General features: G+C 62.8%; 41 protein-coding genes and 2 pseudogenes. 13 read left to right on the top strand and 30 right to left on the bottom strand.

What is annotated here, in order from left to right; genetic code table 11:
- The first annotated feature begins 125 nt into the window (after window positions 1-125).
- Both E3T35_RS05285 and E3T35_RS05280 read left to right on the top strand, forming a co-directional pair.
- A pseudogene (locus E3T35_RS05285) lies at window positions 126-1,524 on the top strand (IS3 family transposase).
- A gap of 258 nt (window positions 1,525-1,782) precedes the next feature.
- The gene (locus tag E3T35_RS05280; RefSeq protein WP_134378057.1) at window positions 1,783-3,006 is read left to right on the top strand and encodes an IS110 family transposase; all 1,224 of its coding nucleotides are present in this window, start codon (window positions 1,783-1,785) and stop codon (window positions 3,004-3,006) included.
- An 84-nt stretch (window positions 3,007-3,090) separates the two neighbouring features.
- Here E3T35_RS05280 and E3T35_RS05275 read toward each other — a convergent pair whose 3' ends face one another.
- The 5 genes from E3T35_RS05275 to E3T35_RS05250 all read right to left on the bottom strand — a co-directional run bounded on the left by E3T35_RS05275 (window position 3,091) and on the right by E3T35_RS05250 (window position 11,711).
- Window positions 3,091-4,164, bottom strand: a complete 1,074-nt coding sequence (locus E3T35_RS05275) for a polysaccharide biosynthesis C-terminal domain-containing protein (protein ID WP_206750655.1) — start codon at window positions 4,162-4,164, stop codon at window positions 3,091-3,093.
- A 362-nt stretch (window positions 4,165-4,526) separates the two neighbouring features.
- Window positions 4,527-5,708 (bottom strand): UDP-galactopyranose mutase, encoded by a 1,182-nt coding sequence (gene glf / locus E3T35_RS05265; protein ID WP_134378055.1) that lies wholly within the window; start codon window positions 5,706-5,708, stop codon window positions 4,527-4,529.
- Window positions 5,709-6,139: 431 nt separating this feature from the next.
- The gene (locus E3T35_RS05260; protein ID WP_134378054.1) at window positions 6,140-7,489 is read right to left on the bottom strand and encodes a hypothetical protein; all 1,350 of its coding nucleotides are present in this window, start codon (window positions 7,487-7,489) and stop codon (window positions 6,140-6,142) included.
- Window positions 7,490-8,290: 801 nt separating this feature from the next.
- Window positions 8,291-9,584 (bottom strand): IS3 family transposase gene (locus E3T35_RS05255; protein WP_134378053.1). Its coding sequence is split into 2 segments (ribosomal slippage): window positions 8,291-9,289 and window positions 9,291-9,584, totalling 1,293 coding nucleotides; the frame shifts between segments, so codons are not numbered across the junction.
- A gap of 978 nt (window positions 9,585-10,562) precedes the next feature.
- Window positions 10,563-11,711 (bottom strand): acyltransferase, encoded by a 1,149-nt coding sequence (locus E3T35_RS05250; protein ID WP_134378052.1) that lies wholly within the window; start codon window positions 11,709-11,711, stop codon window positions 10,563-10,565.
- A gap of 221 nt (window positions 11,712-11,932) precedes the next feature.
- On the opposite strand from E3T35_RS05250, the pseudogene E3T35_RS05245 reads away from it, so the two are divergent.
- From E3T35_RS05245 to istB, 3 genes and pseudogenes are all read left to right on the top strand, one after another.
- Window positions 11,933-13,075, top strand: a pseudogene (locus E3T35_RS05245) (IS21 family transposase).
- Window positions 13,075-13,248, top strand: a complete 174-nt coding sequence (locus E3T35_RS20160) for a hypothetical protein (protein WP_370449119.1) — start codon at window positions 13,075-13,077, stop codon at window positions 13,246-13,248. Before E3T35_RS05245 ends, E3T35_RS20160 begins: the two are co-directional and overlap by 1 nt.
- Before the next feature lie 6 nt (window positions 13,249-13,254).
- Entirely contained in the window at window positions 13,255-13,857 is a 603-nt protein-coding gene (gene istB / locus E3T35_RS05240) for an IS21-like element helper ATPase IstB (protein WP_370449301.1), read from the top strand.
- Window positions 13,858-14,346: 489 nt separating this feature from the next.
- On the opposite strand, the gene E3T35_RS05235 is transcribed toward istB, so the two are convergent.
- The 7 genes from E3T35_RS05235 to E3T35_RS05205 all read right to left on the bottom strand — a co-directional run bounded on the left by E3T35_RS05235 (window position 14,347) and on the right by E3T35_RS05205 (window position 20,460).
- Entirely contained in the window at window positions 14,347-15,195 is an 849-nt protein-coding gene (locus tag E3T35_RS05235; RefSeq protein WP_134378051.1) for a DUF2971 domain-containing protein, read from the bottom strand.
- 49 nt (window positions 15,196-15,244) lie between these two features.
- A complete protein-coding gene (locus tag E3T35_RS05230) occupies window positions 15,245-15,529 on the bottom strand; it encodes a hypothetical protein (protein ID WP_134378050.1) in 285 nt (94 codons plus the stop codon).
- Between the two features lie 103 nt (window positions 15,530-15,632).
- Window positions 15,633-16,337 carry an SDR family NAD(P)-dependent oxidoreductase gene (locus E3T35_RS05225; protein ID WP_134378049.1) on the bottom strand — a complete coding sequence of 235 codons (705 nt, stop codon included), beginning with the start codon at window positions 16,335-16,337 and terminating at the stop codon, window positions 15,633-15,635.
- Between the two features lie 2 nt (window positions 16,338-16,339).
- Window positions 16,340-17,104, bottom strand: a complete 765-nt coding sequence (locus E3T35_RS05220) for an SDR family NAD(P)-dependent oxidoreductase (RefSeq protein ID WP_134378048.1) — start codon at window positions 17,102-17,104, stop codon at window positions 16,340-16,342.
- The gene (locus E3T35_RS05215) at window positions 17,097-18,503 is read right to left on the bottom strand and encodes an MFS transporter (RefSeq protein WP_134378047.1); all 1,407 of its coding nucleotides are present in this window, start codon (window positions 18,501-18,503) and stop codon (window positions 17,097-17,099) included. The genes E3T35_RS05220 and E3T35_RS05215 overlap by 8 nt, the downstream gene beginning before the upstream one ends.
- Complete coding sequence (locus E3T35_RS05210) at window positions 18,500-19,390, bottom strand: polysaccharide deacetylase (protein WP_134378046.1); 891 nt, start codon at window positions 19,388-19,390, stop codon at window positions 18,500-18,502. Before E3T35_RS05210 ends, E3T35_RS05215 begins: the two co-directional genes overlap by 4 nt.
- Entirely contained in the window at window positions 19,387-20,460 is a 1,074-nt protein-coding gene (locus tag E3T35_RS05205; protein ID WP_241988737.1) for an asparaginase, read from the bottom strand. The genes E3T35_RS05210 and E3T35_RS05205 overlap by 4 nt, the downstream gene beginning before the upstream one ends.
- Window positions 20,461-20,661: 201 nt before the next feature.
- On the opposite strand from E3T35_RS05205, the gene E3T35_RS05200 reads away from it, so the two are divergent.
- From E3T35_RS05200 to E3T35_RS05190, 3 genes are all read left to right on the top strand, one after another.
- Complete coding sequence (locus E3T35_RS05200; RefSeq protein ID WP_134378045.1) at window positions 20,662-21,699, top strand: LacI family DNA-binding transcriptional regulator; 1,038 nt, start codon at window positions 20,662-20,664, stop codon at window positions 21,697-21,699.
- A gap of 297 nt (window positions 21,700-21,996) precedes the next feature.
- Window positions 21,997-22,356 carry a YidH family protein gene (locus E3T35_RS05195; RefSeq protein ID WP_092340272.1) on the top strand — a complete coding sequence of 120 codons (360 nt, stop codon included), beginning with the start codon at window positions 21,997-21,999 and terminating at the stop codon, window positions 22,354-22,356.
- A 5-nt stretch (window positions 22,357-22,361) separates the two neighbouring features.
- Entirely contained in the window at window positions 22,362-22,709 is a 348-nt protein-coding gene (locus E3T35_RS05190; RefSeq protein WP_092340273.1) for a DUF202 domain-containing protein, read from the top strand.
- A 25-nt stretch (window positions 22,710-22,734) separates the two neighbouring features.
- Here E3T35_RS05190 and E3T35_RS05185 read toward each other — a convergent pair whose 3' ends face one another.
- The 8 genes from E3T35_RS05185 to E3T35_RS05150 all read right to left on the bottom strand — a co-directional run bounded on the left by E3T35_RS05185 (window position 22,735) and on the right by E3T35_RS05150 (window position 31,275).
- Window positions 22,735-23,121 (bottom strand): RidA family protein, encoded by a 387-nt coding sequence (locus E3T35_RS05185; RefSeq protein ID WP_104130454.1) that lies wholly within the window; start codon window positions 23,119-23,121, stop codon window positions 22,735-22,737.
- A gap of 52 nt (window positions 23,122-23,173) precedes the next feature.
- Window positions 23,174-23,905, bottom strand: coding sequence for an IclR family transcriptional regulator (locus E3T35_RS05180; RefSeq protein WP_134378043.1), 732 nt, complete (start codon window positions 23,903-23,905; stop codon window positions 23,174-23,176).
- A gap of 60 nt (window positions 23,906-23,965) precedes the next feature.
- A complete protein-coding gene (locus E3T35_RS05175; protein ID WP_134378042.1) occupies window positions 23,966-25,543 on the bottom strand; it encodes an amidohydrolase family protein in 1,578 nt (525 codons plus the stop codon).
- Between the two features lies 1 nt (window position 25,544).
- Window positions 25,545-26,720 carry an ABC transporter ATP-binding protein gene (locus tag E3T35_RS05170; RefSeq protein ID WP_134378041.1) on the bottom strand — a complete coding sequence of 392 codons (1,176 nt, stop codon included), beginning with the start codon at window positions 26,718-26,720 and terminating at the stop codon, window positions 25,545-25,547.
- A 5-nt stretch (window positions 26,721-26,725) separates the two neighbouring features.
- Window positions 26,726-27,562 carry a carbohydrate ABC transporter permease gene (locus E3T35_RS05165; RefSeq protein ID WP_134378040.1) on the bottom strand — a complete coding sequence of 279 codons (837 nt, stop codon included), beginning with the start codon at window positions 27,560-27,562 and terminating at the stop codon, window positions 26,726-26,728.
- Window positions 27,559-28,482, bottom strand: coding sequence for a carbohydrate ABC transporter permease (locus tag E3T35_RS05160; RefSeq protein ID WP_134378039.1), 924 nt, complete (start codon window positions 28,480-28,482; stop codon window positions 27,559-27,561). The genes E3T35_RS05165 and E3T35_RS05160 overlap by 4 nt, the downstream gene beginning before the upstream one ends.
- Window positions 28,483-28,562: 80 nt before the next feature.
- Window positions 28,563-29,819, bottom strand: coding sequence for a sugar ABC transporter substrate-binding protein (locus E3T35_RS05155; protein WP_166789836.1), 1,257 nt, complete (start codon window positions 29,817-29,819; stop codon window positions 28,563-28,565).
- Window positions 29,820-29,973: 154 nt separating this feature from the next.
- Entirely contained in the window at window positions 29,974-31,275 is a 1,302-nt protein-coding gene (locus E3T35_RS05150; protein ID WP_134378037.1) for an alanine racemase, read from the bottom strand.
- Between the two features lie 125 nt (window positions 31,276-31,400).
- Here E3T35_RS05150 and E3T35_RS05145 point away from each other — a divergent pair, with 125 nt between their 5' ends.
- Genes E3T35_RS05145 through E3T35_RS05135 form a run of 3 tightly spaced genes read left to right on the top strand, consistent with a single transcriptional unit; the run spans window position 31,401 to window position 33,280 of the window.
- Complete coding sequence (locus tag E3T35_RS05145) at window positions 31,401-32,282, top strand: sugar kinase (RefSeq protein WP_134378036.1); 882 nt, start codon at window positions 31,401-31,403, stop codon at window positions 32,280-32,282.
- A gap of 19 nt (window positions 32,283-32,301) precedes the next feature.
- Window positions 32,302-32,913, top strand: coding sequence for a bifunctional 4-hydroxy-2-oxoglutarate aldolase/2-dehydro-3-deoxy-phosphogluconate aldolase (locus tag E3T35_RS05140; RefSeq protein ID WP_134378035.1), 612 nt, complete (start codon window positions 32,302-32,304; stop codon window positions 32,911-32,913).
- A complete protein-coding gene (locus tag E3T35_RS05135) occupies window positions 32,906-33,280 on the top strand; it encodes a rhodanese-like domain-containing protein (RefSeq protein WP_134378034.1) in 375 nt (124 codons plus the stop codon). Before E3T35_RS05140 ends, E3T35_RS05135 begins: the two co-directional genes overlap by 8 nt.
- 247 nt (window positions 33,281-33,527) lie before the next feature.
- On the opposite strand, the gene E3T35_RS05125 is transcribed toward E3T35_RS05135, so the two are convergent.
- The 9 genes from E3T35_RS05125 to E3T35_RS05085 all read right to left on the bottom strand — a co-directional run bounded on the left by E3T35_RS05125 (window position 33,528) and on the right by E3T35_RS05085 (window position 42,991).
- Window positions 33,528-34,532, bottom strand: coding sequence for an adenosine deaminase (locus tag E3T35_RS05125; protein ID WP_134378033.1), 1,005 nt, complete (start codon window positions 34,530-34,532; stop codon window positions 33,528-33,530).
- Between the two features lie 172 nt (window positions 34,533-34,704).
- The gene (locus E3T35_RS05120) at window positions 34,705-35,370 is read right to left on the bottom strand and encodes a nucleoside/nucleotide kinase family protein (RefSeq protein ID WP_134378032.1); all 666 of its coding nucleotides are present in this window, start codon (window positions 35,368-35,370) and stop codon (window positions 34,705-34,707) included.
- Window positions 35,371-35,487: 117 nt separating this feature from the next.
- Window positions 35,488-35,808 carry a hypothetical protein gene (locus E3T35_RS05115; protein WP_134378031.1) on the bottom strand — a complete coding sequence of 107 codons (321 nt, stop codon included), beginning with the start codon at window positions 35,806-35,808 and terminating at the stop codon, window positions 35,488-35,490.
- Between the two features lie 218 nt (window positions 35,809-36,026).
- On the bottom strand, window positions 36,027-37,013 hold the full coding sequence (locus tag E3T35_RS05110; protein ID WP_134378030.1) for a hypothetical protein: 987 nt from the start codon (window positions 37,011-37,013) through the stop codon (window positions 36,027-36,029).
- A complete protein-coding gene (locus E3T35_RS05105) occupies window positions 37,013-37,600 on the bottom strand; it encodes a low molecular weight phosphatase family protein (RefSeq protein WP_134378029.1) in 588 nt (195 codons plus the stop codon). Before E3T35_RS05105 ends, E3T35_RS05110 begins: the two co-directional genes overlap by 1 nt.
- Window positions 37,597-39,033 (bottom strand): polysaccharide biosynthesis tyrosine autokinase, encoded by a 1,437-nt coding sequence (locus E3T35_RS05100; RefSeq protein WP_134378028.1) that lies wholly within the window; start codon window positions 39,031-39,033, stop codon window positions 37,597-37,599. Before E3T35_RS05100 ends, E3T35_RS05105 begins: the two co-directional genes overlap by 4 nt.
- 107 nt (window positions 39,034-39,140) lie before the next feature.
- Window positions 39,141-39,665, bottom strand: a complete 525-nt coding sequence (locus tag E3T35_RS05095) for a hypothetical protein (protein ID WP_134378027.1) — start codon at window positions 39,663-39,665, stop codon at window positions 39,141-39,143.
- A gap of 59 nt (window positions 39,666-39,724) precedes the next feature.
- Window positions 39,725-41,515 carry a DUF4012 domain-containing protein gene (locus tag E3T35_RS05090; protein WP_134378026.1) on the bottom strand — a complete coding sequence of 597 codons (1,791 nt, stop codon included), beginning with the start codon at window positions 41,513-41,515 and terminating at the stop codon, window positions 39,725-39,727.
- A gap of 30 nt (window positions 41,516-41,545) precedes the next feature.
- Window positions 41,546-42,991 (bottom strand): polysaccharide biosynthesis tyrosine autokinase, encoded by a 1,446-nt coding sequence (locus E3T35_RS05085; RefSeq protein WP_134345423.1) that lies wholly within the window; start codon window positions 42,989-42,991, stop codon window positions 41,546-41,548.
- Window positions 42,992-43,188: 197 nt separating this feature from the next.
- Between E3T35_RS05085 and E3T35_RS05080 the strand changes: the two genes are divergently transcribed.
- Window positions 43,189-43,896, top strand: a complete 708-nt coding sequence (locus E3T35_RS05080; RefSeq protein WP_166789835.1) for a type II CAAX prenyl endopeptidase Rce1 family protein — start codon at window positions 43,189-43,191, stop codon at window positions 43,894-43,896.
- A gap of 215 nt (window positions 43,897-44,111) precedes the next feature.
- Window positions 44,112-44,420 (top strand): ATP-dependent DNA ligase, encoded by a 309-nt coding sequence (locus E3T35_RS05075; protein ID WP_134345425.1) that lies wholly within the window; start codon window positions 44,112-44,114, stop codon window positions 44,418-44,420.
- A 192-nt stretch (window positions 44,421-44,612) separates the two neighbouring features.
- Here E3T35_RS05075 and E3T35_RS05070 read toward each other — a convergent pair whose 3' ends face one another.
- Window positions 44,613-45,143: a sortase gene (locus tag E3T35_RS05070; protein ID WP_134378024.1), complete on the bottom strand. Its 531-nt coding sequence runs from the start codon at window positions 45,141-45,143 to the stop codon at window positions 44,613-44,615.
- Window positions 45,144-45,281: the final 138 nt, after the last annotated feature.

Below are 45,281 nucleotides of genomic sequence, written 5' to 3'. Positions count from 1 at the left end.
CATTACCGTCAGGGTTGGGTGAGGCCAGTAGCTAACAGCAAGTCCGCCGCATGACGTAGGGCGAGAACTAGGAAACCACCACCATGTCCAGCCCGTCTTTGATCGCCGTGCGCGACGATAGTTATATGAGTAGTTCCGGACCGCGAGCTGGTGGTCCGACCTCGAGAAGGTCGTTCACCCCAGCGCACAAGCTTGACCATTTGGCTGCGTATGACGCGGCGATCAAGGACCATGAGGGTGGCGCGTATCTGCGCACTGAAGGGTTGTACTCCTCGCAGATCACGGAGTGGCGCAAGCTGCGTGACGCCGGTGTTCTCGCGGGGAAGAAACCTGGCGAGAAAATTGGCCGGTTAACGCCGGAGCAAGCGGAAATCGCCCGGTTGCGTCGCCAGCTGAGCAAGACCGAGCAGCGTCTGGAGACGACGGGGGTGGCGTTGGAGATCATGTCAAAAATGCACGAGCTACTCGAAAGTCTTTCGAAGAGCTCGCGGGACGAAACACCGCACACGAAGCCGTAATGACCGCCTACCGCGAACTGGCCAGCCGAGGAATCTCGACTCGCGTCGCGGCTGACCTGGTCGGGATCCCTCGGGCGACGCCACCAGGAAACCGCGCATCCCGGTGGCAGGGCCGGCGCCGATCCCGGCGAACAGGATCGATGATGCCGACCGCCGGCAGATTCTCGATGTCGTCAATTCGGACTCGTTCGTGGATCTGCCGCCGATTCAGATCTACGCGCAGCTGCTCGATGCGGGCACGTACTTGTGCTCCATTTCAACGATGTATCGGGTGTTGAACGAGAATCTGCAGGTCAAGGACCGTCGCCGCCTGGCACGCCATCTGGCACGGGCAATCCCCGAATTGATCGCCACGGCCCCAGGCCAGGTGCTCAGCTGGGATATTACGAAACTCGCTGGCCCGGTCAAGGGGAAGTACTTCGATGCCTACGTGATGATCGATATTTACTCCCGGTACATCGTCGGCGCGTATGTTCACGCGTCGGAATCGGGCGAGCTGGCGGTGGAGATGATGAAGGAAATCTTCGGCATTCACGGCGTCCCGCACGTCGTTCACGCCGACCGCGGCACGTCGATGACGTCAAAGACCGTCGCGGCGTTGCTGTCGGATCTGGAGGTCACCAAATCGCATTCGAGGCCGCGGGTGAGTAACGATAATCCCTACAGCGAGGCGTGGTTCAAGACCCTCAAATTCGCTCCGACGTTTCCCGAACGCTTCGGCTCCCTCGCCGACGCGAAGCTGTTCATGGCCTCGTTCGTCGATGGATACAACCACGAGCATCGCCATTCCGGGATCGGCCTCAATACGCGCGCCGACGTGCACTACGGCCTCGCCGAGGCGAAGGCCATCGAACGAGCAGCGACGCTGGACGCGGCCAGGGCACGCTTCCCCGAGCGATTCAGCACCAGCCAAGCACCAAAGATTCTGTCCATTCCCGCGACGGCATGGATCAACAAACCAGCCGACAAACCCACCGAAAAGGAACGCCTCGAACTAGCCGCCTAAACTCCCACTGGTCTCATCCGCCTTGACGGTGATGATGGAAGTAGGCCCTGGAATGCTGTGACTCCAACCTTGACTGACGCTTCTTGAAGCTGTCCTTAATTTGATCCGTCCACCGTTCCGTGGCTTGCATCAAACGCATTCGCCAGGCGGACATGACCTAATAGGAGCTTGACCAAGAAGTCCCATCACCGTCTTGTCTGCCCACCTGGCGAACGCGAGTCCACCTGTTACTCGAGCGTCAGAGGAGCTATTCCCATCATGACAACCGACGACATCAGCGTCATCGCCGGCATCGACACCCACGCCGACACCCATCACGTCGCCATCATCACCAATTACGGCAAACACCTTGCCGATAAGAATTTTCTGGCCGTGGGATCCGGCTACCGCGAAATCGCCGAATACATCACCCGGTATGGACCGGTGATCGCTGTCGGCGTCGAAGGAACAGGGTCCTACGGTGCTGAATTGACCCGGGTCCTGATCCACGAGGGCTTCGAGGTGAAAGAGGTCAACCGACCCAATCGCCAAGCCCGACGCATCCACGGCAAGTCCGATCCGCTAGACGCCTACGAGGCCGCCGAATCTGTCCTCGCCCAGCGCGGCACCTCCACACCAAAAGCCCGCGACGGTAACGTCGAAGCCCTCCGGGTGCTGCGCACCGCGCGCACCAGCGCGATGAAGGCACGCACCGCGGTACTAACGCAGATCAGCGCCATACTGACATCGGCCCCAGAGAGTATCCGGGCTAAATATCGGGGCAAGACCAGCGAATCCCGTGCCAAAAGCATGGCCACCTCGCGCCCGACCGGAGACATCACAGACCCCCTCGTCGCGACCGCCGTCACGCTCAAACGCATGGCCGCCCGCCATGCCTACCTCACCACCGAGATCGATGACTGCGACGCCGAGCTCGCCCGCATTATCGCCGAGCACGCCCCAGCCCTGACCCTGATCAAAGGTGTCGGCACCGCCGTCGCCTCCCAACTGCTGGTCACTATCGGCGACAACCCCGAGCGCCTGACCACAGAAGCCCAATTCGCCGCATTGGCCGGCGTCGCACCGATCCCTGCGTCATCGGGCAAGACGACACGGCGCTGGCTTTCCCGCGGTGGCGACCGCGCCGCGAACTCCGCGATTCACCGCATCGTTCTAGTGCGCATGGCGAAGGACCAACGCACCCAGGATTACGTCGTCAAACGCACCAGCGAGGGCGAAGGCAAGAAGGAGATCATGCGCTGCCTCAAGCGCTACGTCGCCCGCGAAATATACCGCGTCCTGCAGAACCCACGGCCTGGCCTGCTAACCAACGATCTGCGTCCACGGCGCCTCGCATTGCACCTCACCCAGACCGCCGTAGCACTCGAGCTGAGCGCCTGGCCCAAAGCCATCTCGCGCATTGAACGCGGCGCCACCCAAGATCGAGTCCTTTCTGAGCGCTACCGCGCATGGCTCAGTGAACAACCGAAAGTCAGCCCTTGACAACAATAGGAGCATCAAATTCCGCGGTGACGGTGAGGGTGAGTCTCAGGTGCTCGTGAACGTCGTCCGAATTCTGCGCCTACTTCATCGATCGTCAATACGCCTTGAAAGCCTGAGAATTCTGGAGAGAACCACGAGCTGAAGTGTGACGACTATGCCTTCCGAAGTAGCCACGGCCCATGCAATTCCATCCACGTTGAGCCAGGTCCCGCCAACGATCAGCAACGGCAGTCCAACCAGCGCACCCATAACGGTGCTCATTGCGACTACACGTGACCTCCCCAAAGCGACAAGGCAAGCTAACCCGGTGACCTGCGAGAGTGCGATACAGGCAAAAGCGATACCGAGGGGAGCCGATAGTCCAAAACCTGTAACAACCGATCCAGCAGACATCAATGCAACACCGAACGGGAGTAACATCGCGAACCCTATACCTAGGGAAAGCGCGAGCGGAATTGAGATCCTTATCGCACGTATCGTTCTCTGTCGCAGTAGCATACGGTCTTCGCTACCCACGGCGCCTTGCGCCACCTGCGTAACGGGACCATAGGCGGCCAGCGCCAATTTCATCAATTTGTCCGCGACCGCGTACATCGGAGCTGACCCCGGAACGAGCAACGTGACAAAGATGAGTGGCGCATTGACATAGAGCGCGGCAGTCGACGCGGTGACTACCCCGGATATTTGATCTCGCAGGCTATACCAAGGGAAGAAGCGCTTTGCCCGCACCGCAGAAGCTTTTCCGCTGGAACGCAATATCACGGCTGCCGAACACGAGGCAGCAACCCCAGCACCAACTATCTGCGCAAGTACAAACCAAAGGAGAGACCCTCCCAACGCAAGAATGAGAGTTCCAATCAGCACACCAAAAACCCTGGGTAGCGCCTCCAGAAGTATTAGGCGTCCCGGCTTCTTTTCACCGACGAAGTACCATGCACCTCCAAGAGCGGCGACCATCATAGATAGACCATAAATCGAACTGGCTGCCTCTTCACGGATGGCAATGCTTGAGATAACGACCACCGCAACCGGAGCCAAAATCCCAAATAGCACCAGCCGGACCTTAATGGAATCGGCATAAATACTATGTCGAAACTGTTCACCTGCACTGGCAATCATTCCGGGGCCAGTTACTCCCCATCCAAATGCGACAATCACTGCAAATACTGATCCTATAGCTTGAGCGACCGCTAAGCTAGCCCAAGTCGGTCCGCCTACAGTCGAAATAATGATAGGCATGGTTAGCAGCTGTACGAAGGCAGAAAGGAGAACGGCTGAGCCGAAACCGCTAAGTCGACCTGCTAACGCGCGCACTCGTTCCCTTTCTTTCGTCTAACTCAAGACTCAAGACTCAAGACTCAAGACTCAAGACTCAAGACTCAAGACTCAAGACTCAAGACTCAAGACTCAAGAACGAAGTAGTTGTTTATCATTGATTGAACCGAGATATTTAGTGATTCAAACCAGAAACCGAAATCATCTCCTTTCCTAAGTTTATAGGTGCGATTTTAGCAGCGCCCTTATCTAGAAGAAGTTCTGCTTGCATTGCTTTTATAGAACGGCTTCAACTTGTTCTGATACATGCTTAAAGCCGAGCCTATTGCCATGTGCATGTCTAGATACTGGTACGTCCCAAGCCGCCCTCCGAAAAAAACGCCAGCCTCCCCCCCTTGGAGAACCCGATACTCGCTCAACTTCCTGCGATCTTCTGCGGTGTTGATCGGATAATAGGGTTCGTCCGCCCGCGTCGCTGCGCGGGAATACTCCCGCATAATTACGGTCTTGTCGGCCGGGTAGTGTGCTCGCTCAGGGTGAAAATGACGGAACTCGTGAATGCGTGTATAAGGCACGGCGGCATCCGCGTAGTTCATGACAGGCGTTCCCTGGAAGTCCGAGATATGAAGAACTTCCTGCTCGAAATCGAGCGTGCGCCAAGTCAACTCACCGCCCTCGTAATTGAAGTATTGGTCGAGCGGACCGGTATATACGACCGGTATGCGACCTGTCACGGACTGTCGGTTGATTTCTTGCACATCGTCGAAGAAATCGGTGTCTAGCCGGACTTCAATGTTGGGGTGATCTACCATCCGTTCAATCCAAGAAGTGTACCCGTCAATTGGCAGGCCCTGGTACGTGTCATTAAAGTAGCGATTATCGTAGTTATATCGGACCGGTAATCGGCTAATAATCTCCGCAGGAAGTTCAACTGGAGAAGTCTGCCATTGCTTAGCTGTATAATCGCGAATGAAGGCCTCATATAGAGGCCGACCGATTAGGGAGATGCCCTTCTCCTCAAGGTTTTGACTCATACCCGAGGCAAATTCTGCAGCTTGACTGACTATTAGAGATCGGGCCTCGGCCGGGGAATACGCGGCTCGAAAGAACTGATTAATGGTACCCAGATTGATCGGCAGCGGGAACACCTCACCGCTGAAATTCGTGAAGACCCGATGCTCGTAATTCGTGAATCTGGTGAACCTGTTGACGTATTCCCAAACCACTTTATTTGAAGTGTGAAATAGGTGGGCGCCGTAATTGTGTACCTCAATTCCGGTTTCCGGTTCGAAGGAGCTATACGCGTTGCCCCCTATATGACTGCGTCGGTCAATCACGACGACCTTAAGCCCGAGGTCGGAGGCCGCACGTTCCGCTACTGTTAACCCGAAAAAACCGGAACCAACAACCACCAGATCAAAATTCATGCCGACATCCCTCAATTCGAACAAAACACCAATGCGCGTATCTGTGAGACTAACGGATGTCGACCCCGCCGGACTGCGAGCGCGCGGTTCACCGACTGCACGAGTTGTTTAGGACGCCCAGCAACGCACTGCTTATTATATCCGTCGGACCGGCGGTGTTTGAGTTCGCTATGGAACTGCGCCGCCGGAGCACGTATATTTTCGTCGGCATTTTTTCAGATTGATCGTCAACCCGAGTTCACGGAGGTGAGTGCGTACCCACAATCATTGGCACCCGCGGGCCCGAGTTTGATGGATGTCTCGACTTGATCTTCCGCATGCTCAACGAAGACGATTCGTAGTTGTGGTGTGTAACGTGTCAATTGAAGGGGGTCGGGCAAGGGCCGGAGCTGCCCTTATCAGTAGTCTGAATCAACGGAATAATCGCACAACTAGGACACCGGAGACTTAAGCGTTCGCCTAACTTTACGGTTTCTTACTTCCGTTCTTCTTAAAACGTCGAGCAAGTCAGGGGCGCCTCGGGAAACGCCCCAGGACTCATTCGCGCATCCAGCAATCAAGATCCAGAGAATCGGTGATGAGAGGTCCGGAGCTGCCAAGGTCTTCGCTACAATTACGGCAAAAAGCGCCCATGAAATTGCGCGACCTCTAGTTGTGCGCCCGGCTCGCCCGATGAGGCGAGTCAGGAACCAGAAAAAGGCGAGGATTCCTACGATCCCAACGCACGACAGCAACATGGCGACAAACGAAGAAGGTCGATTGCTCCCGAGTCCAGCTCCGAGCAAGTAGGTGTCCTTCAGCACCCCCAATGAAAACAGGTCGGCACTCGACCGTGTTATCTGCGAATAGCTTCCGATCTTCTCGTTGACGACCGTACTGATAGCGTCTATCGCCCGCTCGGCCCAGAGCAAGGATGCCATGGTCCCAATCAGAAGCACCATTGTCGCTAGGAGCACTCCTTGGCCGCCGGACAGGAATCTCTTAGCGCCATATATGGCTATCACCGCAATCACGACCAATGCTGCGGCGGTACCGGTGCCAGTCATCGAAGCGGACAAATTTAGTCCAGCCAACACGGCCATTCCCAAGCACACGAATCGAACCCATCCCTTGGTTGAGAAAAATAGAAAGAAGAAATACACCGCCGCAGCAATAGAGAACTCCGCCAGAAGGGATGGTTCTGCAAATACGCCACGGAGTCTCGAAATCCCCCCTACGTCCTCGTTCGTGTACGCCAATGTTCCAGAGTCGAATAATTCGCTTGGCCAGCGCCCACCAGCGTTGACAATGAGAAAATTCGACGACGAGAGAATTGTGCCTATGGTGAATGTCATAGCGGGCAAGAAGATAGATGAGCGAGTTTTCACGACGAAATAGACGAAGCCGACGGCGATGAGCAAATAGGCACCTTGAGCCAGATTTGAAACCGTTAGTCCTAACCTGGCTGGGTCCAGAATTCCCCTGTCAATGCCATTCCGCGGGCTCAGTACTAAAATTCCAGCAAACAGAATGGGCCCGAATGCTGTGATAAATATCGACCAGACTGCAAAAACGGTAAGTGCCGTTTTCCCCGGCCCTAAGAGCCGCTTAGCGATGGACGGGAGCCAGAAAAGTGTCGGCAGGGCGAGAAAGTAAAAGGGGCTAAGGGCATTCTCATTAACAACGATGGCGGCTGAATTCGGAAAGGCCGCAGCAACTGCGAGTAACCAGGGGTAGGCCGAACGCCGAAAAATCAGTATTACAACCGCCGCAATAAATAAAATCGTCCCCAAAGTTGTCACGTTCGTCATCATAGCAATGAGAACAAGACGGCATCAGCAGCGACGATACAGACTGAAAATACCCATTTCTCGACAGGCAGCGGGTGCCCCTCCCGGAATTTTGGGGCCTGCCTAGCAATGTTCTTGAGCAAGTCCATCGGAGGGCCTGCCGGGGAAGAGAATTTGGCGGAGCATCTGAATCACCCCATGGATACAAAATTTGGCGGAACATTGATGGCTATCGGAAATTGAGAGCGTAGTGGAGGTGAGGGTAATGAGCGAGTCGTTGGGCTGAAAGAGCTCGAGGCCTTCGCATGACAGAGGTTCCTACATTGCCCAACAGGAATGCGTCGACCTGTCCTGACTACTTTTTGAACCCGGATCTGACCACCTTTGCCATCTGGATGGGGTCGGCCTGCGAGCCGTCGGCCAGCACTTCGACTGCGGTCGTGCGATGCTCAATCAAGTGCCGCGTCGTCGAGCGTGACGATTGGTGCCACCACTGCGGCTGCCGGGGCGTGACACGCGACACAGCCTTCCGTCCCTCGCGCATGAACCATTGGGGTAGCGGCCGACGATCCTGCTCATGCAGGTGCACCGTTACACGTGTCCCGGGTGCGGGCAAACGTTGCTGCAGGACAGCGGGAATGCGGCACCGCCCAAGCCGAGGATCCTCACGGTTGATTCCGATAAGGCGTTGGCCGGGATCGTCGTTAGCTATCTCTCCGTCAGCCGGGTCCCGGCCGGTCTCGGAGCCGCACGTCACACCGCGAACAGCGCCATATTGCCCGGCGGAAAACGAGTGCTAAACCGTCCCGGGTTTCATGCCGCCGTTTTGTTGGCGGCTTCGATATTTATCGGGCCGTTTGTCCCAGCGTAATAGTTGACCTCATATTCGGCCGGCGGCATGTTCCCCAGGGCGCTGTGTAGACGCCGATTGTTGTACCAGTCGAGCCAGTCGAAGGTGAGCTTCTCGACGTCGGCGAGGGTCTTCAGCGGACCGGTGACGAAGGGTGAGTTCTTCGCGACGGCCTCGTTCTTGTAGAGGCCCATCACGGTCTCGGCGGCCGCATTGTCATACGCGTCACCGACCGTCCCGATCGATGCGACCAATCCCTCGAGCGCTACGGTCTCCGTGAATCGAATGGACGTATATTGCGACCCGGCATCGCTGTGATGGATCAGGCCGGGTTGGACGGTGTGCCCGGCGTTGTCTCGGCGCCAGAGCGCCATGTTCAAACACACCTCAACGAACGGGGTGTCCTTGACCGTGGACGCATGCCAGCCGACGATCGCTCGAGAATACAAGTCGATCGCGAAGGCCACGTAGACGAACCCGCCCCACGTCGGCACATACGTGAAGTCCGTCACCCAGCTGTGGTTCGGGTGGGGCGCGCTGAAATTGCGTTTCAACAAGTCAGGAGCACGGGCCGAATCCTTCCCGGTGGAGACTGTGCTGCGCGGCTTACGGCCACGAACGAGGCCGTTCATGCCTTCCAGCCGCATCAACCGGTCCACCGTGTGCTTGGACACACCGGCGAACTCGCCCCGGATCAGCCACGCCGTCATCTTCCGGCGGCCATAGAGAATCTCTGGCTGCTGCCGGCCCTGAACGTCCCGCACTGTCAACGCTTTAAGCCGATCCAGAAGGACAGCGTCGCTGCGGGTCCTAACCGCAGCAGCGCGGATCTTCCACGCACGATACGACCGTGAAGTGACCAAGACGCCCTGCTCACGCAGGACGCCACAAGTCAGCTCGACTCCATGGCCGTTCGCCTTCATCGAAACGATGAACGCGACTATGGACGGTTGCGAGGGTCGAGCTCCCTGAGCTCAAGAAAGACGCCGCTGCTTTCAGGATCTCGTTAGTTTCCCGCAGGTCCCGGTTTTCGCGCTTGAGCCGCCGGATCTCCTCGAGCTCTTCGCTCGTTGGACCGGTCCGTTCTCCCGCGTCGGATTGCGCCTGCCTGACCCACTTCCGCAACGTCTCCGGGCCGACATTGAGCTTGGGGGCAAGTTCGCGGCACGCGGCCCACATCGACGGATAATCCTTCACACGATCAACCGTCATACGAACCGCTCGCTCACGAACCTCATCTGGGTATTTCTTGGGCATAACCAAATCCTTTCACTAGAAAGAAAACGGCAAGAAATCAGGGACGGTTCATGCTGATCAACGACCCGACACGTTTCCACAACGTCACGGTCATCGGCGTTGACGATCACGTCTGGCACCGCGCCCGCTAGGGCGACAAGATCGTCACGTGATCATCGACCTCACCCCAGTTCGCAATAAAACAGCCCCGTCACGGCTGCTGGACATGGTCGAGGGACGGTCGACCAGGTGTGTACGCAATGGTTGGCCGATCGCCCAAAAGGAATGAAAGACTGCATCGACGTTGCCGAGATGTATGGCTTCACCGGCGATGAAACCGCCGCGAGCGAGGATATCCCGGAGGCGGTCCCGGCAATGGATCCTTTCCACGTCGTGGGTCTCGCTGTCGGCGCATTTGGACCGCTGCCGGCCACCCGTTCAACAGCACAATCTCGGCCATCGCGGCCACGTGGGAGATCCGCTCTAAACCGCCCGCTGGACCCTTCACACCTCTCGTGATCTCCTCAACGACTAGCAACAAGTCCGGCTCAGTACGGTGTTCTACGGCGACGAGCACCTCGCGTTTTAGGCAATTTGGGGGATCTATCAATGTATAGTCGCCGCCTACGGGACCGCAGACGAGAAGAACGGAATGGCCATGATGCACGCGCCGATCAACTCGATCAGTCGCGATGTCCCCCAGCTCCTGACGGAGATTCACCGTCTCGTCCGAACTCTGAAAAAGCTTGTCGCCGATATCTTCGCGTTCTTCGTCCGACCGGGAGCCTCGAACTGGCACGACCGAAGCCATCAACGGAAGGCGAGAGCATCTCTGCGGCAAAGCCTTGGACTTCCGAAATCTGACGCAATACGAAGCCCGCTCGCTCCTCAAAGCCGAAGGATTCCAACGCCAACTCCACCCCATATTTCGAAGAGTCACATTGATCAAAATGCACCCAGTTTCGGCGCCAGTCGGTTCAACCGGGCCAAGACGGCAGCCTATTGAGGCTGATTCCCCATGGAGTTCATCCGGAACATGATCGTGGCCGTTGTCTCCATTCGCAACCGTAAGGGATTCTCCACAAAACGGAAGTAGAACATTCCGGCACAAATGCCTACCGCGATTGCACCGACGAATACGACTGTCGGGGGAAGGCCGAACGGCATATGCGTGACCGCGGATGAGTAGACCATCAGGGCGAGGATGTGCACGAGGTAAATGGAATATGATGCATCGCCTATGCGACCACCGATGCGTGCGGCAATCCCCGTGGAAGGTCGCTCAAAAGCAATTACTGCAATGAAGATTGCTGCGCCAGGTACTCCCCACCAGAAGACGCGCTGGAGGCTTAACGTACCATCTACAATATTGGCAACCTCGGAGACGTCGCCGAATCCCATTACGGCTTGCACAACTAGGACAAGGCCACCGCTTAAACCGAGGGCAAGCCAACCTACTCGAGCGGTCTCTAGCGCGCGTCGCTTCCAGAGCGAATACGCACCGATCCCCAGCGCGAACTCAAGGAAGATCGGATTCGTGACCCATTGGAGCAGGAAAATATCGTCCGGCAGCACAACGCCCAGCCCGACGAGCGCGACGATCCCCAGGGACAGCCATTCGATCTTGTCGCCGAGTCGTAGAAGCACCATCAGGGCAACGAGCAGGTAAAACGTGAACTCGAACGAGAGGGTCCAGCCGACATCCAGGGGAGGCATTGTGAAGGTTGAGGTGTCGAACCAGGGTATAAACAGAAATAGGTTAGCGATGGAAATCGGGTTGATCGAAGCACGTTGAGCAATCGTGATTGCAATAAGAATGAAACTGATGATGATGTATGGCGGCGCAATTCGTAGCCATCGCATCACCAAGAAGTTTCGGGATGCTCGCGGACCATTACGGTTCGCCACCGAATTCGCCATCACAAATCCGCTAATGACGAAGAACAGGTCAACCCCGATCGCACCGAAGTTCTCTAAATGCAACCATTGGTTCATAAAGAATCTTTCACCGTGCATGCTAGCTAGGTCAACGGAATGGGCGATAAGCACAAGAACTGCCGCGTACCCGCGCATGCTCTGAATGCTGGTCAGTCGCTTTGTCTTCTCACGCTTAGCCCTGAAAGGCATGATTTTTTCCCCCATAGTCATACTCGGATTATGCCACTCCAATGTTTCGTCACAGCTTCCGAACCCATTGGCTCGACCCCTAGGGCTGGCCCCGCTGACGGGCTTGGCGTCGATGTCGATGTCAGCGCTCTTTGAAAAGTAGGCCAGTTTCGCTCCTCGAAAGTAGACCACCCACCACGATTGGATGTGTGATTACAGATCCGGATTGGGCAGAGATTCGGCACCTTCACGTCAGTGAGGGCATGTCGGTGCGGGCGATTGCAAAGCAGCTGGGCTTGTCACGGGTGACGGTCACCCGTGCGGTTCATTCGGCCGGGCCTCCGCAGTATCGTCGAGATCCGGGACCGTCAGCTTTCGACGATTTCGAAGCCGACGCACGGCGCCTGTTGACAACGACGCCATCGATGCCAGCGACGGTGGTGGCGGAGCGGGTGGGCTGGAGAGGGTACATCGTCGTAGTTTCGGAAGAAGATCACGCACCTCAAGCCCGAGTTCGCGCCGAAGGACCCCGCAGACCGGATCACCTATCGGGCGGGGACCAGGCGCAGTGCGACTTGTGGTTCCCACCAGCAGATATTCCCTGGGGCGGCGGCCGGACCGGGTCACCGCCGGTGCTGGTGATCGTCGCGTCGTACTCACGGTTCATCACCGCGGTGATGTTGTCGTCACGGACGACGGAGGATCTGCTCGCAGGGATGTGGCTGTTGCTGTCGGAGCAGCTCCAGGCGGTCCCGCGCCGCTTGATCTGGGACAACGAGGCAGGGATCGGGCGGCGCAACAAACTCGCCGACGGTGTCGCTGCGTTCTGCGGCGCATTGGCGACGAAGATCGTGCAGTTGAAGCCCTACGACCCAGAATCCAAAGGAATCGTCGAGCGGGCCGACCAGTTCCTGGAAACGTCGTTCCTGCCGGGCCGCACGCAGCTCCGGCAGTGGCTGCCTACGGCCAACACCCGCACGGTCCGCGCCCTGCAGGCGCGACCCCTCGACCGGGTTGCCGAGGACCGGGCGGCGATGCTAGCCGTTCCGCCGCCCCCGCCGGTCGGATTCAGGGCGCAGATTCGATTGCCCCGGGACTACTACGTTCGCGTGTTCGGCAACGACTATTCCGTCGATCCTGCCGCGATCGGGCGGATGGTTGACGTTCATGCCGATCTGACCCGAGTGACGGTGCGGCTGGGCGGGCAAATCGTCGCCACCCATCTGCGCGCCATGGGGTCGGCTGCGACCATCACGGATCCGGAGCATGTGACTGCGGCGAAAGCGTTGCGGGTCCGGTTTCAGACACCGACTCCGGCCGAGGCCCCGGAGTCATTGGAGCGGGACCAGGCCGACTACGACACCGCGTTCGAGGTCAGTTTCGATCCCGATGCGGAGGTCGCTTGATGAGTTCGGACACGATCAAGCAGATTGATTTCCTCTCCCGCGCCCTCAAAGCACCACGCATCCGTGACGCTGCCGTTCGCCTGGCCGATCAAGCCCGCGAAGCGGGTTGGTCCCACGAGGACTACCTCGCCGCGGTCCTCGACCGTGAAGTCGCAGCCCGTGATGCGTCCTGAGTCCAGTTGCGCATCCGCGCGGCCGGGTTCCCGTCCCGGAAGACGCTCGACGACTTCGTCTTCGACCACCAGCCCTCATTGAAGCGGGACCAGATCATCCACCTCGGCGGTGGTCTCTTCCTTGAGCAGGCCCGCAACATCGTCCTGCTCCGGCCTCCCGGCACCGGCAAAACCCACCTCGCGATCGGATTAGGCATCAAAGCCGCCGACGCCGGCCACCGGGTGCTGTTCGGCACCGCCGTCGAATGGGTCGCTCGCCTTCAATACGCGCACGAACGTGGCCGGCTGGCGGAGGAGATCGTGCGTTTGCGCCGTTACGGATTACTCATCGTTGACGAAGTGGGCTACATCCCGTTCGAACAAGACGCCGCGAACCTGTTCTTCCAGCTCGTGTCATCGCGTTACGAACACGCCTCGCTCATCCTGACCAGCAACCTGCCCTTCGCCCGCTGGGGCGACGTCTTCGGCGATCAAGTCGCCGCCGCCGCCATGATCGACCGCATCGTCCACCACGCCGACGTCATCACACTCAGAGGCGCCAGCTACCGACTCAAAGACAGCGGCATCACCACCCTGCCTTCCGCCAGACCAGAGAACACCACAGAATAGACACACAACAGTGGCCTACTTTTCGAAGAGCGCCCAGGGACTACTTTTAAAAGAGCATCGACAGTCGAAATCGTGGAATTTAATTGGCTGCCAGGCTCGCGCCTGCTTCCGCTTCCGCTTCCGCTTCCGCTTCCGCTTCCGCTTCCGCTGACATCCAGAGAGAATGTCGCGATTCTCAGATGAAGTCCCCGGGCCCTACTCAACCAACGCAGAGCACGTAGCTCAATTTTTACCGTCGATACTGACTCAATTTTTGACCGTCGTTGACGTGCCAGAAACTGGTGTAAATGTAGATCTCGTCGCACGAAACGTGCAGAATGGCCCGTTATACCGCGGTTGTCGGCGTAGCGCCTTCAGGTGCCTGGATCCACGCCATCTCGTAGAACACTGTCGCCTAAGTTCGGCGCTGCACCGAAGCGATCACCAAGTAAATGGAATATCGCATTCGCGTATTTCTACGTGGCCCCAGGCTCCGCGCGCGCCGGTAGTTTAAAGAGATCCCAAGGCGTGGCGGGTTTGAGACGCATTGGCGCCCGGCGCGATCGTGATGCTTCGAAGTGCCGCAAATGGGAAGACAACCTTGCGGCAGGCGACCAATGATCCGCTCGCGGACGCGCGGATACTCGGATCGCTGGCATTATGCTGCGCCTGCACCAGCATGCGGGCTTCCTTTTCATCGGCATAGGCATCGTGTTTCACCGCCGAAAGCGTCTTCAGGACTTCCCTGACGAGAGACTCCCGCAGGTCAAGGTTAGGGTCGTCAAGACTCACTTGCATTACGTCGTGAAGTATCGACTCAACGTGTGCAGCCCTATAGGAGACGTCTTGAATTCTTGCCTCAAGGTGGTAGTTCTCCACAAGGGCGTCAAGCCGTTCCGTTTCCCCAAGATCAGCCTCTTCACGATCAGAAGGCGACGGGAAGCCCTGGCCAATCCACTCTAGAAGCCGCTCCTCGTCGAACCCAATGCTGAAACCATTTTGTCGACCGTACATCCTCCAGAGCGTCAAGCTCTGGTCGGAGCGAGAAAAGCTCGTGATGAAAGTACGGTCTTCCCGGTACTGATCGGGCGTGTTTGGATCGACGTAGGACTTCTCAAGCAGGGCGATGGTGGCACTTATGGTGCTGCGCTCGTTCTCGCTGGCATCGAGAGCACGCTCTTTCAGAAGCGACACCAGCACGGCGCTTGCGAAGGTAACCTCCGCGGGGTCATTGAGAAAGTTGGTCTCGGTGGCCCATAGCTCGCGGTTCTGGACAATCCCGATCAGTCCCTGCGCATTCGTGTAATGAAACAGCGTTGGCCCGATTTCTGGGATCGGTATCGCAACGCCAAGATCCATGGTCAGCCCTCTCTCAGTGCTCTCTCAGTGCTCTCTCAGTGCTCTTTCATCATCGCGCGCTGTCAGACAGGCGCTGCCGTGTTAGGTGCAGGCCGACAGCAATCACCTGTGAAGTGAGGCCGTCGTGCGTCTCGACCACCGTCCGAGTTTCGAGCGCCTGGTGAAGGCGCGGCCTGCTCCGTTCGGGCAGGGCGAGCCAGACCTCCTCGACGGTGTGGCACAGCGTGATCGACCCCGTAGCGCTGGTCACCGACCACCCGGCGGCGAGCGCCGCAATGCGGGGTGTGCCGGGCAGCCCGGCACAGACGGCGGTCACCGTCTGTGCCACCAACATGCGCTTTCTCAAGGTGTGTTCATCGCCCATCACCGCGTCGGGATGGACCGTCGTACCGCATGCTCCGCACACTCTGGGTTCCTAACTGACCGGATGGCCCGCGTTATTGCATCACATCGCCGGAGTTTGGCCCCAGGGTCTGCCCCACATACAGGTTTCCTCCCGGTTCGCTGGCCAGCAGCAGCGCTGTTGGGGCGACTTCGGCCGCGATGCCGAACCGCCCGAGGGGCAGCTCGGCGCGCTTGGCGATCTTCCATTGATCGGAGATGCCCTGCACGAGCGGGGTTTCGATGGGGCCGGGAGCAATGCTGTTGACAAGCACATTGTCGCCCGCGACCTCGAGTGCCAGCGATTTCGTGAAGGCAACGACCCCGGCCTTGGCCGCCGCGTAATGGCTCAGGCCGGTACCACCCTTGATGGCGAGCTGGGAGGCGATGTTGATGATGCGGCCCCATTTTTGTTGGCGCATCTCCCCCACTACCTCCCGGCAGCACAGGAACACCCCGGTGAGGTCGACCGCGAGGGTCTCGTTCCACATCGCGAGGGTCATGTCTTGTATCGGTGACTCGGTGAGCAGGCCGGCGCTGTTGACCAGGATGTCGATGGTGCCCAGGCGTTCCCGTGCCAGCGCGAAGGCCGCCCGCACGCTGTCTTCCTGCGAGACGTCGACGCCGATTGCTGATTCGTCGGTACCCGCGCGGTCGAGGACGACCACGCGGTCGCCGTTGGCGATGAACGCGTCAGCGATGGCCCGGCCGATTCCGCTGCTGCCGCCGGTCACGACGACTCCGCGCCCGGTGTGATTCATTGTCAGGCCCTCATTTTCACGGTGAGTCCACCGTCGACGATCAGGGACTGTCCGGTGACATAACCGGCATCTGCCGAGGTGAGAAACGCGATGACGCTCGCCACCTCGGCCGGCGTGCCCACCCGACCCCACGGAATGTCCTTGCCGGCCTGTGCGAGACCGTCGGGACCGAGCGAATTCACCGGGTCGAGTGACTGCGGTGTCTCAATGAGCCCGGGAATCACCGCATTGACGCGAATTCCCTGTGGTCCCAGTTCTACGGCGACACTACGGATCAGGCCGAGTACGCCGGCTTTCGCCGCTGCATAGTGCGCGTGGCCTTGCCACCCGTAGACTCCACCGGCGATGGACGAGGTCGCCACCATCGCACCGCCCTCGGTCATGCGATCGGCCGCAGCTCGCAGCGTGCGCAGCACGCCGGTGAGGTCGACGTCGAGCATGTCGGTCCAACGAGAATCCGTCATCTCCGTGAGGGACGAATTACGCAGGATGCCCGCATTCGCGATGGCATAGTCGAGCCGTCCATACTCGTCGACGGCGCGCTGCGCGAAGGCATCAACGGATGCCGTACTGCGCACGTCGACCTCGTGCACGACTGCTTCACCGCCGGCGGCTTGCACCAGTTGCAGCGTTTCTTGCGGATCATGCGGGTCTCCCGAAAATGAGCCAATGATGCTGCGCACCCCCAGACCGGCGTAGTGCACCGCTAGCGCCCGACCTATACCGCTCGCAGCTCCGGTGATGATGGCAACGCGGGGCTCAGGCACGCTGGGCTTTCAGCTCGTTTTCCGACTCGATGGCGAGCGGAGCTTCTGCCATGGGCTTGGCAGCGAACATGAGCACGCCCGAGATGAGCGTTCCGAGGGCGCCCACCCAGAGCGCAGCGGTTCCCGTGTTGGCTCCGGCAGCGACGGCGGTGAACAGCGCGCCGCCGATGACGATTCCCGGCTGGCTCATCGCGCCGATGAACGCCGTGCCGGTAGCGCGGCAGCTCACCGGGTAGCACTCCGCCATGAAGTACTGAATAGCCGCGTACGGCCCCACCAGAAAGAACAGGCCGGCGCCGAAGCTTGCAACGATGGTCACGGGGTTGTCGGCGAGGGGGCTCAACATGATGGTGAAGGCGACCGCGGCGAGAATCCAGCCGCTGATGATGGTGCGCTTGCGGCCGATCTTGTCACCGAGCCACCCGTGAAACACGTAGCCGAAGTAGGCCAGGGCGTTGATGACGATGAGCATCCAGAAGGCATCGGAGAGTTCGACGCCCTTGGCATTCTTGAGCACGGAGCTTCCCAGAATGCTGAAAATCATGATGCCCATGAAGTTGAAGATCCAGGCGAGGGAGAACACGATGGTGTTGCGTCGCAGGTGCGGCTGCCAGATGAGTTTGAGCGGCGCGGTCGAGGAGTGCTCGACGCCATACGACCCGGCGAGCAGGTGGGCCTCTTCGGTGCGCCCGGCCTTCTCGAGGCGGGTGAGTTCACTGTGCAGTTCGAACTGCGGAGTTTCTTTGAGTTTGCGCGCGATGGCCCACACGATGAGCGCGGCGGGGATGGTGGCCATCAAATATAGGGCGCGCCAGCCGAAGGTCGGGAGAAAGGCCAGGGCGAGCGCACTGGCGAGCAGAAAGCCGAGCGGCCAGCCGCCCTGAATGAAGGAGTAGCTAAAGCCGGGGCGCTTGCGCTTCTTCTCGTCTTCGGTGACCTGGTAAACCTCGTTCATGTAGGTCGCGTTGACGGCCTGCTCGGAGAACCCGAGACCGCCAAAGGATCGCACGATCACGAGCAAGCCACTGCTGAGGAAGGCCATGCCGGTGGGGATGATGGCGGTGAGGCCGGAGACGATGGCCGTACCACCGACGGTGACCATCATGCCCTTGCGGCGTCCGAGGCGGTCGATGACCGGGCCGACGCCGAAGCACACGATCGCGGTGCCCACGGCGATCCAGGTGTTGATCGCGTAGGCTTCCGGCGCTGTCCACCCAAAGGATTCCTGCATGGCGGGAAGGAGGGTGCCGAACAGTCCGTAGTCGAAGACGGCAACGGTCCAGGCCAACAGCGCCAGAATCGTGGCGGTGCGGGTCTGCTTCACGGTGAAGGCGGGAAAACGACGTTTCTCATTGACGCTTGGCGCCGTGAGATCGAGGGTGGGGGATTTCAGTTTCATGCGGAGGGGACCTTTCGGGGGGAACGGGTGAGGAACGAATCTGCAATCTGGTCGAAGGTGTTCCAGCTGACGCCTTCGTGGGAGTTGAAATGCTCGATGAGACGCTCAAGCATGAGGAGCACTTGCGGTCGTCCGGAGACGTCGGGGTGGATGGTCATGGTGAAGACGGCTTGATCCATTTCGCGGTAGACCCAGTCGAACTGGTCCTTCCACATCTGTTCGATATCGCGCGGGTTCACGAAGCCGTGTGAGTTGGGGGCGGCCTTGATGAACATCATCGGCGGCAGGTCGTCGAGGTACCAGTTGGCGGGGATCTCGACGAGATCAGTCTCGGTGCCGCGCACGAGCGGTTCCATCCAGGTCTGGGCGTCTTTGGCGTAGTCGATCTTCTTCCAGCTGTCACCAACGCGCACGTAGTACGGCTCGAAGTCATTGTGCATGAGCGAGTGGTCATATTTGATGCCGCGTTCGAGCAGAATTTCATTGGTCACCGAGGAGAACTCCCACCACGGGGCAACATAGCCCGTGGGCCGGCGGCCCGATACGTTCTCGATCAGTTCAATGGAGCGGTCAAGGATGGCCGTTTCCTGCTCACGGGTCATGGCGATCGGGTTCTCGTGGGAGTACCCGTGCACACCAATCTCGTGGCCCGCAGAGACGATCATTCGGGTCAGCTCGGGGAACGTCTCGATGGAGTGCCCCGGAACGAACCAGGTGGCGGGCAGGTCGTACTTGTCGAACAGGCGAATAAGTCTCGGCCCCCCGACTTCGCCGCTGAACATGCCGCGGGAAATATCGCACGGCGAGTCTTCACCGCCGTAGGAGCCGAGCATTCCGGCGACGGCGTCGACGTCCACTCCAAATGCGATTTGAATATCTTTCTTCATGAATGTGCCTTTCGTGTGGAATGAACGAACAGAGAATCGGAGGTTTTGTCTGGCACTGGAGCGGCGCCGTGCACGGCGAAAGCTTGGGCAATGTCGTCGTGGTCGCGGCCGAGCAGCAGGAGCAGGCTCAGCAGAATCATCGACTGCGAAGGCCGCAGCAGGCCAGACGGGATAGCCCCAGCCGCGACCAGGTCACGCCCCCCGCCGGCACCATAAACCGGGATAACAGGGCCGGCGCTCACCCGTGTGCTTGTCACAACCACGGTTCCGTGAGCTGCGGCTTCGGCGACGGCGGAGCACAGGGCGGGGTTGGCATTGCCGCTGCCCGTCGCCTGCAGCACAATTCCGCCAGCCCCCGCAGCAACGGATGCCCGCAGCAAGACGCCGTCAGCCCCCGGGTAGGCAGAGATCACGTCGACCCGCAGGGCCTGGTCGCGCGGGAGGGCTGGGAGCGGAAGTGGCGGCATCCGCTCGTTCGAGCCGGTAATGACGACGTCACCGACGGCGGTCACGACACCCGCCGAGCCGAAATCGGGGTTGGTGAAGGCATCCAGGGCGAAGGTGTGCGCCTTACGCACGCCACGCGCCGCAAAGATTTCGCCGGCAAAGACGATGAGCGCTCCGAGGCCAGCCGCGTCGGGCGACCCGGCCACCGCTATTGCAGCGGCCAGATTGGCGGGGCCGTCGGGATCGGCTGCGTCGGCGGATTTCTGGGCCCCGGTGAATACCACCGGGCTCAGATCGTCATGGGTGAGGTCGGCCAGATAGGCAGTCTCTTCCATGGTGTCGGTGCCGTGCGTGACGACGACGCCGCGCACGGTTGGATCGGCGAGGGCGATCTTGATCTGCGCGCAGATCGCGATCATGTCGTGGAGGGTCAGCAGGTACGATCCCTCACAGGCGACATCAATGACCCGCATCGGATAGGCAAGCGGGGCGTCGAGGGCGTCGAGAATCTGCGATCCAGCGTCGGCGGCGACGGCCGCACCACCTTCGGCCGGGAGGGCTCGCGACGAGATCGTTCCCCCGGTCGCCAGCAGCACCACGTGAGTGCCGGCACGATCTGTCATGTTTTCTCCGAGAGTCGGTACCCAATCGATTGGGTTATGAGTGAAAGATTATTTACCCAATGTTTCAGCCGACTGCACGCTTCGTTGCGGGTAAGTATCGTCTGCTACCCAATCGTTTGGGTAGCGAGGTGTTCAAACTATAGAATGGGATCAGCAGGCGCGTCAAGCTTCAGCTCGGGAATGGAAACTGGAGACAGCGACATGACAGACATCAGACCGGGGTCGGTCACCCTCAAAGACCTGGCCGCGGAACTTGGCCTGCATCCGTCAACAGTGTCGCGAATTCTGCACGGGCAAACCGACACGGCGCGCGGGGCTGCCGCTCCAGCTACGGCCCAGCGCGTGCGGGATTTGGCTAAGAAGGTGGGGTACTCCCCCGACCCCCAGGCCGCCAGCCTCCGCACCCGGCGCACTCATCTGCTCGGCGTGATCGTTCCGCGCCTGTCCGACCTCGTTCTGGCCGTCATGTTCGAGGGAATCGAGGAGGCGGCGGACGACGCCAGTTATTCCACCTTCGTCATGAACTCCCGCGACGATACGGCGATGCAGCGGCGCAAGGTGGAGGTGATGTTGTCGCGGCGGGTGGACGGCCTGATCATCGGAGACGCGCACCTCGATGGAAACATTCTCGACGAGCTCACCACACGCCAGGTGCCCTTCGTGCTCATGAACCGCGCGGTTGCCGGATTCACCTCGGCGACCTGCGACGACACTCTCGGCGGCGCACTGGTGGCCCAGCATCTGTGGGACCGAGGCCACCGAGTTGTCTCCGTCATCGCCGGCGAGAAATATGCCAGCACCGCGGTCGACCGAACCAGCGGTTTCGTCTCACGTTTTCGCGCTCTGGGCGGGGCGATTCCCGAGAGCGCGATTGTCTGGGCTCCCTTTGACACGATGGGCGGTCGGACCGCGGCCGATACCATTCTGCGCAACACAGATCGTCGACCGAGCGCGATCTTTGCGGTCAACGACTTCGCCGCCATCGGCGCCATGGGCGCGGCGAATTCTCTTGGTCTGGTGGTCGGCAGGGATTTGGCGATTGTGGGATTCAACGACACGTCGCTGGCTGCGCAACTGCCCATCGCGCTGTCGTCGGTGAGGTCACCGATGCTCGACATTGGCCGGGAGGCAGTGAAACTGCTCCTCGGCGTACTCAATGCCGACCGGGTGGAGTCGGTTCGACTTGCCCCCACCCTGTGTGTGCGCGCCAGCAGCGATTTTGACTGGTCTGCGACGTAGGGATGGTCGCTCGCATTCCTGGGCGCTGAACCGGTGCTCGCGGCGGGTCGGCATCCGCTGGGGCTGGTCGTTCTGATCGGTAAACTGAGATCGGCTGGCAGCGACGCCTCGTGAGGGCAACGATCGGCCGGTCAAGGCTTTTCATGGGGGTTCAATGGTGTCTGCGGCAATTTAGAGCTCGCGATTGGCCGGGGGCGCGATCGTCGCGACCCGACGTCGGAGGGTCGCGTAGCGGCATCCGCTTGCCGCGCCCAGGTCGCCGCACGGCCGCTATTGCCCACCGGTAAGCTCGGAGAGATGAGGTCACGGTTTCCGCGCAAGGTCTTTGAGGTGGGCGACGAGCCCGATCCGCGCTTCAGCCTCGCCAACGAGCGCACCTTTCTGGCCTGGATTCGAACGTCCCTCGCGCTGCTGCTCGCCGGCGTTGCGCTGGAAGCGCTGGATGCCCCGATTCAGGCCGAGATTCGCCTCGCCTCCGCGCTCATCTTCATCGCCCTCGGTCTGGTGTCGATCGTGCACGCCTGGTGGTCGTGGGCCGCAACCGAGCGGTCCATGCGGCTGATGCAGCCGCTGCCCGGCCTTGCCGTCGGAGCCATCATCACCAGTGGTGCGGCCATCGCGATCGTCGGCATCATCGTCGGGAGCCTGCTGGTGTGAGCGGGATGCGAATTTTCGAGTCGGGGCTTCAGCCGGAGCGCACGCTTCTAGCGTGGCGACGCACCTGCCTCGTACTCGCGCTGGGAGTCGCCGTCTCGATTCGATTCGGTGCCATCGCCGACCCGCTGCTGGCACTGCTGATCGGCCTGCCCGCTCTCGCGCTCGTCGGCGCTGCCTATGCGCTCACGTCGATTCGCTACCACCGGGCCACACGGGCCCTGGTGGACAACCCGACCGCGGCCATCAGCGGGGGCAAGGCCGTGGCCGCGGTGACGCTCACCGCCCTACTCATCGGGCTCGCTGCGCTCGTCTTCGTCGTCTCCCAGTCGGCGGTGCTGGCGGGCTGGGGCTAGATATCGACGAACTCGTGCGTCGCGCCTACTCGGATGCGGGGAGGACCGCCACCACGTCGATCTCGACCAGAATGTTGGCCAACTGGGAGCCGACCGTGGTGCGCACCGGGAACGGCGCGGTGAAGAACTCTTTGTAGGCCTCGTTGAACTCGGCGAAGTCCTCGTTGAGGTGCTGCAGGTGCGCGGTGACCTTGACGGAGTCGTCGAGGGTGAGTCCGCGCTCGGCGAGCACAGCGGAGATGTTGCGCAGCACCTGGCGGGTCTGCTCACCGACCGTGGCTGCCTTCTCGCCGGTCTCGGGGTTCTGCGGGCCAAAACCGGCACTGTAGAAGAACCCGTTGGCTACGATGCCCTGGCTGTAGGGGCCAGCCGGCTGGGGAGCGTTGGCGGTTCTGATGGCGATTTTCGTCATGGTGTTCCTTTCGTGGTGGGCGCGCGCCACGACAGCGGCGCGACACCCGTGATCATCCGAGCTCGCGAGAAATGAGCTCGGCAGTCTGTTGCATCAAGGGCAGGTGAGTTTTGAGTTGGGGCAGGTTTTGCACCATGCGGATAGCTGTCACCGACAAGGCACCGACGACACCCATCGACGAGTGGATGGGGACGGCAACGCAGTTGACAAAGTCCTCGAACTCCCGGTCGTCGGCCGCCCACCGCTGCCTCTTGACGATCTCGAGCTCGCGGTCGAGCGCGTCTCGAGAGGTGATGGTGTGCTCGGTGAATTTCTCCCAGGTCGACCCGGCCAGTACCGCGTTGCGGCCGCCCTCGTCGAGATCGGCCAGGATGGCCTTGCCGACGCCGCTGCAGTATGGCAGCACGGCTTTGCCGATGCGCGAGTACATGCGCACACCGTTGGGATCTTCGACCTTGTCGACGTAAACGATGCTGCTCTCCATGAGCGCGGCCAGGTGCACGGTATTGCCGACCACCTTGTGCAGGCGACGGATATGGTCGTGCGCTGCCTCTCTCAGGTCGAGGTTGTCGAAGGCCAGTTTGGAGAGCGAGATGAGGTGCAGGCCCAGGGTGTACTGGCCCGACTTGCGTCGGTGCACGTAGCCCACCTCTTCGAGTGATTGCAGCTCGCGGAACATGGTGGAGCGGTGCAGCTCGAACATTTGCGACAGCTCCACGACCGTCTTCGGCCCCTCCGCGATGGAGTCGATGATGAGCGCGGCGCGACGAACGCTTTTCGACATGTGACTACTTTCTCGTCTGAGGACCGAACCGGTTGATGCAAATACTGCAACACTGCGACGTTATCGCCCTATCGGGACCCGTCGTAATCCCCGACCGGCCAATTCAGAGGTGAGCTGGCCGTCGCGCAGCACCGGCCGGCCGGCCACGAAGACATCGTCGATGCCGGTGGCCAGCGCGAACGGCGCTTCGTAGGTGGCATGATCGGCCACCGCGGCCCCGTCGACGACAATGATGTCGGCGATCTGCCCGGGTGCCAACCGCCCGCGCTCACCGAGTTCGAAGGTGTCGACCGGCCGGGTGGCGAGGTGCGCCACGGCCGCGGGCCAGGTGTAGAAGCCGTGTTCACGCACGAATTCGCGCAGGTAGCGGGCGAAGGTTCCGTGGGCCCGCGGATGCGAGTGCACGCCGACGAAGATGCCGTCCGACCCGCCGACGTGCCGCTCGTGCGAGAGGATGCGCCCCAGCTCCTCGACCGGACGGGCGTAGCGCACAGCCATGATGGCGTTCACTTCAAGCCGCGAGGCCAGGAGCAGGTCGAGCGCGAAGTCGATCGTGTCGACGCCTGCCCGCGCGGCTCCCTCAGCGATCGTGAGGCCGTGCGCCCAGGCGTATTCGGGCGCCCGGATGTGGCCGAGGGTAATCATGGTGGGCCAGTCCGGCCCGAGACTCGGCTTCTGGTCGATCTGCGGGAACCACTCCCGGCGGAGCGCCTCGCGCGCTTCGGGCCGGGCCAGCTCGAGCAGAATCTCGTGCACCGGGCGAATCGCCAATTCCGGCGGCAACAGCGGCATGGCCAGCAGCGTGCATCCGCGGGTATAGGGGTACGCGTCAAAAGTGGTGTCGATGCCGGCGCCCCGCAACCGATCCAGCAGGGGAAGGAGCGTGTCGGCTTCGGCGTGAAAGTGCGAGATGTGGGTGCGCACCCCCGAGTGCCGGCTAATCGCGGCGATCTCGTCGACTCCGGCGGCCGAATTGGCCTCATAGCCGCCGCGCATATGGGTGACATACACCGCGCCGACGGCCGCGACCGGCTCGCACAGGGCAGCCAGTTCGGCGGTGTCCGAGTAGATCCCCGGCACGTAGTCGAGCCCGCTCGACAGGCCGATAGCGCCGTCGCGCAGCCCCTCGGTGACGAGGTCGCGCATGCGGCCCAGCTGCTCCGGGGTGGCGGGCTCGGTGCTGCGTGCCATCACTTCGTGCCGCACGGTTCCTGCCGGCACGAGGTAGGCCACGTTCAGCCGGGTGGTGTGATCGTAGGTGGCGAGCAGGTGGGCAACGCCCGGGCCCCGATAGGTCGGATGCTCGCCGTTGATCGCGGCGAAGTACTCCGACGCGTAGGCGCCGTCTCCGGGCGCGTAGGAGATGCCGTCCTGGCCGCCGATGATGGTCGTCACGCCCTGGCGCAGCAGCGCGAGCTGCACCGCTGAATCGAAGACCTTGCCGTCGCCGTGCGAGTGAGCGTCGACGAATCCGGGCAGCACGAGCCGGCCGGTGCAGTCCACATCCACGTCTCCGGGCTCGGCCGGGATCTCGCCGACGGCTTCGATGCGGTCGCCGCGCATCGCGAGGTCGCCGCGGTACGGCTCCGTCGCGCTGCCGTCGACGATCGTGCCGTTACGCAGCACCAGGCGGGTCATGTCAGGGCTCCAGTCGCTTGCCGGTCTCGGGGTCGAACAGGTGAACGGCGTCGCTGGCGAAGGTGATGCGGCATCCGCTATTGGTCGTGAACTGCTCCTCACCAGCGATGCGGGCGTAGTGCAGGCCGCGGCTGGCACCGACCCCCACGTCGACGGTGGCACCGACCGGCCCGGTCTTGACGCCCACGATGGTTTCGGCACCGAGGTGTTCCACCACGAGGGTGTGCGCCTCGATCGAGAGCAGGTCGCCGCTTGGCGAATCGAGCCCGATCTTCTCGGCCCGCACCCCCAGCGACACCGTCTGCAACCCCAGCGCCACAACGGATGCCGCCCAGCCGGCGGAATTTAGCACCGGCACGTCGCCGACATAGAGCAGTCCGTCGCGCACCGTCGCCGCGAAGATGTTCATCGGCGGGGAGCCGATGAACCGGGCGACGAATTCGTTGGCGGGAGCGCTGTAGATCTCGGCGGGGGTGCCGTATTGCTGCACGACGCCCTCGTTCATGATGATGATGCGGGTGCCCATGGTCATCGCCTCGACCTGGTCGTGGGTGACGTAGACGAAGGTCTTTTGCACGCGCGCGTGCAGGGCCGAAATTTCGGCGCGCATCTGCATGCGCAGCTTGGCGTCGAGGTTCGACAGCGGTTCGTCGAACAGGTAGATCGCGGGTTCGCGAATGATCGAGCGGGCAACGGCCACCCGCTGACGCTGGCCGCCGGAGAGTGCTTTCGGGCGGCGTTCGAGGTAATCGGTGAGTTCGAGCATCTCGGCGGTGCGCTCGATCTTGGCCTTGATGTCGGGGCGCTTCAGTAGCCGTGACCGCATCAACACGCCGACGAACGGCAGGTGGTGCCACCAGCGAAAGTTGTCCATGATGAGCGGAAACGCGATGTTGGCCCGCACGGTCATGTGCGGGTACAGGGCGTAGGACTGGAACACGAACGCAATATTGCGCTGCTTGGGGGTGAGCGTGTTCACGATGTCGTCGCCGAATTTCAGGGTGCCGGAGCTGATGTCGGTGAGCCCGGCGACCATGCGCAGCATGGTGGATTTGCCGCAGCCCGACGGGCCGAGCAGAACCAGGAATTCCTTGTCGTCGACCGTGGCGCTGAAGTCGTTGATGACGGTGTTGGCGCCATAGCTCTTGGACAGGGCGTCAAATGTGAGCGATGCCATCGGGGTCAGCCTTTCACAGAGCCGGCGGTGAGACCGGCGACGATCTTGCGTTGCATTAGAAGGAAGAAGATGGCTGCGGGAATCGTGAAGACGATCGCCCCGCTGAAGACCATGTCGAGCGGCGTGGTGAATTCGCCGATGAAGGAGGCGAGCCCGGTGGAGGCGACCCAATTCGCGGTGTCGTGAATGAAGGTGGTCGCGAACAGGTATTCATTCCAGCCGTCGAAGAAGGTGATGACGGCTGCCGCCGCGAGGGAGGGCGCGATCAGCGGGATGAACATGACCTGCAGAATCGTGAGGGCGTTGCAGCCGTCGACCCGCGCGGATTCCTCGATCTCGTAGGGCACCGTGTCCATCGCCGATTTCAGCAGAAACACCGCGACCGGCATGGCGAAGGCCGTGTTCACGAGCACGAGCCCGTAGAGCTCGTTGAGCAGCCCGAGGGTCATGAACATGGAATAGAGGGGAACGATGAGCAGGGCTTCTGGCAGCATCTGGGTGGCGAAGAAGCCGAAGGTCATCAGGCCCTTTCCGACGAACTTGTAGCGGGAGAGCGCGTAGGCGGCCAGGCAGGCCAGCAGCAGACTCAACAGTGTGGTTCCCCCGGCCACCAGGGCGGAGTTGCCGAGCCAGCGCAGGAAGGGCGAGTCGCTCACGAGCACCTGGAAGATGTTCAGCGTGCGGCTGAAGTCGGGGATTACGCGCTGGTTGTTGGAGTAGAGATCGCCGACCGGCGTCATGGCCGTGTTGATCATCCAGAACACGGGGAAGCCCGCGAGGATGACGAGCACGAGGGCGAGCAGACTGCGCACCCCGATGCTGAGATTGCGCCTGCCGATCATGATTCGATCCCGTTCGCTTTGGTCGCGCGTTGTTCGACGAAGAAGTAGACGACGGTGACGATGAGCGAGAGCAGCAGCCCCAGCACGCCGGCCGCCGCGGCCAGTCCCAGGTTTCCGTTATTGAAGGCCTGGCGGTACACGTTAATGACGATCGTCGTCGTCGCGTCGACCGGGCCTCCTCCGGTGAGCAGCCAGATGATCTCAAAGCGACGGAACGACCAGATCGTCATGAGCAGGGCGACGACGCGCATGGTGGGCGCAATCTGCGGCAGGACGATCTGTTTGAAGGTGGTGAAGGCATCCGCCCCGTCGACCCGGGTGGCTTCGTAGAGTTCCTCGGGAACGGACTGCAGGGCAGCGAGCACGATGAGCATGACGAAGGGTGCGAGCTTCCATACCGTGGCGATGACCACGGCGAGCATGCCGTAATTGGGGTCGATGAGCCAGCCAACCTGGCCGAGGCCGAGCCCCTGGGTGACGTCGCCGGCGATGCCGTTGGTGTCGTTGTAGATCCAGCGAAAGACCAGTGCGAGGGCAACGGTCGGCACAGCCCAGGGCAGCACCATGATGGTGCGGGCGATCGCGCGGCCGGGCAGAAACCCGTTGATGACGAGCGCAGAGGCCGTGCCGAGAACGAGGCAGCCGATCACGGTCGCCGCCGTGTAGATGAGCGTCGTGTAGACGCTCTTTATGAAGGCACCGCTCGTGATGAGAGCGGTGTAGTTGTCGAAGCCCACGTAGGTACCGGCCGAGGGGTTGAGCAGTTTGCTGTTGGTGAAGCTGAGGTTCACCCCGGTCAGCAGCGGGAACGCCGTGAAGAAGAGCAGGTAGAGCACGGCGAGGCCGATGAAGATGTAGGGCGCCGTGCGTACGCGTTTCTTGGTACGAGCGGGCCGCGCCTGGGGCATTACGGAGACCATGCGACTCCTCGAAAAGTCGGGTGGAGAGCGACCCTGCTCGGGTGCGGCGGCTAAAAGCCACCACACCCGAGCAGGCTGTTTTACTGGGTAAGTGCTTCAGCCTGTTTCTGGGCTTCGGCGAGCGCTTCTTCAGCGGAGATGCCCTCGGTGAGCACGCGTTCGATCTGCGTGAGCACGATCGTGCGAATGGCCGCGGTGTCGGCCTCGAATCCGGCGATGATGACGCTGCTGGCGTCGTTGACCTGCTCGTGGAACGCGGCAACCCAGGGGTTGGCGCCCAGCAGTTCGTCGGAGGCGGCAACCTCGGTGGCGATGGCCGACGGGAAGAGCGTATCGGCGAGGCCCTGCTGGGCGTCGTCGGTGAGCATCCACTTGATAAAGTCTTTGGCCGCTTCCTTGTTCTTGGAGTTGGCGTTGACACCGATGGAGAAGCCCGCGTAGGCCGAGCCTCCCTCGGGGAAGGGCAGAACGGCGGAACCGATCTTGTCGGCCGGAACCGCGTCGCCGACCAAAGTCATGACGGCCGAGGAGTTATCGATGGCCATTCCCAGTTCGCCGGCTGCGAAAGCCGAGCGGTAGGTGGAGGCGTCCTGGCCCTTGCCGAAGCCCGGGGAGTCGTAGACCGACTTGAAGGCCTCGACGGCTTCGATGTTCTCGTCGGAGTCGATGGTGAGCTTCTCACCGTCTGACCACTCGCCGCCGTAGCCGAATTCCCAGTTGGACTGGTCGGTCCACCACGGGGTTTCCTCGTTCATCTGGTGGCGAACCGAGAAGCCGGTCTTGCCGGTGGTTTCGGTGATTGTGGCCGCAGCGGTGATCAGTTCGTCGACGGTGGTGGGCGCTTCGACACCGGCAGCGGCGAGGATGTCGGTGTTCCAGAACAGGGAGTAGGGAACGACCTCCCAGACCAGGCCGAGCTGGCTGCCATCGACGACGTAGTTGTCGTTGATGTTGCGCAACTCGGTTGCTTCGCTGACGACATCGTCGAGCGGTTCGAGCAGGCCGGCATCGGCCAGCTGGGGAAAGTAGGCGTCGGGGATGACGAACACGTCGGGGCCGGCGCCGGCGCCGAACTGCGTGCTGAGCGTCTTCTCGTAGTCGGCGCGAGCGATCTCGACCTTTTCGAGCGTCACATCGGGGTTCTCGGCCGTGTAGCCGTTGATCGTGTCGAACAGTGCGTCACCGCGGGTGGGCTCCAGAAACTGCCAGGTGGCCACGGATAACGTGCCAGCGGCCGCGGCAGTGTCGGCGGCTTCATCGCCACCGCCTGCACAGCCCGAGAGTGCGAGTGCGGCGACCGCTATGACGGCGACCGGGACTGTCTTAAGAACTTTCACGTTTCCTCCTAGTGCAAATGACGCTTGTGCATATGTTGCAACGCATGTTGCAGATGATGTGAATTCAGTATTGTGCAGCCCGAAGTCGGGCGGAAGAGCGGCATGTTGCGGGTTTGTAACATTTGCACGCTATTGTGCGTATATTGCACACTATTTAGAAGTAGGTGCGAACCAGACCCACCACGAGGTCGGACTCCCAGTTCTGCACGACGGGGATACAGCGCCACTTGTCGAACGCGGTGCACGGGTGCGACAACCCGAGCGTCACGACCGAGCCGATCGCGAGCTCCTGCGCCGGGGCCAGCCGCAGAAAACTGTGCTGGTCATTCATCGCGCTGACCGAGGCCCCGGTCAGCGGCGTTGCGGCCGCGCCGAGGTCGATCGCGCGGGTCTGGGGAATGGGAAGCCCCTCGTCGTAGGGAAAGTCGCGCTTGCCAGCGTCGAGCAGGGCGAGCTGCGGTTCCGGGCGCGACAGCACCCGGGCGAGGCCGCGCATGGCCGGTCGCAGCACGTGCGCCGGGTCGGCGTCGCCCAGCCGCGACGCGTCGAGCGGGGAGATTCCCCGATAGAAGCCGTCATCGTGGGTGAGATAGGCACCGGAGCGCAGCACATAGCGAGTGTTCGGCACGGGGTTGTCGATGGGGCCAAAGACGTCATCGACGAGGTCAAAGTAGGCGCTACCACCGGCCGTGAGAATGACCTCCTGGTCGTCATATTCATCGGCCAGGCTCGTGTGCAGTTCGAGCATTGCTTCGAGATAGTCGCGCACCGCGGCGAGTCCCTGCTCGTTGCGGTCATGGGCAAGACAGCCCTCGTAACCCGCAACGCCGGCCAGACGCAGCACCGACGACCGACGGATGCGTTCAGCCACGCCCCGCGCGTCGGCCAGCGTGCGCGCCCCCGTGCGTCCGCCGTCGGCGCCAAGCTCAACGCAGACATTGATTGGTCGTGCGAGTTCGACGCCGTCGAGCGCGCGCTCCATGACCTCGACGGTGTCGACGGAGTCTGCCCAGCAGCTGAACGAGAAGCTCGGGTCGGCGAGCTGGGCGGCCACGAAACGCAAGGCGCGGGCATCCGTCAGCGCGTTGGCGAGCATGATCGATTCGAAGCCGAAGTCGCGGGCCACGCGCACCTGGCCGGCCGTGGCGAGGGTGATGCCGAAGGAGCCGGTGTCGATCTGGCGCTGCCAGAGGTCGGGTGCCATGGTGGTCTTGCCGTGGGGCATGAGCGAGAAGCCGTGGCGCGCAGTCCAATCGGCCATGACGCCGAGGTTGTGGGCGAGGGCGTCGTCGCTGAGCACGAGGAGCGGGGTCCAGAACTCGGACAGCTTCGGGCGTGTGGCCAGGAACTGTTCTACGGTGAGGCCGGCCGCGCGAGCCGGGAGGCCCTTGTCGCGGGACGATAGCTGGTTGTTGTCTACTCTGATTTCTGCACCGTACCGATCGAATTGTTGCATGTCGTGCACATGCAGTTGCAATTTCTGTTATCGATTATCTAATCAGAAGCGTCGCCGACTTGCGAGCATGTTGCAGCATTTGCAACAGTGTTGCAATATATGCTCAGATAGTCAACTATGGAGCCATGAGCCAGACTGTGATCACCATTGGCGAGACCATGGTGCTCGTCACGCCCGTTGAGGCCGAGCCGTTGGAGACCGCGAGCGCGTTTCGCCTCGATGTCGGCGGTGCCGAGTCGAACGTGGCGTCACACCTGTGCAATCTGGGCACCCCCACCGCGTGGGTGAGCCAGCTCGGCGACGACGCCCTCGGGCGGCGGGTCGAACGGCTGCTGCGTGAACGCCAGGTCGACACCGGCTGGGTGCGCCGGGTCGCGTCAGCGCCCACGGGCGCGTATTTCAAGGATCCCGGTAACGGCGTGCAATACTTTCGCGCCGGCTCTGCGGCGTCACTCATGAATGCTGTGACTGTCGCTGAGGTTCCCCTCGAAAGCGCTCGGCTCGTGCACCTGTCCGGCATTACCGAGGCACTGTCGGCGAGCTGTGCCGAGCTGGTTGCGGCCGTCATCGCTCGGGTTGCCGCCGCGCCCACGCTGCTGAGCTTCGACGTGAACTATCGCGGCGCCCTGTGGAGCGTGACCGATGCTGCTCCGGCCCTCGCACACTCAGCCGGCGGCGCCGACATTGTTTTCGTCGGCCTCGACGAAGCTCACACCCTCTGGGACACGCGCACTCCCGACGACGTTCGGACGAAGTTGGCCCATGTGCCGTACCTGGTCGTGAAAGACGGTGACGTCGGCGCGACCGAGTACTCCCCCGCGGGAACCGTGTTCGTTCCGGCTACTCCGACGGCCGTCGTCGAGGCGGTCGGTGCCGGTGACGCCTTCGCCGCCGGGTACCTGCACGCCTTCTTACAGGGCCAGGGCAGCGCCGAGCGCCTGCAGGCCGGGCATGACCGTGCCGTGCTGGTATTGCAATCGACGAGTGACTTTCTGCACATCCACTGACCGCTTTTGAGAGGCACACATGACCGCACTATCGAATGAATCGCTCAGCCCCCTGCTCGACGGCCAGCCGTTGATGGCCATTCTGCGCGGCTTCGGCGTTGAGCGCAGCCTGGAGCTGGCACGCCAGGCCTGGGATCTCGGCATCGACTGCGTCGAGCTGCCGATTCAGTCCAGCCGCGACATCGACGCGCTTCGCGCCGTGGTGGCGGCCGGGGCGGCACGTGGCAAATCGGTCGGGGCCGGAACGGTCGTGACGCTCGAACATGTGCGGCAGGCTCACGAAGCTGGGGCTGCCTTCACGGTGAGCCCCGGCTACGACCCGGTTATCGTGCGTGCCTCGTTCGATGCCGGTATGCCGCCCCTGCCGGGCGTGGCCACCGCTTCGGAGGTGCAGGCCGCCCTCGCGTCTGGCCTGACCTGGCTCAAGGCTTTTCCGGCCAGCCTGCTCGGGCCGACCTGGTTCACCGCCATGGCCGGTCCGTTTCCGCAAGCCAAATTCGTAGCGACCGGCGGCATGGACGCCTCGAACGCTTCACTCTTTCTCGCCAACGGCGTGCGCACCGTGGCCGTGGGCTCGGCCCTCGGCGACCCAGCCCAGCTGGAGCTGCTCGCGGCCATCGCCCATGCTTGATTACCTGACGGCCAAGCTCGCCTACGAGGTAGACGTGATCGATGCCGCCGCCGGGCTGGACTCGGGAGAATACGTTCTCGTGGACACGCGCATGGAGGCATCGTGGGACCACGGGCATGCCCTGGGCGCAATTCGCCTGCGGGGTGACATTCCGGCCGGGCGCACCGTGGTCGTGTACGGCTGGGGTCCGGGCTGTAACGGTGCCACCCGCGCGGCCGTTGCGCTCATCGCGCGGGGGTATTCGGTGCGGGAAATGATCGGTGGGTTCGAGTACTGGTACCGCTCAGGGCTCGCCGTCGAAACCGTCGCCGGCATCGTGCATCCGCCGGTTCACCCGCTGGTCGGGGCCTCGGGCGCGTCGCTTTAATTTTCGGGCTCGGAAGTGACGAACGCCGGCGGGAGGGGCCGCTCCGAGGTCAGCCCTCTGGCTGAGACCGGCTTTGCCGGGGCACCGCTCGGGTTTGCCGCACTACTGCTGATTCTGGCCGGGGCCGCGGTGGTCGCGAGCCGTCGCCGGAACGTTGCGTAGGGCATCCGCTTGTAGCAACTGACAAGGCGGCCGTCACCACGTTGTATCAACGGGTGGCGGCCGCCTTATTGCGGGCTCGGCGGGGCTAGGCGGGCCGGGCGGCGCGCCAGTGCGTGATTTCGGCCAGCAGCTCGGCCCGGCGATCGTCGTCGATGAAGGCAGCACGCACGCCGTTGCGCGCGAGCACGGCGAGCTGGTCGACGGTGAGGTTGAAGGTGCGCGTGATCGCCGCAAACGTGTCGTCGAGGTAGCCGCCGAAGTAGGCCGGGTCGTCCGAATTGATCGTGACGAGCAAACCACGCTCCAGCATGGCCGGCAGCGGGTGATCGGCCAGCGTGTCCACGACACGCAGACGCACGTTGGAGAGCGGGCAGACCGTGAGCGGAATGGCATTCTGCACCAGGTAGTCCACGAGCAGCGGATCCTCCAGGCTGCGAATTCCATGGTCAACGCGCGATACCTGCAGCAGTTGCAGGGCCTGCCACACGTACTCGGGCGGGCCCTCCTCACCGGCGTGGGCAACACACTTGAGCCCGTGCGCGCGGGCCAGGTCGAAGACCTCGACGAAATCGATCGGCGGGTGCCCGACCTCCGCCGAGTCGAGCCCGATTCCGATGATGGGTGCGTTCATGGCGATCAGCTGGGTAAGAGTGTCGAGCGCGTCGGCGGCAGGCTGATCGCGCAGAAATGTGATGATGAGCGCCGACGACAGGCCGAACTGTGCCTGGCTGTCACGCAGCGCCCCCGCCACGCCGTTTACGCAGGCAGCGAGGGAAACACCGCGCACGGTGTGCGCCTGCGGGTCCAGAAAGATTTCGGCATGGCGCACGCCGGCTGCGCTCGCACGACGCAGGTAGGCGCGGGTGAGGTCGGCAAAGTCCTGCGCGGTTTGCAGCACGGCCATATTGGCGTAGTAGAGCGTGAGAAAGGACTGCAGGTCAGTGAACTCGTATCGACTCTTCAGATCGGCGATGTCCCTGTAAGGCAGCGTCACCTTGTTGCGGGCAGCCAACTCGAAGATGAGTTCCGGCTCGAGGGTTCCCTCAATGTGTAGGTGAAGTTCAACGGATGGCAGATGGGTTGAGGGCATGAGCGGGGTGCTTTCACGTTGAGCGTACGGCTTGCGTTGACGGGTTTCGGTACTACTCAGGCGAGTATACGTTTGGCTCGCTGAACTGTTGCGGCGTCGGGAACGCGAGCAACACCCTGCCGGGGTCGCCGAATCGACGGCTCCGAACAGGCCGCGCGCGGGTGGCGCGGGGCTACTGGCCCGAGATCGTGAGGGTCGCGCGCGGGCGCGTGGCCTCGATGAGCTCGGCGTTCTTTCCGTCGACAGACTCGGCCCAGGCCAGCGCGGCCTCGGGGCTGCGTCCGTGGCGCTCGTGCCGGTCGACCAGGCGGCGGAGACGCTCGTTGTCGCTGGTCTCGCAGAACCAGGATTCGGCGAGAAGGCTGGAGATCTGGATCCACGGCTCGGTGTCGGCGAGCAGGTAGTTGCCCTCCACCATGACCACACGAGCGCTCGGCAGCACGGCGATCTCGGCCGCGATTCCCTCGTCGACGTTGCGATTAAAGCTCGGCGCATAGACCGTGTGGTCGTACTCGGTGAGGAGGCGACGGAGCAGAGCGATGAATCCCCAGCCGTCGAAGGTGTCGATCGCGCCCTTGCGATCGTGCCGGCCGAGGCGGTCGAGGGTGGAGTTGGCGAGGTGGAAACCGTCCATGGGGAGGTGCACGGCGATCTCGGTGCTGCCGAGCAGATCGTTCACCGTCGCGGCGACCTGCATCGCGAGGGTGGTCTTGCCGGCGCCGGGGCTGCCGGCAATCCCGACCAGAATGCGCCCGTGCTCGGGCAGAAGCGCGATAACCCGGCGGGCGAGGTCGGTCAGTTGAGCGGATGCTGTGGGCTCGAGGCCGCGGTTCGACATGAGTTGACTATAGGGGGCGGCTTCAACACGCGTCAGCTGCTGGGCGGGGGCGCTGACGGGGGCTGTGGCGGGGGCGCGGACGGGGGCGCTGCGAGCGCGGGCTGTGGCGGTGGCGGATCAGGAGCCGGTGGGGGGCCAGATGCCGTCGCATCCGCTTTGCACGCAGGCGAATTGCCAGGTCTCGCCGTCGGGCACGATTTGCATGGGAATGAGGCAGCGCGGGCAGTTGGGGGCACGCACCTCGGCCGGCACAGCGCTGGCCAGCTCGGCCTCGGAGTACGGCGGACCGAAGTACAGCTGCGGGCACGCGAAGTTGGCGCAGCCGTAGTCGTAACCCGTGCCGTGCCAAGTGACTTCCAGGGGATCGCCGCACTGCGGGCAGAGGCGCGGCTGATCGACGTCTTTCTTCTCGAAGACCCATGCGACGTTATCGTCCATGCGCTGAGAATAGTCCCGCTGGCCGGGGTGTGGTGCGCATTTGACTATTTGTGGAAAATTGGGCGACTTGTACTCGGAGCCTGGTGCATTACTGCGGAAATTTTGCCGTCAGAACCCCAAATCAGGGAGCATTCAGGCGTTCGGCCCGAAATCTCCGCAGAGCTGAACGGGGTACCGGCATGGTCTCGGCACTCGAGCCCGGGTTTCCACCCGGGCCCCTAGAGCCAGGTGCGGCCGGCGTCGGTGGAACGGCGGGTGGCGTCACCGATCCAGAGCCAAACCGTGTCATCGGCGGCGGCAACCGCGATGTTGCCGGCCAGGGCAGCGGGCGTTTGCTCGGTCGGGTAACAGCCGGTGACCGTGGGCACGAGGTCGGCGGTGAGGACGACGAGGTCCACACCGATGCAGTCGGCGGGTGTGGTGGCGCTCGTGGTGGTCGCGACGGCCAGGTAGCCCGTGGACGTGGCGGTGAGGGTGACCATTCCGGCGACGGTTACCGGCGGCGACCAGGTGGCGGCGGCATCCGTTGTGGCGAACAAGCGGCCGTCGGCGCAGAGCACGGCGGCCGAGCCGGCGTCTCCGAGGCTGGGGGCGATGGTGACGACGGCGTCGCACGGGGCGGTGGCGAGGCCATCGGGGCCGTGCACGGCGGCGCGGTTCGCGGGGTCGATGTACCAGGCCACGTCGAGCTCATCGGGGTAGCTGGAGTAGTTCTCGCCACCGACGAAGGTCTTGACGAACTGCGGGGCGCAGTCTTCGTCAGCGAGGCCCACGAATTCAGCGACGGACTCGCTCTGGGCAAAGATGTTCTGCAGGGCGGTGACCCCGGTCGGTGCGGTCGCGTTGCTGGTCACCCAGGTGGCGCCGGAATCGGTGCTGAGCTCGGGCGAGGCCGCCGTGGCCGGGCAGGCTCCGGTCGTGGCGCGCCAGGCTGCGGTGGTCGAAACGGCCGAGAGCAGGCGGGAGGCCGGCACCGGGCTGACCGCGGGCGCGAAGGTGGGGGTCGGCGTCGCGGCAAGGGCGGGCGAGGGAGTAGCGCTCGGAGTGGGGAAAACGGATGCCGTCGCTGCCGGCGTCGACGACGCGTCAACGGCCGCGTCAACCGAGGTGGAGGTGAGTGCGCTCGTGACGAGCACGGCGTCGATCAGCACGAACAGTCCGATGGCGGAGTACGCGATGAGGCGACGACGGCGTGAGTGAGGCATCAGGCTCCGGCCGCGACCAGGGCGGCAGTGATCGTGGTGACGGAGGCGTTGATGGCCGCGGCGGCACGGGCGTAGACGGCCGCGGACTGACGGTAGGGGTCATCGACGTCGTCGAGGGTGGGCGGGTTCGGCGACGGGTGGAGTCCACGGGTCGAGGCGACGTCGGCGACGTAGGCCGCGAAATCGAGCGGCGGTCGGGTCGGTTCGGCGGCGGCCACGAGACGGGCGAACTGGTTGAGGGTGAAGGTGTAGCGGGTGGCCTTGGGCAGCATCGTCACGACGTCGCGGCGGTGGTCCCGCGTGGCGGTGAGCACCAGGTCGGCGTCGGCGATGAGCTTCTCGGTGAGTTGCCGAGCAACATGGTCGGTGTTTGACGCTCCATATTGCGACGACAAGGCCGCAGCCTCCGGCGTCATGGCGCTGCCGGTCATGGCACGCGTTCCGGCACTCGTGACGACGGCATCGATGCCGGCAGCGGTCAGGTTCTGCCGCAACAGCTGCTCGGCCAGCGGCGACCGGCAGATGTTGCCGGTGCAGACGATGAGGATTCGGGGGGCTGCGGCTGGGAGGTCGCGGGGGGCGGTCATGCTTGGGCCCTCGATCGCCGCGAGTAGCTGGGGGCGACGATCTCGGGGGCCGGGCTGACGTCGCCGTAGGTGTGCCCATAGCCGTACTGGCCGTAGTGGCCGTAACCGTAGGCATCCGGTCCCTTGGTGGGCAACATCGTCATGACCACGCCGCTGATCGGAGCGCCGACGCTGGCGAGCGCCGCGATGGCGCCGCTGAGCTGATTCTTCTGGGTGCGCCCGGCCGCGACGATGAGAATGGCGCCGCCGACGCTCTTGGCGAGAATCGCGGCATCCGTTACGGGAAGCAGCGGCGGGCAGTCGAAGATGACGACGTCGAAGGTGCGGTTGAAGTCCTCGATCATTTGCGCCATGCGCGACGACCCGAGCAGTTCGCTCGGGTTGGGCGGAATGTGGCCGGCGGGCAGCACGAACAGCTGACCGCGGCCCCAGGGCTGAATGACGTCCTCAATCTCGGCGCGGCCGACGAGCACGTCGGTGAGCCCGACACCGCCCTCGATGTTCATGTAGTCGGCGACGCGCGGCTTGCGCAGGTCGGCGTCGACGAGCAGCACGCGGGCACCGGAATCAGCCAGCGAGATGGCCAGGTTGGCGCTCGTGGTGCTCTTGCCCTCGCTGCCGATCGAGGAGGTGACGACGAACGACCGGTCGACCCGCTCCACGTCGAGGTATTGCAGGTTGGTGCGCAGGGTGCGAAAGGACTCCGCGCGCGGGCTGCGCGGGTCAGCGTGCACGATAAGCGGCCGCTCGGCGGCTTTGGGGTCGAACACGATGCCGCCGATGATGGGCAGGTCGGTGACCTGTTCGACGTCACGCTGGCTGCGAATGCGGGTGTCGAGGGTTTCGCGCAGCACCGCGAGGCCCACGCCGAGGGCCAGGCCCACGAGAGCGCCGAGCGCGATATTGAGCGGAACGTTCGGTGCCACCGGCTCAGACGGCACACTGGCCACCTGCACCCGGGTGAGCTTGACGGTGGGGGCCCCGGTGACCTGGTCGCGCTGCTCAATCTGCTGCACGCCGGCGGCGAGGCTCTCCGACACCGCGTTGGCGATGTCAGCGGCCCGACGCGGGTCGGCATCGGTGACGGCAATGTCAATGATCGAGGTGTCCAGCGGCGCCGACACGGTAATATTCTCGGCCAGTTCGGCCGCCGTTTCGGAGAGCTTGAGGGTATCGATGACCGGCAGCAGCACCAGTGGTGAAACGGCGATGCCACTGTAGGTCTTGACCCGGGCCACGGTGAAGCTCGCGCCCTGCACGAGATCACTCGTGGTGCCGCTCGACTGCGTCGACACGAATACCCGGGACGTGGAGCTGAAGGTCGGTGTCTGCAGAATCGAGAAAACGGATGCCGCGGCCACGGCCACCAGGGTCAGCGCCACGATGAGCATCCAACTCTTTTGCAGGATACGGATGTAGTCGCGGAGTTCCACGCTGCTACCTTTCGTTGCGGTACAAAACTGCCAACCCGTAGCTTGACACAGATAAAGGGGCCGCTCGGTTGGGCGAGCGGCCCGCAATCAGGGGGTGAATCCGGGAACTAGGCGGTGACGGCGCGACGGCGCAGGGTGAAACGCAGTGCGATGACCAAGCCCAGGCCCAGCAGCAGGGCGCCGGCCGCACTGTAGATGAGCACGAACGGAGCGTCGAATCCGGCGGAAGCCAGTCCAGGCCCGTCGGCGGCAACGACCGTGATCGTGGAGGTGCCGATGTTCTGCGACGTGAGCCCGATCGCCGTGACGGTATAGGAGCCGGTCGCATCGCTCGGCAGAGTGACCTTAAGGTTGACGGCACCGACGCTGGTGGCCGTTTTGTGGATGTCGACGGTGGCGGCGCGCAGAGCGGCCAGGGTGACCGAGCCTTCGCCCGAGACCGCGACGGAGACCTGCTCGCCGCCGGCAAAAGCACCGTCGTCGAACGTCACAGTGACCGTACTTCCGGCGGTTTGGCTGCCGGAAACGGTTATGAGGTCGGCGGCCACGTAGCCGGCCGCGTGCGCGGCAACCGGACCAGCCAGAAGGGCGACAGCAACGAGCGCGAGCGTGGCAAGAAGTTTTCTCAGCAAGGTGGATCCCCCGGTAGTACGTTGTGGCTTTGTGCCTCTGCGGCTCAGCCTATCGAGCCCTAACAATTGAAGTCTAGTGAAGTCGGTTCGTTCAGCGCGATCAGCGGCGTGCTGCGCAGCTCGATCTTGCCGGTAAAGGGCTCGGGGCCGAGCCAGTTGAAGCGCAGTACGGTGCTCCCGCCGGGTGCCAGTTCGATGCCGATGGAACTCACCGGGTAGCCGGCATCGGCGGCCGGGTGATAAGGGACCTCTGCACCGTCGCGGGTGAGCCCGAGATTTTGCATCGCCTGAGTGCCGTAGCCCGCGATCAGGGTCTTGATGTTGCCCGGCGTCACCCCGAAGGCGCCACCGCCGGTGACATAGGGGGGGAGGCTGGTGGCGGCATCCGCTGGCGCGGTGTTGGTGAGGGTGACCTCGAGCGCGTACTGCGGGCGCTGGTCTTTGCGGCAGGTCTTCTGCCCAATGGCCGTGTGCACATCGAGGTAGACGTCCATTTTGGAGCCGGTACCGTCGTTGAGGTAGAGCCCGAACCGATTGGTTTCGTCGTCGCTGACCGGGCGGGCCCCGGCCAGGGTGGTTCCGGCGAGAATGTTCTGCTCGGCCTCAGCGGCATTCCAGACCATGACCCGGTTCTCGGTCGCGGCGCGGCCGAGCGCGGCAATGAGTTTGGTGGGGTCGGCGTTGCCGCTCTTGACGGCGTCGAACACGGCCCCGGCGGCGGCGGCGAAGAAAATGTCCTGCTGCTCGGGGTCGCTGTAGCGGGCATAGACGTCGCTCAGCAGCAGCTGCACGGCGTTGCCGGCGTTGAGTTCGTCGCCGGTGGCGAGGGCGATCGGGCCGGTCGCGTCGAGCAGGTAGCTGAGCGCGACCGGGTCTATGGAGAGCACGCCGTTGGCTTCGACACCAAATTCGAGGCGCCACATCTCCCGGGCGAGTGCGCCCGACTGCGCGAAGTCCGGGGTCATCGAGACGTTTTGAATGAACTGGCCGGTGATGTCGCCGTAGATGCTGCGAATGTCGTCGCCGAGGGGAAGCACCGGGGCCGGATACTCCGGAAACGAGGTCGAGCTGGCCTGCTGGGTGAGCTCGATGCGGCCGTTGTCGGTGTGCAGCAGCGCGAGCGCGCCGGGGATGCCGCCGGTGGAACGCAGCTCGGCCGGGTTTTGAAAAAGCAGAATGTAGTCGCGCGGGTCGGTGGCTCCGAGCATGGCTGGCAGCAGGGTCACGGCACGGTTCAGGCCGTCGAGGGTGACCGAAGTTTCGACGGTGACGGTCTGCAGACGTTTGACGGCGCCGCGAACGACGTCGAGGACGTCGTTGGTTTTGATGGCGTTCACGTTGGTGGCGGCGCGGGCCATGGCACTGTTGGCCGCGGTCACCGAGGGCTGAGCGTCGATCAGCGGTTGCAGGGCAATCGCACCGTCAACGGGCTTGAAATCGGTCAGGTCGATGGTGCCGGCCAGCGCGGCGAGGGGCGTGACGGCGTTTTGGGCGAGGTCGTCAACCACAGCAGCGAGCTGGCGAACGGCCACCAGGTTGGGGCCGAGGAACGGCAGCAGTTCGTAGGTGCGCCAGATCGGGTCGCTGGTGCGAGACCGGGCGGTGTCGGCGTACTGGGCCAGCTCGGCTGCGGTCTGGGCGGCGGCCGAGCTGTCACCCGCGACGACCTGATCTTTGATGCTCGTGGCGAGCGGCACGGCCGTCTCGAGGGCGTCCTTCGCCTGCAGGCCGCGAATACCCACCCAGGCGGTGGCCGCCACCACGATGACGAGCACACCGAGCACGACGAACCCCACGATGGTGCGGGTGCGTTTCGGGGGTGCGGCGTGGGCCGAGGGGGAGGAAGACATTGCCCTATTCAAGCAGAGCGCGGAGGCCGATTACGGCTTGACGCGAGTGCCGCGAGCGCGGGCCGGGCCGGCATCCGCTGCGGGAAGCACTTCACCCTCGACGGCGTCCACGTCGCCGTAGCTGTAGCCGTAGCCGTAGTGCCCGTAGCCGTAGGCGTCGGGGCCGCTGGTGGGAAGCATGGTGAGTACGAGCCCCGAAATGGGGGCGCCCACATTGTTCAAAGCGGCGATGGCTCCGGTGAGTTGGTTCTTGTGGGTGCGCCCGGCCGCGACGACAACGAGGGCGCCGCCGACGTTTTTGGCGAGGATGGCGGCATCCGTCACCGGAAGCAGGGGCGGAGCATCGAAGATGACCACGTCGAAGGCCCGGTTGAACTCGGCGATGAGCTGGGTCATGCGGGTGGAGCCGAGCAGTTCGCTCGGGTTCGGCGGCACGTGGCCGGCCGGCAGCACGAACAGCTGGCCCTTGCCCCAAGGCTGGATAACGTCGGCCAGCTCGGCGCGACCGATGAGCACGTCGGTGAGGCCAACGGCACCCTCGACATCCATGTAGTCAGCGACCTTAGGGCGGCGCAGGTCGGCGTCGACGAGCAGCACGCGCGAGCCGGCATCCGCCAGGGCGATAGCAAGGTTGGCGCCGGTCGTGCTCTTGCCCTCACTCTCGATCGACGACGTGATGACGAACGCACGGTCGACCCGGCCCACGTCGAGAAACTGCAGATTGGTGCGCAGGGTGCGAAACGACTCGGCGCGCGGGCTGCGCGGGTCGACGTGCACGATGAGCGGACGGTCTTTGGCCTTGGGATCGAAGACGATTCCGCCGAGAATTGGCAGGTCGGTGAGCGCTTCAACGTCGCGGGTGTTGCGGATGCGGGTTTCGAGGGTTTCGCGCAGCACCGCGATGCCGACGCCGAGGGCCAGGCCCACGAGGGCGCCCAGGGCAATGTTGAGCGGCACGTTGGGGCTCACCGGAGCGGTCGCCACGGTCGCTTCCTGCGTGAGAGTGAGTTTGACCGGTGATGTCGCGCCGACGGCATCCGGAGTCTCAATGTCTTCGACAACCCGGGTGAGGCTGGTCGAAATAGCGTTGGCGGTGTCGGCGGCCCGCACCGGGTCGGTGTCGGTCACGACGACGTCGATGATCGACGTATCCAGCTGCGCGGAGGCAGCCACCTTCGTCGCCAGCACGTCGGCCGTGACGCCCAGGTCGAGACTGGCGATGACGGGCAGCAGCACGATCGGTGTGGTCACAAGCTCGGAATAGGTCTTCACGCGCGCCACGGAAAAGTTGTTGCCCTGGGCGAGGTCGGCGGTAGACCCGCTCGACTGCGTCAGGATGACTACCTTGGACGTGGCGCTGTACTCGGGCGTCTGCAGAATCGAATATGTGGATGCCGCACCCACGGCCACAAGCGTGCACAAGACGATGAGCACCCAGCTCTTGCGCAGAATGCGAATGTAGTCGCGAAGTTCCATGCGGCTTGATCCCCTCGTGTCGTAACCGGGAATGGCAGCTCCCGATCCGGCGCGTACTTCACTGCACGAACGTGCGGTTCCCCTGCTCTGAGGGTACCGAACTTTGGCCCGCGTGCCGACCGGGGGCCGGGGCCGGTAGTTTGGAGTGACGGGATGGTGAAACTATGGGGGCATTAACTCAGCCGCACGCTCGGCCAGTGAGTCTTCTGATGCCCGCCGGCATCGGCATCGTGGTGGCCATGGTACTGCTGGCGTCGGTGGGCGCAACGACATTTCGCGACGGCAACGTCGCCCTGCTTCTCGGCTATCTTTGCGTCTGGGTGCCGCTGCTGGTTGCGATCGGCGTGACGGCGTTCGGTGTTGGCCGTGCGGCGGGCGAGCAGAGCGGCGCGGTGCGGCGCTTTCTGCGTCTGTCGATTCGACCGATTGACCTGGTCTGGGGCCTCGCCGTGGGGCTTCTCACCCGCACGGCGGCCAGCCTGATCGAAATCGGGGTCTACGGCAGCATGGGCACCACCGGCGTCAGCTTCGGCGAGACGGTGTACGACCTGTGGTGGCTGTTCGGGGCTTTGTTGGCCCCGGTGCTGCTGGCGCCGTTAGTGGAGGAGCTCTTCTTTCGCGGCCTCGTGCTGCGGGCCGTTCATAGCCAGGTGGTGACCCGCGGTTCTTCGGGTTGGGCTGGGGTGATCGCGGTTACCGTCAGCGGGCTGACGTTCGCGCTCATGCACCTGGTGACCATTGAGGTCGGGAACGCGCAGGCCATCGTGGTGGTCGGAGTCTCGACGCTGATTTTTGGCCTGGCTGCGGCATCCATTTCGCTGGCCACCGGGCGTATCGGTGGCGCGATCATTGCGCACGTGACGTTCAACGGGCTCGTCGTTGTGCCGGCGCTTCTGGCGTTCTGAACGGCTCGCGCCCCATAGCGGCGCCGGACCGATCTGACTACCCCCAGCATTGGGGGCTGATATTTGGCTAACTAAGCGAGGCACTTTGCAGCCCGCATCGCTATGATCAAAAACGCATAACAATTTTCGATCCCCAACCGGGAACGAAACCCGTGGTTGTATGCGATTCGGCCTGCCCGTTCGCGTTCGCCGAAGAACCATCGCGAGGCACCGGAATGGGCAAGTTTACGTACGACTCGAGTATCACGGTCGATTTCGATGACCGGGCGCTCGCACACATTCAGATCGTCATTGGCACCAAATTGCGCCGCGGGGAATCGTTCTATTTCTCCTGGCGTGATGATCCGCTCGTTGGCGGAGGGCGCAGCACCGTCTGGGTGCATTCTGGCATCTCCCTGGCCTTCAAGTATTTCGGCAGCAAAATACCGAGCCTCAACCGCGACTGGGTCGAGGCGTTGACGCTGTCGGCCAACTCGTCGACCGGTTTGCAGATCGTGACCGAACCGCCGCCGCGCAACCTGTAGCGCAGCGCATGGGCCGCTCTGGCCCACGAAGTTTGCCAGCCCGGCCGGATCTCCGGCTGGGCTTTTCTGCGCCCGCTGGGCGGCTCCGGGAGGGCGGGGCGGGCGCGATCGTCTCGAGTACCCAAAACGCCCCGACTCCGAAGGGAGTCGAGGCGTTGTTGAGAGCAGCCAGCAGCTACACGATGAAGCTAATTACGCGGCAGCGTGCTGACGACGAACCGAGATGCGCACGGCGATGAGTGCACCACCGAGAACCAGGAGGCCAGCGGCACCCCAGATGACGAGGACCGGAGCGTTGAAGCCGGTGGACGCGAGACCCTTAGACGCGCCAGCGTCGGCGGCAGCAAGCGTCAACACGGCGGTTCCGACGCGGTTGGACGACAGGCCGGTTGCGGTCACCGTGTAAGCGCCGGTGGCGTTGGAGGCGAGCTTGACGTTGACCGTGACCGCACCGGCCGTGGCGGCCTTGGTGATGCTCGTGGTGACAGGCGCGGCAACTACAGACAGCGTGGCAGCGTGCGATCCGACAACGTTGATCTTGACCTGCTCGTTGCCAACGAACGCGTTGGTCGGAAAGCTGACAGCAACGGTTGCGCCGGCAACGGGAGTTGCACTGGCGGTTCCGCCGCTGGTCGGGGTGTAGTCAACCGCGTTGGCGGCGGGCGCAACCGCGAAGACGGCGAAGATAGCTAGTGCCGCAGTAGCGAGGCTTTTCTTGAACATAGGTGAGGGTCCCCCCGGGTAGTGAATGACTGATACGCCGAAATTGGCGTGTCCCGGCATATCGTCGTGAAATACCTAGGCGACTTTCAGGTTAGCGGGATGATTGGTGCAATACACAATTTGTTTTGCCTTTTTTTC

The sequence above is a fragment of the Cryobacterium sp. TMT1-2-2 genome, from assembly GCF_004403505.1.
In the GTDB taxonomy this organism is placed as follows: Bacteria; Actinomycetota; Actinomycetes; order Actinomycetales; family Microbacteriaceae; genus Cryobacterium; species Cryobacterium flavum.
Note: the sequence above shows the minus strand (reverse complement) of the source record. Positions and strands in the feature narration are given on the sequence as shown.

Bases quoted from the DNA above. Each gene is read 5' to 3' on its own strand.
- E3T35_RS05170 (WP_134378041.1), bottom strand. From the start codon at position 26,720: ATGGCATCGCTCACATTTGACGCCCTGTCCAAGAGCTATGGCGCCAAC.
- E3T35_RS05180 (WP_134378043.1), bottom strand. From the start codon at position 23,905: ATGTCGAAAAGCGTTCGTCGCGCCGCGCTCATCATCGACTCCATCGCG.
- E3T35_RS05110 (WP_134378030.1), bottom strand. From the start codon at position 37,013: ATGCCTCACTCACGCCGTCGTCGCCTCATCGCGTACTCCGCCATCGGA.
- E3T35_RS05160 (WP_134378039.1), bottom strand. From the start codon at position 28,482: ATGGTCTCCGTAATGCCCCAGGCGCGGCCCGCTCGTACCAAGAAACGC.
- E3T35_RS05085 (WP_134345423.1), bottom strand. From the start codon at position 42,991: ATGGAACTTCGCGACTACATTCGCATTCTGCGCAAGAGCTGGGTGCTC.
- E3T35_RS20160 (WP_370449119.1), top strand. From the start codon at position 13,075: ATGAGTTCGGACACGATCAAGCAGATTGATTTCCTCTCCCGCGCCCTC.
- E3T35_RS05140 (WP_134378035.1), top strand. From the start codon at position 32,302: ATGACCGCACTATCGAATGAATCGCTCAGCCCCCTGCTCGACGGCCAG.
- E3T35_RS05090 (WP_134378026.1), bottom strand. From the start codon at position 41,515: ATGTCTTCCTCCCCCTCGGCCCACGCCGCACCCCCGAAACGCACCCGC.
- E3T35_RS05225 (WP_134378049.1), bottom strand. From the start codon at position 16,337: ATGAATCACACCGGGCGCGGAGTCGTCGTGACCGGCGGCAGCAGCGGA.
- E3T35_RS05205 (WP_241988737.1), bottom strand. From the start codon at position 20,460: ATGACAGATCGTGCCGGCACTCACGTGGTGCTGCTGGCGACCGGGGGA.
- E3T35_RS05075 (WP_134345425.1), top strand. From the start codon at position 44,112: ATGGGCAAGTTTACGTACGACTCGAGTATCACGGTCGATTTCGATGAC.
- E3T35_RS05230 (WP_134378050.1), bottom strand. From the start codon at position 15,529: ATGTTGGTGGCACAGACGGTGACCGCCGTCTGTGCCGGGCTGCCCGGC.
- E3T35_RS05165 (WP_134378040.1), bottom strand. From the start codon at position 27,562: ATGATCGGCAGGCGCAATCTCAGCATCGGGGTGCGCAGTCTGCTCGCC.
- E3T35_RS05120 (WP_134378032.1), bottom strand. From the start codon at position 35,370: ATGTCGAACCGCGGCCTCGAGCCCACAGCATCCGCTCAACTGACCGAC.
- E3T35_RS05200 (WP_134378045.1), top strand. From the start codon at position 20,662: ATGACAGACATCAGACCGGGGTCGGTCACCCTCAAAGACCTGGCCGCG.
- E3T35_RS05115 (WP_134378031.1), bottom strand. From the start codon at position 35,808: ATGGACGATAACGTCGCATGGGTCTTCGAGAAGAAAGACGTCGATCAG.
- E3T35_RS05145 (WP_134378036.1), top strand. From the start codon at position 31,401: ATGAGCCAGACTGTGATCACCATTGGCGAGACCATGGTGCTCGTCACG.
- E3T35_RS05210 (WP_134378046.1), bottom strand. From the start codon at position 19,390: ATGAAGAAAGATATTCAAATCGCATTTGGAGTGGACGTCGACGCCGTC.
- E3T35_RS05185 (WP_104130454.1), bottom strand. From the start codon at position 23,121: ATGACGAAAATCGCCATCAGAACCGCCAACGCTCCCCAGCCGGCTGGC.
- E3T35_RS05215 (WP_134378047.1), bottom strand. From the start codon at position 18,503: ATGAAACTGAAATCCCCCACCCTCGATCTCACGGCGCCAAGCGTCAAT.
- E3T35_RS05190 (WP_092340273.1), top strand. From the start codon at position 22,362: ATGCGAATTTTCGAGTCGGGGCTTCAGCCGGAGCGCACGCTTCTAGCG.
- E3T35_RS05175 (WP_134378042.1), bottom strand. From the start codon at position 25,543: ATGACCCGCCTGGTGCTGCGTAACGGCACGATCGTCGACGGCAGCGCG.
- E3T35_RS05105 (WP_134378029.1), bottom strand. From the start codon at position 37,600: ATGACCGCCCCCCGCGACCTCCCAGCCGCAGCCCCCCGAATCCTCATC.
- glf (WP_134378055.1), bottom strand. From the start codon at position 5,708: ATGAATTTTGATCTGGTGGTTGTTGGTTCCGGTTTTTTCGGGTTAACA.
- E3T35_RS05070 (WP_134378024.1), bottom strand. From the start codon at position 45,143: ATGTTCAAGAAAAGCCTCGCTACTGCGGCACTAGCTATCTTCGCCGTC.
- E3T35_RS05280 (WP_134378057.1), top strand. From the start codon at position 1,783: ATGACAACCGACGACATCAGCGTCATCGCCGGCATCGACACCCACGCC.
- E3T35_RS05135 (WP_134378034.1), top strand. From the start codon at position 32,906: ATGCTTGATTACCTGACGGCCAAGCTCGCCTACGAGGTAGACGTGATC.
- E3T35_RS05250 (WP_134378052.1), bottom strand. From the start codon at position 11,711: ATGACTATGGGGGAAAAAATCATGCCTTTCAGGGCTAAGCGTGAGAAG.
- E3T35_RS05235 (WP_134378051.1), bottom strand. From the start codon at position 15,195: ATGGATCTTGGCGTTGCGATACCGATCCCAGAAATCGGGCCAACGCTG.
- E3T35_RS05150 (WP_134378037.1), bottom strand. From the start codon at position 31,275: ATGCAACAATTCGATCGGTACGGTGCAGAAATCAGAGTAGACAACAAC.
- E3T35_RS05125 (WP_134378033.1), bottom strand. From the start codon at position 34,532: ATGCCCTCAACCCATCTGCCATCCGTTGAACTTCACCTACACATTGAG.
- E3T35_RS05195 (WP_092340272.1), top strand. From the start codon at position 21,997: ATGAGGTCACGGTTTCCGCGCAAGGTCTTTGAGGTGGGCGACGAGCCC.